Source organism: Dyella choica (genome assembly GCF_003977665.1).
GTDB classification, from domain to species: domain Bacteria; phylum Pseudomonadota; class Gammaproteobacteria; order Xanthomonadales; family Rhodanobacteraceae; genus Dyella_B; species Dyella_B choica.
On record NZ_RYYV01000013.1, the window covers coordinates 1 to 54186 of the forward strand.

Genomic DNA, 54186 nt, shown 5'->3' on the forward strand with positions numbered 1-54186 from the left:
TCATCGGCATGGCGGCACCTCCGCTTGAGGGATGCCGCCATGCTCGCCCTACCTCTGCTCACCTACTGAGACTCGACGCTAATCAAGTACGTGTAGTAGGGGAGGGCTGGGGTGGGGTGAAGCAACCTCGCGGAGAGCTCAAGCACGGCGGCAAGCTCGTACAACCCCACCCCGACCCTCCCCTGCAAGCAGTGGAGGGAGCCGTATGCCACATAGCTGAGACTCGACGCTCATCAGGTGCCGGGCAGGGGCGGATCACGGCATGGCCATCCCCCTTCCCTGGGCACCGGACCTGAAAGGTTCCTGGACCGCTTGACGAGCCCTGGCGCCAAGGCGGATATACTGCACTCGCGCGATCCCGCGCTGCCGATACGCTTAAGAGGCCCCAACTCTTGACCACTATTCTTCATACCAAGGCCGTTCACACGGCTGCCCTGCGCAAGACCGTCATTGCCGCCCTTGAGGACCTCAAGGCCAAGGACATCCGGGAAATCGATGTACGCGGCAAGACCTCCATCGCCGACCTGCTCGTGATTGCTTCCGGCACCTCGGCACGCCACGTCAAATCCATCGCCGACGAAGTGGTCAAGTTCGCCAAAAAGGCGGGCGTGATGCCGCTGGGTGTCGAAGGCGAACAGGAAGCGGAGTGGGTGCTGGTGGATCTGGGCGACGTCATCGTGCACGTAATGCTGCCGCGCATCCGTGAGTTCTACGGCCTGGAGCGCCTTTGGACTGTGGGTGACCGCGATGCTGAGGGCGAAGCTGCCCTAGCTACGGGTTAAGAAAATCCGGCATGCGCGCCCGCCTGATCGCCATCGGCGAACGCATGCCGCATGGGTTGCAGAGGGGTTTGCCGAATACCGCAAACGGCTGTCCCACGATTTGCCCCTCGAATTGATCGAACTCAAACCCGGTGCACGCGGCAAAGGCCGTGACGATGCGCGCGCGGTGCAAGATGAAGGCGCCGCCATCCTCGCCGCGCTGCCGCGCGATATCCAGCTGGTTGCGCTGGATGGCCGCGGCAAGACCTGGTCCAGCGAGGAACTGGCCGAGCAGCTGGCGAAGTGGCGCATGGCGGGGCGTGACCTGGCCTTTCTGATCGGCGGCCCCGATGGGCATGCGCCGGAAGTGTTGGCCCGCGCCGATCAAAAGTGGTCATTGGGACCGCTCACCCTCCCGCATATGCTGGTGCGGCTGGTGCTGGTGGAGCAGCTTTACCGCGCTACCACCTTGCTGGCCGGGCATCCGTACCATCGCGCGTGAATGCGTTGGCGCGTGCTCGCGTCACAAGCATTGTCATAGGAGTAGTCATGCGCTTTCAGGTTCGGCAGGCGAGCGTCCTTGATCTGGACACGCTGGTGCCCTTGTTCGACGGTTATCGGCAGTTTTATCGGCAAGCGTCCGATCCGGCGCGCGCGCGCGCCTTTCTCGCGGAGCGTTTTGCCCATCTTGAATCGGTGATCGTGCTGGCGAGCGACGAGCAGGGCGCAGGCCTCGGCTTCGTGCAGCTGTATCCGTTGTTTTCATCGGTGCGCACGATGCGTGTCTATCTGTTGAACGATCTGTTCGTGGCGCCGGCTGCGCGCAGGCTTGGCGTGGCGAGCGCCTTGCTTAGCGCTGCGGCCGAGCATGCGCGGGCGCTCGGTGCGGCGAGCTTGTGGCTGCAGACAGCAATGGACAACGCACCTGCGCAGGCGCTCTATGAATCGCTCGGGTGGCAGCGCGAGCATGAATTTTGCGATTACGGCCTGGCGCTTTAGCATTTTTCAGATTCCTCCGCGGCGCATCCGGGCAGCCAGCTCGCAGCCTGTCGGCTCGTGCTGATTGCCATGGCTGTGCAGGAGCCCACCCTGGAGTATCGGGAAGCAAAGACGGGCAAGCGTTTCACCCGGGAACAATGCGAGGATTTCGGGCAAAACCACCTTGGCGCGAGCGTCATCTTCTGGAACACTTCGTTGCCTTGGCTGTTGCAGTAAGGTGCGCTTTGGACCCCCTTGCAAGGACTCGGCTCACGCATGCTCTATCTTGCCTCCCGATCCCCGCGCCGGCGTGAATTGCTCGGCCAACTTGGCGTGAGTTTCTCCATCCTCGACGTGGACGTGGTGGAAGTGCCGATGCCGGATGAAACTCCGGTGGATTACGTGCGTCGCGTGGCCCGCGACAAGGCGAAGGCGGGGTGGGAGTCGCAGGAGCACGCAGTGCAGGCCCAAGCAGTGGTGCTCGCCTCGGATACCGAAGTCGTGCTGGATGGCCGCATCTTCGGCAAGCCCAAAGACGCCGACGATGGCGTGCAGATGCTGCAAGCCCTTTCCGGCCGCACGCATGAAGTGATCTCCGCAGTATGGCTGGTTTCAGCCAAGCGGGAGCACGGCGATGTCTGCATTTCGCGGGTGCGTTTCGCAGAATTGAGCGAAGCGGAGATCGCCGCCTACGTGGCGACCGGCGAACCGTTCGGCAAAGCCGGTGCGTACGCCATCCAGGGCAAGGGGGCTACGCTGGTCGAGTACCTGGAAGGGAGCTATTCCGGCGTGATGGGCTTGCCGGTGTTCGAGACGGCGAAGTTGTTGCGCGAGTTCGGATTGCCGGTTTGACGCGGTTACGCTTGCGCGAACAACGCGAACAACGCGACCAGGGCGTAGGCTGGGATGGCAATCCCAGCACCGGGATGCGGCGTGGAAGCTGGGATTGTCATCCCAGCCTACGCTCCGCCAGACGCACATGCAGGACGTAATGCCGGGTGCGTGGAATAATCAGAGCATCCTTCTGGTTACGCTTGCGCGAACAACGCCACCAGCGCAAACATGTTGTACAGACCGTGCGCCAGAATCGCCGGCCATAACGATCCCGATTTCAATCGCAGCCAGCACAAGACCGCCGCCAGCAGCATCAGGTTCGGTAGCGCATACCACTGAAAATCCAGCCCGGCCAGATGCACGACGCCGAACAGCGCTGCGCATAGCGCGATCGACGGTCCGGTAGCCATCCGGCGCAACAAGGCCGAAAGCAACACGCCGCGAAACATCAGCTCTTCGACCATCGGCCCCACGCTCACGGCCACGATCGCCAGCGGTAGTCGCAGCTTGCCCGACGCATGCCGGCTGAGCTCCTGAACGTTCTGCGTGACTTCGTGCCCTTGTGCCAGCAACTGCGTGATCAACGCGCCCAACAGCGGCATCACTACACCGACCAGCAGGGCCGCGAAGTACCAGCGCGGGCTTCCCGGTGCACTGAAGCCGAAGCCGGGTGGTTCCGCCTGCAGCCACAACGCTGGCCAGCTGCGACGAACCAGCCAGAACAGGAGCAGTGCGATCAATGGCAGCGCGATCACCATCAACATGGCGTTGCTGTCGGGCTGTTGCAGCACTGTCATTACGTGCTTGTGAACGTCGGCAAACGACAGTTGTGGGTGCTGCATTTTCTCCCGCACGCCGGCGGCGAAACCCATCAACACGGCAGCACATACTTGCAACAGGAAGTACAGCAGCACCAGGCCGAGGGCGTGCAGCACGCCTGGAGCTTTGGGCAGGGGCGGTGATGCCGCCAGTTGGTCCGGCTTGAACATCGAGGCCGTCATCCCGTCTCGCGTCAAGCCGTCAGCAGCGCGCGGCCTAGACCGATCACGCCCATCACCAGCAAGGCGGCCCAGCCGAGCATGCTCACCATGTAGCCGGGACCGCGTTTGCTCGCGTTGCCCAGATAGGCCAGGGCGTACCACACGCGCCCCGCGATCCACACCAGCCCGGCAATGCCCGCCCACAGCACGTAGCCGTAATGCACGGCCAGCCACAGCGTGGGCAGGAACATGACGGTGCTTTCCAGGGTGTTCATCTGCACGCGATAGGCACGCTCGAAGGCGGGGTGCCCCGTCGTTGCCGGCGCTTCAACGCGGTATTTGCCCCGTGCCCAGCCGGCCGCATACATCGTGCCGAATTGCAAAAGTATCGTTAGCAGAGTGACCAGGGCGGGCAGGTTTTGCATCATGGCTCGTGCAGGTGGAAAAGAGGGTGCCACTGTAGCGGTTTGATGCCAAGCTTGGGGGGTGGCTTTAGTTGGGGAGCGGGTTTATGGATTGGCGCAAAGGCGAAGAAAGTCAGAACGTCGAGGTCGACCAGGGTGGTGGCGGCCGCGGCTTCGGCGGCGGGCGGATGAGCCTCGGCGGCCTGCTGATCCTGGCCCTGCTGGGTTGGGTCTTCTTCAAGAATCCGCTGGCCCTGCTGCAGCAGGGCGGTGGGCAGCCTGGCGCTTACGCACCGACCAGTCAACCGGTGCAGGTCGATCCACAGCAGAAGGAATTCGTCAGCCGTGTGCTGGGCTCCACGGAAAGGACCTGGACCGACATTTTTGCCGGCATGGGGCGCAGCTACGTCGATCCCAAACTGCATCTGTTCAGTGGCGGCGTGAACACCGCTTGCGGCGCAGCCTCCACCGCAGTCGGCCCCTTCTATTGTCCGGGCGATGAAAAGGTTTACCTGGATCTGAATTTCTTCCGCGAGTTGCAAACGCGCTTCCACAGCAGCGGCGATTTCGCCCGCGCCTACGTGATTGCGCACGAGGTGGGGCATCACGTACAGAATCAGCTCGGGATCTTTGCCAAGAGCAGCCAGTTGCAACGGCAGGGTATGCCCATGGAGGGCGCGGACGGCCTGTCCGTACGCCAGGAGCTGCAGGCGGACTGCTTTGCAGGCGTATGGGCCAATCGCACGCAGCAACGGTTGCAATGGCTACATCCGGGCGACGTGGAATCTGCCCTCAACGCCGCCAGCCAGATCGGTGACGACACTTTGCAACGCGAGGCGCGCGGCACCGTAGTGCCTGATTCATTCACGCACGGCACTTCGGCACAGCGCGTGAAGTGGTTCAAGACCGGCCTGGAAAGCGGGGATATCCAGGCCTGCAACACGTTCGCCGGAGCGTTGTGACCGCCACCATGATTCACCCATGCCTCCGTTGTGGCGCATGTTGCGCCTGTTTCCGAGTCGCCTTCCATTGGATGGAAGCCGATTCCTCCTTGGGCGGCGAGGTGCCGCCTGAGCTTACCGAACAGCTTGATCCGCATCGGCTGGTGATGCGCGGCACGCAGGCTTACCAGCCGCGCTGCGTTGCGCTGGAAGGCACCATCGGGGTGGCCGCACGTTGCGGCATCCACCCGCGGCGTCCGTCGGTTTGCCGGGATGTGCCGCCGTCGTGGGAATTCGGCGAGCCCAGCCCGCAATGCGATAAAGGCCGCATCACGCACGGTTTGTCGCCGCTGACGCCGGAAGACTGGATCCGCTTCAGGGAAGCTAACGCCCCAAAGGTGTAGGCTGGGATGACAATCGTAGGCTGGGTTGCGAAACCCAGCATTGCCATGCGCGCAGCCGCGCGATGCTGGGATTGTCATCCCAGCCTACGCACTAACGCACCGAAGGTGTAGCGGCATCGTTCCGGAACGCCAGCACGAATTGCCGAAGCTCGTTTTCGCCGACGTCGGAGACCGCTACGTAGCGCATGTTGCCGGCGGTCCACTGGATCGCCGTATAGCCGTTCCACTGCGTTGCTTCCTGCCCGGTATCGGTGGCTACGATCGGCCACTGGTAAAGGTTGATGACATGCAGGCGCCGCTTGTAGATGAGCGCCGCAACGCTGCGCCCACCGAGTGCGTCCAGCCGGCCCCCCACCAGCGGAAAGCCCTCGCTCGTCAGGTCTTTCACGCGCGGCGAAAAATCGAGCTTGCCGGCGAACCATGGCTTGACCGTGTGTTGGTCGGTCGACACCACATCCATCAGGTGCAGCGGCTGCATCGAGCGGATATGGCTGGAGACGGCCTCCGCCGCCCATGCGTCTGCAGCGCCGGCCCGATGCGTAACGTAGAGCCATAGCGGCGTGGTGATGATCAGGGCGGCTGCAAAGCCTGCGGCCATGGCAAGCGGTGCGCGGCGTATCCCGGCTCGAGGCGCAGCAGCCGGTGCCGCCGCTTCATCGCGGGACCAGCGCTTTCGTAAGGCATCGGGTGCGCGGCGATACAGGGATGCACCTGCGATGCCTTCACGAAGCCGCGTGTAGTCGGCATAGTTCGCGGCGCATTCCGGGCAATTTTGCAGGTGCCGGGTGATCGCCACGCTTTGCGCGGCATCCAGTTCGTTGTCGAGACAGGCGTGCAGAAGCAGCCTGGCGTCATCGCACATCATGACGGCATGCCTCCGTGGAGCAATGGGATAGTTCGGTTTTCAGGCGTTCGCGCGCGCGGGCCAGGCGCGACATCACCGTGCCGATTTTTTGTCCGGTGATTGCCGCGATCTCCTTGTAGGAACATTCTTCCAGCTCGCGCAGCACGATCGCTTCGCGCAAAGGATGCGGAAGATTTTCCAGTGCCGTCTGCAATGCCTCGATGTCGACGGATATCAAGGCGCGCGCTTCAGGGGAGGGTTGTTCGTCGACAAGAACGTGAGTCTCTTCATCAATCGTTTCATGCGCAGCATCGCTGGCCGTTTTTGCCCGCAGCGAATAAAAGGTGTTGCGCACGATGGCGAGCAGCCACACGCGGGCATCGCCGCCATGGAAGCTATGAAAGTAGCGGAACGCTCGCAGCATCGATTCCTGCACCACATCCTGCGCATCCGCATCGTCATGCGCCAGCCAGCGGGCCAGGTTGTAGGCGGCGTCCAGATAGGGCACCACGCAGGCCTCGAAGCTGGCGTCGCCATGGGCGGATGTGAGGTGGCGGACGTTGGAGGGCATAAAACCTCTTACCGCGATGAGGACGACTTTATTCCGTCGCCGCAAAACACGGAATAGCCCTGCCGGCCAAACGGTAGATGAGGATGAAGGCCGCGCTGGGCGGCCCATGACGAACGGAGCTGGCTATGGACAACGACGACAGCCGCAGCGATGGCCGGCGGCAATTTCTCAAATGCATGGCCTGGGCCGGGGCCGGTACTCTTTGGCTGATGAAGGGCGGGGTGCTGCATGCGCAGCCGCTGAACGAATCGGCGACCACCACGGACGCCAGCTTCAGTTTCGTGCAAATCAGCGATTCGCATATCGGCTTTCACAAAGCCCCCAATCCGGATGTGGCCGGCACCTTGCGCCGTTCACTGGCGATGATCAACGCGCAAAAAACGCGGCCTGCCTTTCTCTTGCATACGGGTGATCTTACCCACCTGTCCAAACCCGAGGAATTCGACACGCTCTCAGGACTGATGCAGGAGGCCAGGGTCGGCCGCCGCTTCTACGTGCCTGGCGAGCACGATGTGATCGGCGACAACGGTGCTGAATTCTTTCGCCGCTTTGGCGAGAAACAGCACGCCGGCGGCTGGTACAGCTTTGACCACAACGGTGCGCATTTCGTGGGCCTGATCAACGTGCTCAACCTAAAGGCAGGAGGCTTGGGGTCGCTCAGCGCGGACCAGTTGGCCTGGTTGAAGAATGATCTGGCGGGCCTTTCGGCCGAAACGCCGGTGGTGGTGTTTGCCCATATGCCGCTATGGCCGCTGTATCCGCCATGGGGCTGGGGCACCGACGACAGTGGCGAGGCGTTGAGCTATCTGCGGCGCTTTGGTTCGGTCACCGTGCTCAACGGACATATCCACCAGATCCAACAGAAGGTGGAGGGCAACATCACGTTCTACACGGCGCGTTCCACTGCCTATCCGCAACCTGCGCCAGGCGATGGGCCGGGGCCTGGGCCGCTGCAAAGCGTGAAGCCCGAAGCCCTGCATCGCTACCTGGGCATTCGCGATGTGCGGCATGTGCGAGCCGGCGGTGCGCTGGCTGTAACCGATGAGGTGCTGACATGAAGCGCGTGATTTTGTTGGCCTGCGTGATCGCGCTAGGCGGCATGGCCGTTGCGTGTGCGGCGGCGGACACGGCATCGGCCGGGACCAAGCCTTATCAGGTAGCGATCCAGAACTTCGCCTTCGCTCCGAAGACCCTGGTCGTGCCGGCCGGTACTCGCGTGGTGTGGACCAACCGCGACGACGAGGCGCACGTAATCACCAGTGCAGGCGCGTTGTTTGCCTCATCGAAGGCGCTGGATGCCGACGACACCTATGCCGTGACCTTTTCCAAGCCGGGCACGTACGCCTACTACTGTTCGATCCATCCGATGATGGTGGGGACGATCATCGTGCAGTGAGCGCGGCCGGTGCGCTATCGAAGCGATAACTGTCCATGGCCAGGAAACCCAGGTCGATGCCCGCATCGATCCGCCTGCCGCCGAAATGCTCGCCGGCGGCACCGAGCGCTACGTACAACGGCAGCAGATGCTCGTCGCTGGGATGGGCGCGTTCGGCGCCGGGTGCCTGGCGCCGATAGTCGAGCAGGGCCTCGACGTCACCGGCCTGGATCTTCTGCTCGATCCAGCCGGTGAACGGGCGCACATAGGGCGCTTCGTTCGTTTCGCTGTAGCCGGCGCGGAAGTCATGCAGGTTGTGGGTGATGCTGCCGGAGCCGATCACCAGCACTCCTTGTTCGCGCAGCGGTGCCAGGGCACGACCGACGGCGTAATGGTGCGCTGGCCCGAGATGCGGTTGGATGGATAACGGCACAACCGGGATATCGGCCTGCGGATAGAGCAGGCGTAGCGGTACCCAGGCACCGTGGTCCAGCCCTTGCCTGGGATCAAGCAAGGGTGTCAGCCCTGCCTGATCGAGCAACGCCGTGACCTGCGCGGCGACATCCGGCGCCCCTGGCGCAGGGTAGCGGATCTCGAACAGTGCACGCGGGAAGCCGTAGAAGTCGTGAATGGTTTCCGGCTGCGCTGCGCCGCCTACGCTGGGCTGTTGCGTCAGCCAATGCGCGGTGGCGATCACGATGGCGCGGGGGCGAGGCAGCTCGGCGGCGATCTCCGCAAGGCGTCTGCCGACTTGGCCCGGCTTGAGGGCGGTCATCGGCGAGCCGTGGGAAATGTAAAGGCTGGGCAGTGCGTTCATGGCCATACAAGTATGGCCGGACGAACGGGTTTTGCAGGAGCAACTATGGGAACGGACTGTTGCGTTGGCGGAACGATGCGGCCGCGTAGGCTGGGATGAAATCCCAGCATCGGGAGTGACGAGAAAGCTGGGATTGTCATCCCAGCCTACGTGACGTCGGACAGAATTGCGTTACTTGCGGCGCACCGGCTTGTCGCCGCCGCGCCCATGCTTGGGCTTGCCGGCATGGCCGCGCCCATGGGTCGGCTTGAACCCAGGCTTGCGCGGCGCGCGCGCGCCGCCTTCTTCCTCTTTTCCGTCCCATTCGGCGATGCGCAACTGCTGCTGATTCACCCACACCTTTTGCAGGTGCTGGAAAACTTCGGCCGGCATGCCGTCGGGCAGGTCGATCAGGCTGTAGTCGCCGCGGATGCTCAGGCGGCCGATGTATTGGCTTTCCAGTCCGGCTTCGTTGGCGATGGCGCCGATGATGTTGCCGGGCTTCACGCCATGCTCGTGCCCCACTTCGATGCGGTAGGTGCGCTTGCCGGTTTCGGTGGCGTGTGCGCGCTGCTGACGCGGCGCGAAGTCGCGCGGGCTGTCTTCACGGTGGCGCGTTTCACGCTGAGGGCGGCGCGCGTCGCCTTCGTGCGGGCGGGCGGGCCGTGCTTCGCGTTCCGGCGCGCGCTCGCGCTTGGGCGGCGCCTCCAGCAGCAACGGGCGATCGCCTTGCGCAATGCGGGCCAGCGCGGCGGCGATTTCCATCGCGGGGATGTCGTGTTCCTGCTCGTACTGCTCGATCAGCTGCTGGAACTGTTCCAGGCCGCCGATCGCCAGCGTGTCGGTGATGCTCTGCTTGAAACGTGCGATGCGGCGATCGTTCACCGCTTCCACCGTGGGCAGCTTCATTTCCTCGATCGGCTGGCGCGTGGCGCGTTCGATCGCACGCAGCATGCCTTTTTCGCGCGGCGTCACGAACAGGATCGCCTCGCCGCTGCGTCCCGCGCGGCCGGTGCGGCCGATGCGGTGTACATAGCTTTCGGTGTCGTAGGGGATGTCGTAGTTCAGCACGTGGCTGATGCGTTCCACGTCCAAGCCGCGCGCGGCGACGTCGGTGGCGACCAGGATGTCGAGCTTGCCGTCCTTGAGCTGCTGGATGACGCGCTCGCGCTGCGGCTGCGCGATGTCGCCGTTGATGGCCGCAGCAGCGAGGCCGCGCGCCTGCAGTTTTTCGGCAAGTTCCTCGGTGGCCTGCTTGGTGCGCGAGAAGATGATCATCGCGTCAAACGGTTCGGCTTCCAGGATGCGCGTCATCGCATCCAGCTTGTGCATGCCGCTCACCCACCAGTAGCGCTGGCGGATGTTCGCCGCCGTCGTCGTGGCGGCCTTGATGGTGACTTCCACCGGGTCCTTCAGGTGCTGCTGGGCGATCTTGCGGATCGGCGGCGGCATGGTGGCGGAGAACAGTGCCACCTGGCGTTCCGGCGGGGTGGCCTCGAGCACTTTCTCGACGTCGTCGATGAAACCCATGCGCAGCATTTCATCTGCTTCATCCAGCACGATGAAGCGCAATTCGGAAAGATCCAGCGTGCCGCGTTCCAGATGATCGATCACGCGGCCGGGTGTGCCGACCACGATATGCACGCCGCGGCGTAACGCGTGCAATTGCGGGCCGTAGCTTTGGCCGCCGTAGATCGGCAGCACCTGGAAGCCCGGCATGTGCGCGGCGTAGCGCTGAAAGGCTTCGGCCACCTGGATCGCCAGTTCGCGCGTCGGCGCGAGTACCAGGGCCTGCGGTTTGCCTGGGCGCATTTCGATGCGCGAAAGGATCGGCAACGCGAAGGCCGCCGTCTTGCCGGTGCCGGTCTGAGCCTGGCCCAGCACGTCGCGGCCCTCCAGCAGCGACGGGATCGTCGCGGCCTGGATCGGCGAGGGCGATTCGTAGCCTACGTCGGCCAGCGCGCGCAGCACTTCCGGCGTGAGGGCAAGCGCAGAGAAGCCAGCGGTGGCCGGAGCGGAGTCGGAAGACGGGGACGACATGGGGGAAACCTCGAGGTGGCATGCGCACGGCATGCGGGAGAATGGCCACTATTGTAACAGCCCATGGCGGACATACTCTGGATGAATCAGGTGGGCGCGTAGGCTGGGATGATAATCCCAGCTTTCCACGCGGCATCCCGATGCTGGGATTGCCATCCCAGCCTACGTATTCTTAAACCCCCGGAGCTGTCATGAAGAACAGGCTGAAAGATCGCATTGCGCTCGTCACAGGGGCGTCTTCGGGGATCGGCGAGGCGACCGCGCTGGCCCTGGCGGAGCAGGGGGCGAAGGTAGCCATTGCCGCCCGGCGCAGGGAGCGGCTGGAGCAGCTTGCCGCCAAGCTCAGCGAGCTGGGGGCGGAGCCGCTGCTGCTGGTGGCCGACCTGGCCTCGGAGGCACAGGCGCAGCGCATCGTGGCTCAAACGCAAGAGCATTACGGACGTCTGGACATCCTCGTCAACAATGCCGGCGTGATGTACCTGGAGCCGGTGGCCGAAGCCGACCTGGGCCGCTGGCGCTGGATGCTGGAATTGAATGTCCTCAGCCTGATCGCTTCGACGCAGGCGGCTCTGGCCGGAATGCGTGCGCGACGTGAAGGGCACATCGTCAATATTTCTTCGGTAGCCGGACGCGTGGCCAACCCCAATGCAGCGGCCTATGCCGCCACCAAGTTCGGTGTGGTGGGCTTCTCCGAATCATTGCGACGCGAGGTGTACAAGGACAATATCCGCGTAAGCGTGATCGAGCCAGGCATGGTGGATACCGAATTGCGCGAGCACATAGGGCATGAAGCCAGCCGGCGCGCGGTCAATGCGCGCGCCGGCGAAATGCGCCAGCTGCAAGCCGAGGATATCGCCGACGCCATCCTGTTTTGCGTCACACGCCCGGACTACGTATGCATCAACGAAGTGCTGATGCGTCCGACCGATCAGGAACGTTGAGCGCCGTGACCATCTTGCCGTTGTTGGAAACGCCACGCACACGCATTCGTGTTGCCGAAATCACGGATGCGGGCAAACTGCTGCGGTATCGCGTGGAGAATCGCGCGCATCTTGCGCCCTGGGAACCGTTGCGTGAAACGGAGTACTACACGGTAGAACACTGCATTCGCACGATTGGGGAAAACCGTCAGCATGCCATGCAGGACCGGGGATATCCCTTGATTGTGTTCGACCGGCAGAGCCAAGCGATTCTCGCGACCTTCACCTTCGCCAATATCGTGCGGGGGGCGTTCCAGGCATGTCACCTCGGCTATGGCGTGGCCGAGCACATGCAAGGGCAGGGCTTGATGGGCGAGGTGTTGCCGGTTGGCATCGCCTGGGCGTTCGGCGAGCTGCGCCTGCATCGCGTCATGGCCAACTACCTGCCGCGCAATGAGCGCAGCGCAAAGTTATTGGCCTCGCTCGGGTTTGAGCGTGAGGGGTATGCGAAGCGGTATCTGAAGATCGCCGGGGTGTGGGAGGACCACGTGCTCACGGCGTTGATGAGTCCAGGCGGGTGATGCCGGCGAAATCCGGTTGCCGCTCCCCTTTGGGAGCGGCAACCCAATGCATTACGCCTTCGCTGCCGGCCTGCGCCCACGCGACGGCCGGCGCTGGCGATTGCCCATCGCATGCTCGCCGGCAGCATTGTTCTGCTGCACATGCCCATGCGGCCGATGAGAGTTGCCGCCCTGCCGCTGCGGACGCGGCTGGCGTTGCCCCTGTTTCGGGCGCGGCGCATTGGCATCCAGCCGCAACGGCGAGGACGGCTCGAAACCGGATACTTCGTTGATCGCAACATCCTGCTTCAACAGTTTGCGGATATCGCGCAGCAGGCCGGATTCCTCATGGCATACCAGCGACAGGGCGATGCCGCTGGCGCCGGCACGGCCGGTGCGGCCGATACGGTGCACGTAGTCTTCCGCCACCATCGGCAGGTCGAAGTTGATCACGATCGGCAGCTGGTCGATGTCGATGCCGCGGGCGGCGATATCCGTCGCCACCAGCACGGTGATGCGGCCGCTCTTGAAATCGGCCAGCGCGCGCGTGCGCGCATTCTGGCTCTTGTTGCCGTGAATGGCCGCAGCACGCAGGCCGGATTGCTCCAGGTAGCGCACTAGCTTGTCGGCACCGTGCTTGGTGCGGCTGAATACCAGCGTCTGGCGACGGCTATCCTGGCTGAGTACGTGCAGCAGCAGATCGCGCTTGCGCGTACCGTCGACCGGATGCACCTGGTGGCTCACCGTGTTGGCCACGCTGTTGGCCGGGGTTACGGACACTTCCTGCGGCGACTGCATGAACTGCATCGCCAGCGATTTGATTTCCGGCGCGAAGGTGGCGGAGAACAACAGGGTCTGGCGCCGCTTCGGCAAGGCGCCGATGATGCGCTTGAGCGAGGGCAGAAAGCCCATGTCCAGCATGCGGTCGGCTTCATCCAGCACCAGCACTTCCACCCCTGACAGATCGATCGTGCGCTGCTGCATGTGATCGACCAGCCGGCCCGGCGTGGCGATGACGATGTCGGTGCCGCGGCGCAATGCCTGTATCTGCGGCCCCATGCCGACGCCGCCGAAGACCACCGTGCTGCTGACGCGCAAATGTTTTGCATAAGCACGCAGGTTGTCGTTGATCTGCGCCGCCAGTTCGCGCGTGGGCGTCAGCACGAGTGCGCGTGGACGCTGCTTGCCGGTCGCTTCGGTGGTGGACAAGCGCTGCAGCAAGGGCAGCGAGAAAGCGGCGGTCTTGCCGGTGCCGGTCTGCGCGGCGGCCAGCAAGTCGTGACCTTCCAGCACCACCGGGATGGCGCCGGCCTGGATCGGGGTGGGGGCGGTGTAGCCTTGTTCGGAAAGCGCGCGCAGCAACGCGGGGGCCAGGCCCAGCGATTCGAAAGACATGATTGCTCCTGTTGCAACCCGGAGCTTTCGATCAGAACCGCGTTGCCATGATATTGGGGATAGGGCGGGATGCATCGCCCAGGTTGGGGATGATCCGCCGGCGCATTATACATGAAGGCTGGGGGGGCCGCCGTATCGTGCTAGCCTCGCGCCGCCCTCCACCAGGAAAAGAGCCTCGATGTCTGTCCTGTCCGCCCTGCGTGAATTGAACCGGGAGCAGCGGCATACGGTGCTCGCGAGCTTCCTGGGATGGACGCTGGATGCCTTCGATTATTTTCTCTATACCTTCGTGATCGTCACCATCACGCAAGAATTCCATGCCCGTCGCACCGAAGTGACGCTGGGCGTGTTTCTCACGCTGGCGGCGCGCCCGGTCGGCGCCTTGCTGTTCGGCCGCCTGGCGGATCGTTTCGGCCGCCGGCCGGTGCTGATGATCGACGTGTTGCTGTTTTCGCTGTTCGAACTGGCGACGGCGTTTTCCACCTCGTTGACGATGCTGTTGGCCTTGCGTTTCCTGTTCGGCGTGGCGATGGGCGGCGAGTGGGGCATCGGCGCTTCGCTGGCGATGGAGTCGATTCCGCCCAAGTCGCGTGGCCTGGTTTCCGGACTGCTGCAAAGCGGCTACCCCTGCGGGTTTTTTCTGGGGGCGCTGGCGAATTGGCTGTTGTTCGATCACGTCGGTTGGCGTGGTCTGTTCGTGGTGGGTGCGTTGCCGGCGCTGTTGGTGCTCTACATCCGCCGCAAGGTGCCCGAGTCGCCGGCGTGGGAGGCGAGCCAGGCGGCGCATGGCCAGCGCAGCCTGGGCGAAGCCATGCGCGGCCACTGGAAACTGGCGATTTATTTGATGTGCCTGATGGCGGCCTTCAACATGTTCAGCCATGGCTCGCAGGACATGTATCACACCTTCGAGGAGGTGAACCTGCACCTGCCGACCGGGTCGGGCGCGGCCTTCCTGCTGGTGGCCTTGCTCAATCTGGGCGCCCTGGCCGGTGGCCTTTTCTTCGGCGGCTGGTCGGAAAAAGTGGGGCGCCGCCGCGCCATGATCGTCGCCGCCCTGCTGGCCATTCCAGTGATCCCGCTATGGACCTATGGCGGCTCGCTCCTGCTGCTGGGCCTGGGCGCGTTCCTGATCCAGGTGATGGTGCAGGGCGCCTGGGGCGTGGTGCCGACGCATCTGAACGAGCTGTCGCCGGATGCGGTGCGTGGCACTTTGCCCGGCTTCGCCTACCAGATGGGCAACCTGATCGCCGCCGGCACCGCCACCGCGCAAAGCTGGCTGGCCGAGCAGGGGGCGGGATTGCCGCTGGTGATGTCGTTGTGGATCGCCGCAGTGGCAGTGCTGCTGACCCTACTGGTATGGCTAGGCCCCGAGGCCCGCGGCGTGCGCTTCGGTAGCTGATAGAATCGCCCTCTTTGGTTCCCCAAGAGACAGGCAATGAAGGCTGGCAAGGACAAGGTCATCGCGTTCCACTACACGCTCAGCGTAGACGGCGAGAAGGTGGAAAGCTCGCACGACGGCGGCGAGCCGTTGTGGATACTGCTGGGCCACGGCCAGCTGATTCCCGGCCTGGAAAAGGCGCTGGAGGAACACGGCGCGGGCGACACCCTGCAAGTGGAAATCCCGCCGGCCGAAGGCTATGGCGAGCGCCAGGACGGTCAGATCCAGCGCGTGCCGAAGAAGTATTTCCAGCAGGGCAACCGGCTCAAGCCCGGCATGGTGACCGTGCTGTCGCTCAAGCAGGGCGGCCAGCGCGCGGTGACGGTGCACAAGGTCGGCATGAGCACGGTGGACGTGGACCTCAATCACCCGATGGCCGGCAAGACGCTGAATTTCGACGTCGCGATCCAGGAAGTGCGCGAGGCGACCGAAGAGGAAATCAAGCACGGGCATGCGCATCCGCCGGGTGCTGAAGCGCACTGAAAGCGTAGGCTGGGATGCCAATCGTAGGCTGGGTTGCGAAACCCAGCATTGCCATGTAGGCACCCTGCGCGATGCTGGGATTGCCATCGCAGCCTACGCAACGGCGCCTTTCGGCGCCGTTGTCTTATCAGCTGTTGGGATCAAACCAGGCTGATCTGCACGTCCACGTTGCCGCGCGTGGCATGCGAATACGGGCAGATGTCGCGGTGCGCGACGTCGACCAGTTCCTGCGCCACGGCGCGATCGATGCCCGGCAGGCTCACTTCCAGCTTCACCGCGATGGCAAAGCCGGCGGGGTCGCGCGGACCGATGCCCACGTGGCCGGTCACCGAAGCTTCCTTCAGCGCGACCTTTTTCTCGCGTGCTACGTAACGCACAGCACCTTCAAAGCACGCAGCGTAACCGGCAGCGAACAGCTGCTCCGGATTGCTGCCGTGGCCGCCCGGGCCGCCGAGTTCCTTCGGCACCTTCAAATCGAAATCCAGCACGCCGTCGCTGCTGTGGATATGGCCTTCACGTCCGCCCTTGGCGGTAGCGGTGGCGGTATAGAGGACTTTGGTCGGATTGCTCATGGCTTTTACTCTCTTGGGTCGGTGGGAGAGGCGAGCTGGGTCGCCAGGTTCTTCAATTCATCGCGCAGACGCGTGAAGGCGTCGACGGACATGCAAAGTTTTTCGGCCAGGCAGCGCGGCACCTCGGCCGCGCGTTCACGCAGCTTATGGCCGGCTTCGGTCAGGGTGATTGCCACCTCGCGCTCGTCGCTTTGACGGCGGCGGCGGCCCAGCAGCCCGGCTTGCTCCAGGCGCTTCAGCAAGGGTGTGAGGGTGCCCGAATCCAGCTGCAGCCGCTCGCCCAGTTCGCGCACTGTCACGCCGTCGCGCTCCCATAACACCAGCATCACCAGGTATTGCGGGTAGGTGAGCTCCAATGCCTCCAGCAGGGGGCGATAGGCCGCCGTCATGCGCCGCGAGGCCGCGTACAGCGCGAAGCAGAGCTGTTCGTCGAGTAGCAGGGAGGGGATGAGGGAAGGCTTCATGGCGAAAACAGTAGCATCAAATTTAATTGTGCACAATATAATTTTTGTGAAGAGAGACCAGCCTGGTGTGAGCCAGGGAGGCGCCGGTCATGATGGGGGAGGGGCGACCGGATCGGTCAGTCCAGCAGCCGCTTCCCGTACTCGAAGTGATTGCGCCAGTACGGCCCGTCGATATCATCCAACCGCACCGTGCCGCCACTGTTCGGCGCATGCACGAAGCGTCCTTTGCCCACGTACACGCCTACGTGGCTGATGCCGCTGCCGCCGCCGAAAAACACCAGGTCGCCGCTGACCAGGTCGTCCATGCGCTTGATTTTCAGTCCGTTGATCGAGGCCATGTCGCGCGAGCTGTGCGGCAAGTCGATGTTGGCGGCATTGCGGTAGATGTATTCCACCAGGCCGCTGCAATCGAAGCCACCCGCCGGCGTATTGCCGCCCCAGTGATAGGGCGTGCCGACCAGGGCCATGGCGCGGAACAGCACATCATTGGCGGTCCCGACCGCATTTTCGGGGGCACGCGCCGGTTCGTCGGCCAGGGCGGAATTGGACGCTTTATAGGTGGCTTCATGGCGAGGCGAGCTGGCGCAGGCGGCCAACAAGGACAACAGACCAACGAGCGCGCCGAGGCGTAGCGCTCGAACGCATGATCGGTGTTTGTCCGTGTCCCCTGTGCTGGCCTGATCCATGCGCAAACCTCGCCGGTGTCGATGGGCTGAGGTTATAGCAAATCAATAGGTTGCAGGAAAGTTCTTAGGGATTAGAGGAGCTTGGGTGGCCAGGCTGCGCCGTGGGCGCGCCTCAGTTTGGCGGTACTTCGATTTCCTCTTGCTGCAGGGTCTTGCCGGCGGCATCCCAGCTGTGCAGGCGGTAGTGGCCGGGGTAGAGAAAAAGCTCGTTATGCGAGCGGCTGTGCAGGAAAGTGTAGCGATCCGCCGGCGTAGCGTTGTCGGGTTCGCCGGGGTAGTGGGCGTCGATCACGCAGGGAATCTTCCCCGCGCACAGATCGGCGCTGATCCGGTAAGACATGCGTTTGCCGCCCAGGGTCAGCCACGGCGGCCGTTGATTGGGATCGAGCGGCATGCGGGGCATGAGCACTTCGCGGCGCAATACGTCGCTGTGCATGATGCCGTGCACATCGAGATCGCGCTCCGAGGCCGGCGGCACTACCACGGTGACATCATGCTGCTTCGGATCGGAACTCCAGATCGTGTCGCCGCCATGCTGGCGCAACGCATAAGGCACTGGCGACGAGAACTGGCTGGCAACGGTGTTGTAGAACCCGAAATCAAGACCGCCTACGGCGACATCGCGGAATTGCACCTGGTCCACGCACAACGGATCTTCGCTGCTGAGGCGTTTGAGCTGCATCGCCAAGGGCTGGATCGATCCACCGAGGTTACCTGCCATTTTGTCGATATGGGCATAGCCGGCGTGCACGAACAATTTCGCCTGCGGATCCTTGGCGAACACCTTTTCGTAGAGGATGCGTGCTTGCGCAGTATCGCGATCGGCAACGGACACGTCTTCCGGATCGTAGGCAACGACGGTGTAGCCGAGGCGTATCGCCTGGCGCACGATCTCGCCATACAACGGTTCGAGTATGTATTCGCTCCCGGACGTGTCTGTCACATAGCCGCGATGCATCAGATCGGTGTCCTTGGCGCTCAGCGCCTCCACCGCAAAATACTGGAAGCCGAGCGCGCGCAGGCGCGGAAGCAAGGCCAGCGTCAGCTCGCGAGTGTGGGCATCATGGTGCGCCTCGTTGACCATCACGATACGGCGCTTGGCGGCCATTTCGGCCACCGCTGCGGCGGCGTCCTCCACTTGCCACTGGTTCGCTTGCGGTAGCAACAAGGACTTGGGCGGCGCGATGCGGTTGTCGAACGGGAAGGCCATCATGGCTTCGTTGTACAGGCCCAGCTCGCTGTCGACCGTGGCCAGCAGTTGCAACGCGAGCGACTTGTCGTCGCCGCTCAGCAGGGGCATCACCGAGGTGAGGTATTCATGGCGCGCCAGCCCATTGGGGGCGCTGCCGAATCGGCTCAGCAACTCGCCGGCAGAAGGGGGCGACGGCTGCCCGTGCGCGCTGATCGAGGCCGCCAGCGCGGTCGTACAAAGCAGGCACATCACGTTCATCAGACGCATAGGCGTGGGGACGATGTCGTGGTTGCGGCGTCAGCCTGCACCCTAAGACCCGTACTGCGCAAGTACCCTTTTTCCGGTCATGCCGGGTCCGGCCCGGGGCTAAAGTCGAGCACGCGAAAGCAAGCACCCATGGGCTCGAATCGCAGCGGGCCATGGCCGACCTGTTTTTCAACAGCTTGTTGGCTGCAGCGCATGATTTGGCATAGCCGCGTCCGAAAAAGTCCGTGACGGACTTTTTCAGACCCTCCACAATGGTCCGATGAATACTTCGCGCAGTGACGTATTGATACTTGGAGGCGGGGTGATCGGCCTTGCCTGTGCGCTGCATCTGCTCAAGGGCGGAGCGCGGGTGCGCGTGCTGGAGCAAGGGATGCCAGGTTGCGGCAGTTCGCATGGCAATTGCGGCACGATCACGCCCAGTCATGCGGCCCCGTTGACCATGCCTGGTACGTTAGGCGTAGCTCTGCGCTCGATGTTTCGCGCGGATGCGCCGCTTTATCTCAATCCTCGCCTCGACGGCCCCCGTCTGCGCTGGCTGATGGGTTTCGCGCGGCACTGTACTTGGGGCGATTTCGAGCGCGCCGCCCAAGCGCGCGCGGCCATTTTGCAGCGCTCGTATCGGCTGCTTGCCGAACTGGTCCGCGCAGAGCAGCTGGACTGCGAATTCGTGGAAGAGGGCTTGTTGTACGTCTACCGCAGCACCGCGCAGATGGCGGACGACGAGCACCATCATGCGCAGTTGCTCGATCGCCTGGGCATTCCCGTGCAGCGTTTGAGCGGAAGGGAAACGGAAGCCATCGAGCCGTCGCTCAAGCCGGGCGTGCAGGGCGGGATGTTTCATCCCGGCGATGCACGCCTGCGGCCGGACCGTTATGTCGCCGAACTGGCGCGGTTGGTGCGCGAGCGGGGCGGCATCATCGAAACCGGCGCGAAGATCGAGCACATCGCCACTCAAGGAAAAGGCGTCGTCGGCGTGGCGACGACACTCGGAGATTTTAGCGGCGACCGGGTCGTACTGGCCTTGGGCGCCTGGTCGCCGCTGCTCGGCAAGCAGTTGGGCCTGCACCTGCCGATGCAGCCCGGCAAAGGCTATTCGCTCACCTACACGCGACCGGTACAGGCTCCGCGGCATGCACTGGTGCTGCGCGAAGCCAAGGTATGCGTGACGACCTGGAACAGCGGTTTCCGCCTGGGCAGTACCATGGAGTTTTCCGGTTATGCACAAGGACTCAATCGCACGCGCATCGATGCACTGCGGCGCGGCGCGGCGGAAGGCTTGCGGGAACCGGAAGGCCCGCAACTTGAGGAGGAGTGGTGGGGCTGGCGGCCGATGAGCGTGGACGAAATGCCGATCATCGGTCCGAGCACGCGCTGGTCGAATCTGCATCTGGCCACCGGCCACGGCATGCTGGGAGTCAGTATGTCGACCGCGACCGGGGAGCTGGTCGCTGCGCAAATCCTTGGCACAGCGCCGGCAATCGATCCTGCGCCGTATGCGCCGTCGCGATTCCGTTTGTAGAGCATGGGCATGCTAGCGTGCGGCATTGCTTAGGCTGGGATGACAATCCCCGCTTCTGCACCTCGAATGCTGGGATCGCCATCCCAGCGGTTTCTCTTACGGTAAGTAGTGAATCTCTGACACAGGAGCAAGCATGAGCGAACGCTTCGACCTGATCGTGCTGGGCGCGGGTTCCGGCGGCTTGAGCGCTGCACAGAGTGCGGCCAGGCTTGGCGCACGCGTGGCCTTGTTCGACCCGGACGCGCTGGGAGGCACTTGTGTCAATCGCGGTTGCGTGCCGAAGAAAGCAATGTGGTTCGCCGCGCAGATCGCCGACATGCATCGGCTTGGCGCCGAGATCGGTTTCGAAGCCTCGACGCCAAGGCTGGACTGGGCGCGCTTTCGCGCTCTGCGCGATCAGTACATTGCCGGCATACGCGATCGTTATGCGACGCGTCTGGGCACGGCCGGCATACGCGTGATCGCGCAAGCGGCGCGACTTGTTGCAAGCGACACGGTCCTCACTGACCAGGGTGTTGAGGCCAGCGCGCCGCATATCGTGATCGCAACGGGGGCAAGCCCGCGCCGGCTCGACCTGCCGGGCTTCGAGCTGGGCATGCTGTCCGACCAGGTTTTCATGCTGGACGCGCCGCCGCAACACATCGCCATCGTGGGTGCTGGTTACGTCGCAGTGGAATTCGCTTGCATGATGCGTGGGCTCGGTTGCCGGGTGGATATGCTGGTTCGCGAGCATCTGTTGACCGGCTTCGACCGCGAACTGGTCGAAGCGCTGGCGGTGCAAATGCAGGCGCACGGGATTCGCATCGTGCGCGAAGCGCGGATCGAGAGTGCCCGCGGCGAGCCAGGCAGGATCACGCTGGCGGCGAGCGATGGTATCGAGCACGGCGTTTACGATGCTGTGTTATGGGCCGTGGGACGTGTGCCCAACAGCGGTGGCTTGGGCCTGGAGGCCCTTGGGGTGGAGCGCGACGAAGCCGGCCATGTACTGGTCGACGTAGGCCAGAACACCAGTGTGCCAGGTGTCTACGCGGTGGGAGACGTAACCGATCGCAGGGCGCTCACGCCGGTGGCCGTCGCCGCGGGACGCGCCTTGGCCGAGCGGCTGATCGGCGGCCAGGCCCAAGCGAAATTCGATGACCCGGTCATTCCCAGCGTGGTGTTCTCCGAGCCGCCCATGGGGGCGATTGGCCTTACCGAACAGCAGGCACGCGCCCGCTACGGCGACGCCGTGAACGTGCACACCGGCCGCTACACGCCTTTGCTGTGGAAGGTGGCCGGACGCTCCGGGCAAAGCGTGGTGAAACTGCTGAGCGTGGGCGAGGAGCGCAAGCTGGTCGGCATCCACGTATTGGGGGTGGGCAGCGACGAGCTGCTGCAAGGTTTTGCCGTCGCGATGCACAAAGGCCTGTACTGGCGGGACCTGAAGTCGACCATCGCGATCCACCCCACCGCGGCGGAGGAGTTGCTGTTGCTGCATTGAGCCGTGACGGGCGAAACTGGGCGGATGGATACCTTCACCCTGACCCGCGGCCACGTGCCGCTACTGATCAGCCTGCCGCATGACGGCAGCTGGCTTCCCGAAGAACTGGCCGGGCGGATGCAGCCTGCCGCGCGCCGTGTGCCGGATACCGACTGGCACGTCGCCCGCCTGTACGAGCCCCTGGCGCAGGAACTGGGGGCCAGCCTGATCAAGCCGGTGGCCTCGCGCTATCTGGTCGACCTCAATCGTCCGGCCGATGGCCACGCCCTCTATCCGGGCCGGCGCGAGACGGGGCTGGTGTCCACCATCGGCTTCGATGGCGAGCCGCTGTACCTGAATGGACAGGAGCCGGACGCGGATGACATCCAGCGGCGCATCGAAACCTGGTGGCGCCCCTACCACGACGCGCTGGCCGAGGAGCTGGCACGGTTGCTGGCACAGCATGGCCGCGCCGTCCTGTGGGACGCCCATTCGATCAAGAGCCGGGTGCCCATGCTGTTCGAAGGGCGCCTGCCGGACTTCAACCTGGGTACCGCCGATGGCACCAGCTGCGGCGCGGACCTGCAGTGGAGCCTGACCCGCGTGCTGGAAGCCCAGCGCCGTTATGACTTCGTGGTCAACGGGCGCTTCAAGGGCGGCTACATCACACGCCACTACGGGCAGCCGGCGGAAGGGGTGCAGGCGGTGCAGCTCGAGCTGGCGCAGTGCCAATACATGGACGAGGAGAGCTTCGCCTGGGAACCGGCCAAGGCGGCGGAGGTACAGGCAACCCTTCGCGAGCTTTTGCTTTGCTGCGTCGCCGGAAACTGACAGGCAAGCGGGGCGAATGGGGGTTTTGTTTAAATAGCTAGCGGCGACCTCGAAATTTCCCTACGTCCGTTCAGTTTCGGTATGCCGAGATGGATGCATTGTTAGAGCCGTCACGCCGCCCGCGATAGCCGGGTTCCGGCCGGGTCCGTGGCAACCAAAATCTCGAGGCTCATGATCATGATGCGTAAACTTGCGATTGCTTCCCTGCTCGTGGCAGGTGTCGCTCTTTCCGGTTCGGTGCTGGCTCAGGACACGTCGGCTGCTCCGGCATCCGCGTCGACGTCGGCCACCACTAAGCACGCCGCCCACCACAAGTCCTCGACCGGCCACAAGTCGCACAAGGCGAAGAAGGCCGCCGAGCCGGCCTCCGGCACCGAGGCTCCGGCTGCCAGCGGCACCGCCGGCAAGTAATTCCCCTCATCCGCTGCGGATGCAAAGACCCGGTGGGCTTGACGCCCCCGGGTTTTTTTATGTGCGTGACATCGGCAAAGCCGCGATGCACTTCAGCTCGATCGCAATCGGTGTCGGCAAGGCGGTGATGCCCAGCGTGGTGCGGCAGGCATCCACACCCTGGAAGTATTCCGCGTAGAGGCGGTTGTAGACGGCAAAGTCGCGCGCCATGTCGGTGAGGAACACGGTGACGTCGACCAGATCCTCCCAGCGCGCGCCGCTGGCTTCCAGTACTGCGCGCACGTTGGCGAACACCTGCCGGCATTGCTGCTCGATGTCGTAGCCGACCAGCTTCCCGTCGGCGTCATGGACGTTGCCTGGAATCTTGTTGCTGCCCGGCTCACGCGGCCCTACGCCGGAAAGAAACAGCAGATCGCCTACGCGGCGGGCATGTGGGTACGCGCCTACCGGGGCCGGGGCCGTGTCTGTGCGTACCACGCCGCTCATCGCAGCTCCCTTGCTCGGCGCATGAGCAGTTCAAGCGCCTGCTCGTAGTTGGGCCGCAGCGCATCGCGCGACGAAACATGCATCCCCAGATCATGCATGTGGCCATTGGAAAGGCTGTAGCACCACGCGTGCACGGACAGCTGCTGGCCGCGCTCCCAGGCATCCATCACGATGGTGGTCTGGCACACGTTGACCACCTGCTCGATCGCATTGAGTTCGCATAGCCGCATATTGCGCAGCGACATCGAATCCAGCGTCGCCAGCTTGTCCACGTGCTTGTAGGCCACGTCGCCGACGTGACGCAGCCAGTTGTCGACCAGGCCGAGCCGGCGCTCGTCCAGCACCGCCTGCACGCCGCCGCAGCCATAGTGGCCCACCACGATGATGTGCTCCACCTTCAGCACGTCCACCGCGAACTGGATGGCGCTGAGGCAGTTGAGGTCCGTGTGCGAGACCACGTTGGCGACATTGCGCTGCACGAAGATTTCGCCGGGCGGCAGGTCCACGATCTGCGTGGCGGGCACGCGCGAATCGGAGCAGCCGATCCACAGGTATTTGGGTGACTGTTGCTTGGCCAGGCGTTCGAAGAAGTTCGGATCGGCCTGCGTCACCGACGCCGACCAGCGGCGATTGCTGTCGATCAGGTCCTGCAGGGGACTGCTCATTTATTTTTCCTGGTAGCGAATGCAAATATTGCGCGGCTCGGTGAAGAAACGCAGCGCTTCTGCGCCACCCTCCCGGCCGAGGCCGGATTGCTTGCTGCCGCCGAACGGCGTGCGCAGATCGCGCAGCAGCCAGCAATTGATCCACACGATGCCGAATTCCAGCTGCGCGCCCAGGCGATGGGCACGTGACAGATCCTGCGTCCACAGGGACGCGGCTAGTCCGTAGCCGGTGCCGTTGGCGACGGCGACGGCCTGCGCCTCATCCTCGAACGGAATCAGCGTGACGACCGGGCCGAAGATTTCCTGCTGGTTGGTAAGCGTATCGTTGGCCAAACCCTCGATGACCGTGGGCGCGATGAACCAGCCGTCGGCACAGCGTCCTTCCAGCTTCAACGCCGCGCCCCCGCACAGGATGTTTCCGCCTTCCTCGCGTGCTTGCGCGATGCAGCGCATGACCTTGTCGAAATGCTCGCGCGAAACCAGCGCACCGAGATCGGTGGCGGCCTCCTGCGGGTCGCCCACGCGCAGCTCCCGCACCTTGGCAAGGTAGCGTTCGCGGAAGCTGTCGTAGATCGAACGCTGCACCAGCAGGCGTGAACCGCACAGGCAGATCTCGCCCTGATTGGCGAAGCCCGAGCGCACGATGGTGTCGAGGTTGGCATCGCTCAGATCGGCATCGGCGAACACGATGGCGGGATTCTTGCCGCCCATCTCCAGCGACACTTTCTTGAATTGCGGCGCCGCCGTGGCGGCTATGCTCGCACCAGTGCGGGTGCTGCCGGTGAAGGAAATGGCCTTGATCGCCGGATGCTCGATGATCGCCTGGCCCGTGGTGGGGCCGCGACCTTGCACGATGTTCAACACCCCGGGCGGGAAGCCGGCTTCGAGGCTCAGTTCGCCGAGCAGGGCGGCGGTGCAGGGGGTGATTTCGGAAGGCTTGGCGACCACGGTATTGCCGCTGGCCAGGGCCGGCGCGATTTTCCAGGTGAACAGATACAGCGGGAGGTTCCACGGGCTGATGCAGCCGACCACGCCAAGCGGACGGCGCAGCGTGTAATTGATCGCGCCACTTTCCATGGCGTGTGATTCGCTTTCCCAGCCCATGATGGCGGCGGCAAAGAAGCGCAGGTTGGATACGGCACGCGGTATGTCCAATCGCTTGGCGAGTGTTACCGGCTTGCCGCTGTCGCGTGATTCCAGCGCTGCGAATTCATCCAGCCGGGCCTCGATCAGGTCGGCAAGCTTGTGTAGCAAGCTTGCGCGTGTTTCGGCGGGTGTTGCGGCCCATCCCGGCGCGGCCTGTTGTGCTGCCTTGGCAGCCGCATCGACATCCGCGGCGCTGGAGTCGGGGCATTGCGCGAACGCCGCGCCGGTGGCCGGTTCGTAGACGTCGAGCCATGGGCCGCCGGCAGAAGCCTGCAGGCGGCCGTCGATCAGATTGGCGAGGCGGGTGCTTGGCATCCGCCCAAGCTTAGAGCCTGTTCGGGCGGAATGCACCGGACGCGTCCGTATGTCTTCATCTCAGGGAGTTGGGCTTGGCGTGGTGTTCCACGCGTCGCTGATCGCACTCACATTGGCGGCGTTGGCGAATGGCGCAAGGCCATACATGTCGAGCAAGGTGCGCAACACGTTGTAATGATTGGCCGGGGTATTGCTCTGCGTGCCCGGCGCAATGCCCGCACCGACCCAGAACATCGGTATCTGGTTGGCCGAAGTCGCCGAGTCGTCCTCGTCAAAGGTCACGATCAGCAGGCTGTTGTGGGTCTGAGCCCACTGCGCATAGGCGTCCATATTGTTCTGCAGCCAACTGTCGCCGGTGCCCACGTCGCAGTCATGCATGTCGTCGCACATGTTGGGGATCACGAACGACACCGTCGGAAGTTGCGTGAAGTCAGTAGGGAACTCGCTGAACATCAGGCTGTTGCCGGCCGGCACGTTCGAGAAATCCACCCAGGGGGCATGCTTGCGTGCGTAGAGGTTATCGCTGCTCCAGCAATCCGTGGCGCCGTCGTTGGGCAGGTTTTCGGCGTATCCGGCAAAGCTGTAGCCGCCATTGATCAATGCAGCACCCAGGTTTGCGATCGTGCCAAGATCTTGAGGACAGGAGTCGTCCACCACGCCCTGCGTATCGCCCGAAAAGAGCGCCAGATAGTTCGGCTGGCTGGGATGGGTTATGGCAAACGCCTGATTGAAGATCACGCCTTGGGCCGCAAGGCTGTTCATATACGGCGCGGCGCCGCTGCCAAGAACCTGAACGTTTTCCTTGTTCTCCATCACCACGACCACGACGTGATCGTATTTGGGCGGTGTCGCCGACGCGATGGATGCAGTGGCGGCGGCAAGTAGGGCGAACATCCACTTTGCTGTGTGCCTCATTCGTAACCCCTTTGAGTGTGATAAACGAAGAGCATGCTTTGCGCGATCAGCTGCGTGCCGGGCACGCTACTGACGAGCCATGACATCGAAATGACGTGGCTGATGGTTTTGAGCACTGGCTTCCCCGCGGGAAACATAGCCGGGACGAATGTGATTCGAGCGTGACTTCGATGTGTATTCCGAGTCGAAATCGTAGGCTGGGATGACAATCCCAGCATCGCGTAGGCTGCATGCATGGCAATGCTGGGTTTCGCAACCCAGCCTACGAACTACGAAACTCAGCTCAGCTGAGCGCCTTCGTTCGCCCGCCATCCACCGCTATGCTCACGCCGTTGACGTAAGCCGCTGCCGGTGTGCAAAGGAAGGCGATGACTGCAGCGACTTCACCAGGCTCGGCGAAGCGTCGCGCAGGGACTGCAGCGGCCATTTCCATCGCCAGTTCCTGCTCGCTGCGCCCGGTCTTCTGGGCTTGCACGGCCAGCAAGCCGTCCAGTCGTGCCGTGCGTGTATAGCCGGGCAACACGTTGTTGACCGTGATGCCGTCGGCGGCCAGTTCGCCAGCCAGCGTCTTGGCCCAGGCGGCCATGGCGGCGCGCACGGTATTGGACACGCCGAGGCCCGGGATCGGTTCTTTCACCGAGGTGGATATCACATTGACCACGCGTCCGTAGGCGCTGTTGCGCATGCCGGGCAGTACCGTTTGCAACAGCGTGTGCGCGGCCAGCACGTGTTGGCGGAAAGTGTCTTCGAACGCGACCGCTTCGGCGCTATGGATCGCACCGCCCGGCGGGCCGCCGGTGTTGTTGATCAGGATATGCACCGGATGGCTTTCGACGATGCCGAAGGCTTCGGCTTTCAGTCCCTCGCTATCGGACATATCCACGCTGCGCCATGCGTGCTGTTGCGAGGAGTGCTTGTGCGGCAAGCTGTCGGCGAGCGCAGCGAGGCGTTCGGCGGATCGCGCCAGCAGCGTGACGTCAGCGCCGAGTTCAGCAAGTTCGATCGCCGCTGCCCGGCCGATGCCTTGCGATGCGCCACACACCAGGGCGTGACGTCCGCTCAGATTCAAATCCATGGGATCCCCCCGTTCATGCTCAGGAACGGCTGTGCCACTGAATGGCCAATGCGGCGACCCAGCAGATCCAGGCCAACCATTGACTGTAACGCCAGATACGCCACAAGCGGGTGATCGCCGCATCGTCGATGGCGGCGATGGCCGGCGAGCGCAGCACGCTTTGCATGCGCAACCACAGCTGCGGTCCATGCGCGGTCTGCGCGCTGCCGGTATCCACGATGACTTTCCAGTGCTGCGGATAGTCTTCGCGCAAATGCTTGGCGATGCGGAAGGGCAACACGGCATGCGCGATGAAGCAGGCGAGGCCAATCACCAGCAAGCCGATGTACGCCACCAGAGGAATCAAGGGCTTCTCCGCGGCAGGCCAAGATCCGCGCCCAGCGAGTTGAGCAGGCCGTCGCCCTGCGGGGCCTTGCCGCACACCGCCTTGCTCACGGCTTCCTTATAGGGCTTGTCCATCAGGCCGACCCAGACCACGCCTTCGGGCCCGTGCTGGATCTTGTAACTGCCGCCCACGGTCGTGGTGGTGGGCGTGGTGCTGCTGGCCGTGGAGAACGTGCTGGCCGATTGTTCCCAGTAGGTGTTGTCCGTCTGCTGCTTGCTTGAGCTGTACACCACCAGGTAGCGCGCGCGGTCGCTGGTGATTTCGATGCTGCCGAACGCACCACTGTCGCTGTTGCTCCAGCCCATGTACTCGCAAAGCTTCACGTCCTCGGAGCCGATCGGCTGGAAGGCTTCATCGAGCTGCACGACGGTCGGCGCGAACAGATAGCTGCCACTGGTGACGGAACGTCCGACCAGCTCCGATTTCAAGCCGACCTTGTACGGCAGCTTCACGTCCTGTGGCAGCGCGAAGCTCAGGAAGTAGCTGTGCGAACCGTTGATGGCGGCCACCAGGCTGCCTGGGCCGAGCTCGAAGCGTTGCGGCCGCCAGGGCAGGCGCGTTTGATAGGAGAAGTCCGCGAACGTAGTGCAGCACGGCGTGGCTTCGCCGAGCGCCTTCCTGGCGTCGGCCAGGGGGCGAATCGGCTGGCTCTGCGGCAGCAAGTCGGTAGGCAGCGGCAGCTTGACGCGATGGCAAGCGGCAAGCGCCAGTACGGATGCGGAGACGAGTACCAGTTTGAAGCGCATAAGCGTTGCCCGGGGAATCAGAATTCGGCGCTCCCTGCCGCACGCGGGTAGGGAATGGCGTCACGGATATTGGTCAGGCCGCACACATAGACAAGCAGGCGTTCGAAACCGAGGCCGAAGCCCGCATGGGGTACGGTGCCATAACGGCGCAGGTCACGGTACCAGCCATAGGTGGCAGGATCGAGACCGAACTTGGCCATGCGCCGATCCAGGTAGTCCAGGCGCTCCTCGCGCTGGCTGCCGCCGATGATTTCGCCGATGCCGGGGGCCAGCACGTCCATCGCCGCGACGGTTTTCCCGTCGTCGTTCAGGCGCATGTAGAACGCCTTGATCTGCTCCGGATAGTTCATGACCACCACCGGGCGGCCCACGTGCTTCTCGGCCAGGTAGCGCTCGTGCTCGGTCTGCAGGTCCACGCCCCATACCACCGGGAATTCGAACTTCTGGCCGGACTTCTTCAGGATCTCGATGGCATCGGTGTAGTCGATGCGCTCGAACGGCTGGCTGATGAAACGCTCCAGGCGCGTGACCGCTTCCGGCAGCACGCGCTCGGCGAAGAACGCCATGTCGTCGGCACGCTCCTCCAGCACCGCCTTGAAGATCGCCTTGAGGAACGCTTCCGCACAGTCGGCGTTGGCGGCCAGGTCGGCAAAGGCGATTTCCGGCTCCACCATCCAGAACTCGGCCAGATGGCGCGGCGTGTTGGAGTTTTCCGCGCGAAAGGTCGGACCGAAGGTGTAGACCTTGCTCATCGCCAGCGCGTACGCCTCGACGTTGAGCTGGCCGGAGACGGTGAGGAAGGCCTCGCGGCCGAAGAAGTCCTTGCGGAAATCGATCTTGCCCTTCTCGTCGCGCGGCAGGTTGGCCAGGTCCAGCGTGGACAGGCGGAACATGTCGCCCGCGCCCTCGGCATCCGAGGTGGTGATGATCGGGGTGTTGATCCAGAAGAAGCCCTGTTCGGTGAGATGGCGGTGGATCGCCGTCATCATCGAGTGGCGCACGCGGGTGACGGCGCCGAACAGGTTGGTGCGCGGGCGCAGGTGCGCCACCTCGCGCAGGAATTCCATCGAGTGCTGCTTGGGCTGGATCGGATAGGTTTCCGGATCGTCGACGAGGCCGGTGACTTCCACCCGTTCGGCCTGCAGCTCGAACGCCTGGCCCTTGCCCTGCGAAGGCACCAGCGTGCCGCTGACGATCACGCCGGCGCCCGCGGTGAGGTGTTTCACCTCGCCCTCGTAGTTGTCCAGGGTGGCTGGCACCACGGCCTGGATCGGATCGAAGCAGGAACCGTCGCTGACATTCACGAACGACAGGCCGGCCTTGGAGTCGCGGCGAGTGCGCACCCAGCCGCGTACCGTCACTGTGCTGCCGGCCTCGAGCTTGCCGGAAAGGGCCTGTTTGACGCTGACCACCGTCATGGATTGAAACTCCTGGGGAAGGCGCCCATCTGTTCATGGGCGTGAAGGCAAGCGGGCATGATAATGTAGCCCTTGCCGCACTGCGACACGCTGTACGCGCTCAAGTGCCCGATTCAAGACCGAAAGTCCCCATGACCATCTCGATCACTCCCTCCGCCCAGCAACGCATGCGCCAGTTCCTTGCGCAGGCGCCGTCTGCCGCGGGCGTACGGTTCGGCGTGAAGCGCACCGGCTGCTCGGGCTTCGCCTATGTGGTGGACCTTGCCGAAAACGTGGGCGAGGAAGACCGGACCTTCCAGATCGAGGGGGTGCCGGTGATCGTCGACGCCAAGAGCCTGCCGCTGGTGGAAGGCACCGAAATCGACTTCCAGCGCCAGGGACTCAACGCCAGCTTCGTATTCCGCAACCCCAACGCCACCGGCGAGTGCGGTTGTGGCGAGAGCTTTACGGTCGGCTGAGCCCCTTTCGGGCTGGCCTGGAACGAGGCCCTGTCAATTCAGCGGCTTGCGCCGCTTCGCTCGTCCCGCTTACAATTCCGCTTCTGTCCGCGCCCAATAGGGGCGAGACAGCCCTTGCCTCACCGCCAGTTGCGGGAGGCTACGAGGCCCGCAAGGGTCCTATCCATAAGGAGTTTTGCCAATGACCTTGCGTCATTACGAAGTTGTATTCCTGGTCCATCCCGACCAGAGCGAGCAGGTTCCGGCGATGATCGAGCGCTACAAGGCGCTGATCGCTTCCGACGGCGGCAAGATCCACCGCCTGGAAGACTGGGGCCGCCGCCAGCTGGCGTACCCGATCGTGAACCTGGCCAAGGCCCACTACGTGTTGCTCAACATCGAAGTGAGCCAGAACGTGCTGAACGAGCTGGAGTCAGGTTTCCGCTTCAACGACGCCGTGCTGCGCCACCTGGTGATCAAGCGCGACGAGGCCGATACCGAGCAGTCCTTCATCCTCAAGAGCAAGGAAAAGGATGACGCCAAGTCCTCGCGCCGCCGTGACGACGACGCGGAAGGCGAAGACCGCCGCGTGGGTCGTGCCGATAGCGACGACGCCGACAACGAAGACTGATCCAGGAGCCAGCCCCCATGTCCAAGTTCTTCCGCCGCCGCAAGTTCTGCCGCTTCACGGCCGAAAAAGTCAAAGAGATCGACTACAAGGATCTCAACACGCTGCGCCAGTACGTCACCGAAAACGGCAAGATCGTGCCCAGCCGCATCACCGGCACCAAGGCGCGCTATCAGCGCCAGCTGGCCACCGCGATCAAGCGCGCGCGCTTCCTGGCGCTGCTGCCGTACACCGACAACCACGACGTTTGATCGCTGCACCCGCCTCGCCCGGTAAGGGCGGGGCGGTTTTCATCCCTTCGGACAACCGTCCACGGCTGCACCGGCCACTGCGGTGCTAACGAATCGAGGAATCAATCATGGAACTCATTCTGCTTGAGAAGGTGCGCAACCTCGGCAACCTCGGCGACAAGGTCAAGGTGAAGCCCGGTTACGGCCGCAACTACCTGCTACCGCAGGGCAAGGCTGTGCGCGTGAACGCCGAGAATCTCGCCGCATTCGAAGCCCGTCGCGCCGAATACGAAGCCAAGGCCAACAATCTGCTGAGCAATGCCAGCACTCGCCAGGCCAAGCTGGCCGACGTGAGCGTGACGATCAGCGCCAACGCCAGTCCCGAAGGCAAGCTGTATGGCTCGGTCGGCCCGCGCGAGATCGCCGACGCCCTGCAGGCAGCCGGTCATGACATCCACAAGGGTGAAGTGATCCAGGGCGAAGGCCCGATCCGCCACATCGGCGAGTTCGAGGTGGTGATCAGCCTGCACGCCGACGTGCAGGGCACGGTCAAGGTGATCGTGGTCCCCGAGAAGCAGTAAGCGTCTACGGGCCAGGTGCGGCGCGTTGGCGTCGCCCAGGTCCTGACCGGGGCTTTCAACGAAAGGCATTCGCGACAACGCGAGTGCCTTTTGTTTTCTCTGTGGCTGTCATTTATCCCCATCAAATCACAAGATATCCACAGACTTATTGGCTCGTCTCAGAGGATGAGACCTCGTAAGCTCATTACTTGTGCCTGCGACCTACACGGCGTCGAGCACCCTCCTTGCTGCAGGGAATGTCCATGTCCTTCGTCCCCGAACGCAAATCCGCCAATAGCGCCATCGAAGCCCTGCGTGTACCGCCGCATTCCATCGATGCCGAGCAGGCGGTGCTGGGCGGTTTGATGCTGGCCGCCGATGCGTTGGACCGCGTAGCCGACAAACTCGGCGAGCAGGATTTCTATCGCAAAGATCATCGGCTGATCTGGCGCGCGATCAGCGAGCTCGCCAACAAAGGCATGCCTTGCGACGCGATCACGCTGGGCGACTGGTTCGAGGCCAACGGCCTGGCCGAAATGGCGGGCGGCGCCAGTTATCTGGTGGAGCTGGCGAACACGACGCCGAGTGCCGCGAACATCATCGCCTATGCCGAAATCGTGCGCGAGAAATCCGTGCTGCGCCAGCTGATCGATGCCGGGACCGCGATCACCGAGGACGGTTACCGTCCGGAAGGCAAAACCGTGCATGAAGTGCTGGAAAGCGCTGAGCAGCGGGTGTTCCACATCGCCGAATCCGGTGCGCGCGGCAAGAAGGACACCGTCTCCATGCGTGAGGCGGTGAAGGACGCTTTCCGCCAGCTGCACGAGCGCTACCAGAACCGCGGCCAGCTCACCGGTATCTCCACCGGCTTTTCCGACCTGGACAATCTCACTTCGGGTTTGCAGCCGTCGGACCTGATCATCGTGGCGGCCCGCCCGTCGATGGGCAAGACCGCCTTTTCGGTCAACATCGCCGAAGCCTGCGCGCTGCGGGCAAAGAAGCCGGTGGCGATTTTTTCGATGGAAATGTCCGCCTCGCAGTTGGCCTTCCGTCTGATTTCCTCGGTGGGCCGCATCCATGCGCAGCATCTGCGTACGGGCGATCTGGCCGAAGAGGATTGGCCGCGCGTCACCAATGCCATCGCATTGCTGTCCGAAGCGAAGATCTTCATCGACGACACGCCGGGCCTGTCGCCGGTGGAAATGCGCTCGCGTTCGCGACGCCTGGCGCGCGAGCACGGCGGCCTTGGCCTGATCGTGATCGACTACCTGCAGCTGATGCAGGTGCCCGGCAACAAGGAAAACCGCGCCACGGAAATTTCGGAAATCTCGCGTTCGCTCAAAGGCCTGGCGAAGGAACTCAACGTGCCGGTGATCGCGCTGTCGCAGTTGAACCGCTCGCTGGAGCAGCGTGCGGACAAGCGGCCGATGATGTCGGACCTGCGTGAATCGGGCGCAATCGAGCAGGACGCGGACGTGATCATGTTCATCTACCGCGACGAGTACTACAACAAGGAATCCCCGGACAAAGGCCTAGCCGAAATCATCATCGGCAAGCAGCGTAACGGCCCCACGGATACGGTCAAGCTGACCTTCCTTGGGCATTACACCAAGTTCGAGAACTACAGTCCCGATTCGTATACCGGGCATTTCTGAGCTGGCGTTGCGCGCATAACTGTCTTTCCACTGTAGGCTGGGATGGCAACCCCAGCATCGCGCAGGGTGCATGCATGGCAATGCTGGGTTTCGCAACGTAAGCCTACGCTCCGCAAACCGACGGGTGCAGTGATGCTTGTGCTGAAAGGGCGCTGCCCGCGCATTGCCATGTCCGCGCCCTGACCCGGAGCCCGCTTGCCGGTAATCTATGCGGCAGCGGACAGCAAGGGGCTGGGCCCCGCCCGTGCGCCTTACTTTCTTGTAGGCACCCATCCACTACAGCCAGGATCATGAGCCGTACCACCGTCGCCACCATCCATCTGGGCGCGTTGCGCCACAACCTTGCTCGAATCAGGCAACTGGCAGCGCCAGCCAAGGTCATGGCGGTGGTCAAGGCCGACGCCTACGGACATGGCCTGGAGCGCGTCGCGCGGGCGCTGGACGGCGATGCCGATGCGTTCGCGGTGGCTTCGCTGGGTGACGGTTTGCGCCTGCGGGCTGCCGGGCATCGCCAGCGCATCGTGGTGCTGTCAGGACCGGACCAGGTAGGTGATATCGCGGAAATGCAGCGGCTGGGGCTGGATGCGGCGATCCATCATGAGAGCCAGCTGCAGTGGCTATCGGAGGCATCCGCCACCCGTGGCCGTTTGCGTGTATGGCTGAAGGTGGATAGCGGCATGCATCGGCTCGGCTTTGCGCCCGAGAGTGCGGCAGCTGTGCATGCGCAACTGACGGGCATGGCGGGTATTGATCCCGATATTGGCTTGATGACGCATTTCGCCGAATCCGAGGTTTTCGATGGCGAGCGCACGCGCCAGCAAATCGAGCGTTTCCAGGTGGCGACCATGGGGTTGTCCGGCCCGCGTTCGCTTTCCAATTCCGCCGCCGTGCTTGGTTGGCCGGCTGCGCGTGGCGACTGGGTGCGCACCGGCGGTTTGCTTTACGGCCTTTCCGTGGTGGAAGGGAAGAGCGGGGCTGATTTCGGTTTCCTGTCGGCCATGTCCTTGTCCACGCGGCTGATCGCCATCAACTCGATCAAGCGCGGTGAGCGCATCGGCTACAACGGCCGGTGGGAATGCCCGCAGGACATGCCGGTCGGCGTCGCTGCCGTCGGCTATGGCGACGGTTATCCGCGCAGTGCCGCCGCCGGCACGCCGGTGCTGATCGGAAACCGGCGCGTGCCGCTGATCGGGCGCGTTTCGATGGACCTCATCACACTGGATTTGCGTGACGCGCCAGAAGCGAAAGTTGGCGATCGCGTACTGCTATGGGGCCCGGAACTGCCGGTGGAGGTCGTCGCCGAGCAGGCTGGGACGATCAGTTATGACCTGACCTGCGGTATGACCCGGCGCGTACTGTTCGTTGAGGACGACAGATAGTCGCAATGTCTCGCAGCCTGCGATCGGTGCAGGCTAAGCTCCCGCTCATCGACCCCACGCATGTAACGTCATGGCCAAAGCCAAAACCGCTTATGTCTGCGCTGACTGCGGCGCCGAACACTCCAAATGGCAGGGCCAGTGCATCGAATGCGGTGCGTGGAACACGCTGTCGGAATTCGTGGTGCAGCCGGCGCAGAAGTCGGTTGGCGCAGCGAGACAAAGCGGCTACGCCGGTGCGGTCAATGGCGTGGCGCGGGTTACACCGCTCACCGACGTGCTGGTCACGGCCGAATCGCGCAGCTTGACCGGCATCGGCGAACTGGATCGCGTGCTTGGCGGCGGCCTGGTCGATGGTTCGGTGGTGCTGGTCGGCGGCGACCCGGGCATTGGCAAATCTACGCTGCTGCTGCAGATGCTCGGCAAGCTCGGCGAAAAACTACCTAGCGTATACGTCACCGGCGAAGAATCGCTGGCGCAGGTGGCAGCCCGCGCACAGCGCCTGGATCTGCCCCTGCAGCCGCTGCACGCGCTCGCCGAAACCGGCATCGAGCGGATTCTCGAACAGGTTTCCGCCACGCGGCCACGTGTGCTGGTGATTGATTCGATCCAGACGATCTGGACCGACCTGCTCACCGCGGCGCCGGGCTCGGTAAGCCAGGTACGCGAATCCGCTGCCAAGCTGACCCGTTTCGCGAAAGAAACCGGTACGTCGGTGTTTCTCGTTGGCCATGTCACCAAGGAGGGCGGCATTGCCGGTCCGCGCGTGCTCGAACACATGGTCGACGCCGTGCTTTATTTCGAAGGCGAATCCGGCAGCCGCTTCCGGGTACTACGTGCCTTCAAGAACCGCTTTGGCGCGGTGAATGAGCTGGGCGTGTTCGCCATGTCGGAAAAGGGCTTGCGCGAAGTACCCAACCCTTCCGCGATTTTCCTGTCGGCGCACAGCGGGCCTACCTCGGGCAGCGCCGTGATGGTCACGCGCGAAGGCACGCGTCCTTTGCTGGTGGAGGTACAGGCCCTGGTGGATCAGTCTTCGCTGGGCAATCCCCGGCGCGTGGCGCTCGGCCTCGAACAGAATCGCCTGGCCATGCTGTTGGCCGTCCTGCACCGGCACGGGGGCGTGGCGGCGTACGATCAGGATGTCTTCGTCAATGTCGTTGGCGGCATCCGCGTGCAGGAGACGGCCGCCGATCTTCCTGTGCTGCTTGCGGTGCTTTCATCCCTGCGCGACCGCCCGCTGCCGGAGAAAACCATTGCCTTCGGCGAAGTGGGCCTTTCCGGCGAAATCCGCCCGGTTCCCAACGGCGAAGAGCGCATGAAGGAAGCCGCCCATCATGGTTTTCGGCGCGCCATCGTGCCTAAGGCCAATGCGCCCAGGCAGGGGCGTGTGGGCGAGATGGAAGTGATCGGGGTGGAGCGCCTGGCGCAGGCAATCGACGCCTGCCGTTGAGATCAATGCAGGCTGGGATGGCAATCCCAGCATCGCGCGGGTTGCATGCATGGCAATGCTGGGATTGTCATCCCAGCTTACGGGTTGCTCAATCGACGGCGCGATGCAGGATCAGTTCCAGCACGAACTTCGAGCCGAAAAACGCCAGCACCAGCACGCTCATGCCGATCAGCGTGAGATTCACCGCACTGCGTCCGCGCCAACCATGCTGCCAGCGGCCGTAGAGCAGGGCGCCAAACACCAGCCAGGCGACGATCGAGAGCACGGTCTTGTGCACCAGATGTTGGCCGAACAGGTTGTTCACGAACAGGATGCCGGTAAGCAGAGCCACTGTAAGCAAGGCGAAACCAGCGCCAATCAGGCGAAACAGCAGGGATTCGGTCAGCGTCAAGGGCGGTAGTGCGCTCAACCATGGGCGGATATGGCGATGCCGCAGGGCCTGCTCCTGGATGGCGAGCAGAATCGCCATCGCCGCGGCGATCGAAAGCACGCTGAAGGCGAGCAGCGCCACCGTCACGTGCAGCTTGATATGCCAGTCCATCGGCATGGGTGCGGTGGGTGGTGCGAGAAAGCTGTCGGCGAACAGCAGCAGGGCGCTTAGCGGAAACACGATCACGCCCAGCGCCACCACGGGACGGGTGAGATTCACCAGCAGCGTCAGTGCCGACACGACGCAAGCCACCAACGAAAGCGCGGCGAAGAAATGCAGGTCGAGTGCGCCACGATGTGTTGCCAGCAACCAGGTGGCGTGCGCCAGTACGGCAAGAGTGGCAATGCCCAGGGCCGGACGCGCTACCTTGACCGGCGCAACGGTCGCGCGGCCGAACATCGGCCACGCCAACAACCCGCTGGCGAGCAGGTAGCTGGCGATGGCAAAGATGGACAGGGCGGCAAGCATGGCGTGCAAGTGTGGCACAGGGTGGGGGATGGGTGAACGCGACCTATGGATGGTCTGAAAAAATCCGTCACGGATTTTTTCAGACGCGCCACGTCCGGTACATGCCCGGACGCGGCTACGCCAGATCAGGCTGCGTGCCTGATCTGCGGTGGGCCCTCCGTGGCCCACGGAAACTCTGACCTTGTTCAGAGTTTCCCTAGACCGGCACTTGCAATATTTAGATATTTGTCTAAATATCTATGGGTCGACCGATCCGATGGTGAGTCGTGAAGCAGCAAGCCGTATTCCGTGCCCTGGCTGATCCCACGCGCCGCGCGATTCTCAAGCGGTTGCACGGCGGGGCCATGAGCGCGGGGGAAATCGGCGAGGCTTTCGATATCACCGGTGCGTCGCTTTCGCATCATTTCGCGATTCTCAAGCAGGCCGACCTGGTGCGCACCGAGCGGCGCGGCCAGTACATCGTGTATTCCCTTAACAGCACCGTGATGGAGGACCTCATGCGGCTGATGCTGGATCTGATTCCGCCGTCGGGGGGACGAGGAGGCAAGCGATGAGTCCCGTACGCAGTCTGTTTTTGTCCGCGCTTTTTGCGTTGATTTTGCTGGCCACGTTCCTGTGGCTGTATCCGCAGATGCCTGCGCTCGTTCCCGTGCATTGGAACGCTCACGGGCAGATCAACGGTTATGCAAGCCCGCTCAAGGCCGTTACGACGCCGCTGGCCGTGATGGCGCTATTGGCACTTCTTACGCTGGTATTGCCGGTCATTTCGCCGCGCGGTTTTGAAATCAAACCGTTCATGGCGGCATTTGTGATCGTGATGCTGGCGGGCCAGGCATTCGTCTTGATCGTCACCCTGGGCGTCTTGCTGAATGCCGCAGGCCATCCTGCCCACAGCCTCGTGATCAGAATGCTGCCGCTAGGTGTATTGCTGATGATCGTTGGCAACTACATGGGCAAGTTGCGCAAGAATTTCTTTGTCGGCATCCGGACGCCGTGGACGCTGGCAAGTGATGAGGTGTGGGGACGCACCCATCGCATTGCAGGATGGCTGTTCATGCTGGCCGGGGTGATCGTGATTGTCGCCAACCTGGTCAATGCGCCACTTTCTCTGTCCATCGGCGTGATCCTGGCGGCTGCATCCATTCCTGTTGTGTATTCCTACGTCGTCTACCGACGCGTCGAACGCAACCACTGAAGGCAAAGGAGGCTGTATGAACACCCAGACGCTAGCCGTGCTGGTGGGACTGGTTTGCTTGTTCTTGGCTGTACCGGGCCGAACCGAGCCAACGGCGGCTTGTCGTGCCCATGGTCAAGTCGCGCTTGCGGCATGGACGCAGGGTGACAATCTGCATGTGGTCAGGGATTTCGCGCCAGATACCGCGGCGCAGTTGACTCCGGGGACGTTGAAGGAGGTTTGGGCACAACTGCAAGCCAAGGCGGGAGCCTTCCGCAAGCTGGACGATTTGCAGCCTCGGACTATCGACGGTCACGCATTGCTGGTGGCGAACCTGGAGTTTGCCAATGCTTCGCTCGCTGCGTTGATCGGCTGCGATGGACTCGATCGCATCACCACGTTCCGAATCGTGCCGATGAGCGCCTTAAGCGAGGCGGCTGCGCAAGCGTCCATGCCTGCGCCAGGCGCAGGTATGGAACGTACAGTGCAGATAGCGTCGCCGTTAGGCCCACTGCCCGGAACACTGCTCTTGCCTAAAGGGAAAGGGCCATTTCCGGTGGCCCTGTTGCTGGCCGGTTCCGGTCCGGTCGATCGCGACGAAACGGTGGGCCCAAACAAGCCGTTTCGCGACCTGGCGGAAGGCTTGGCCGCCGCAGGCATAGGCTCGCTTCGCTATGACAAGCGTACCCACGTCTACGGCAAGCAAGCAGTCACCGATGCGTTCAGCGTGGATGACGAAGTAACCGATGATGCATTGGCGGCGCTGCAACTGCTTGCGCAGCAGCCCAGCGTCGACCCGCATCGCCTGTTTGTGCTTGGTCATAGTCTTGGCGCACTCATAGGGCCGCGTATCGGCCAGCGCGATGCCAAGCTTGCCGGGCTGATCCTGCTGGCGGCTCCGGCAAAATTGGGGCCGGATGTGCTGATTCGTCAGATCCGTTATCTCGCGCCCAGGCAAGGTGCGACCCAAGCCCAGCTGGACGGAATGCTCGCGCCATTGATGGCAGCGCGCGAGATGCTGGCGCAGGCGGATCCCAAGCATCCGCCGGCGGGAGAATTTTTCCATGCGCCGGCGAGCTACTGGCTTAGCCTGCGCGACTACGATCCGATCGTCACCGCAAAATCGCTGTCCATGCCCATGCTGATCTTGCAGGGCGGCGGGGATTACCAGGTCACCCCGCAAGACGATTTCAGTCATTGGCAGGCGGCGTTCGCCCAGGATCCGCGCGTAAAGCTGGTGGAATACCCTGGCCTCAGCCATCTGTTCATGCCGGCCGGCCAGCCGCCCTCCGCAGCCGATTACACCAAGCCCAGCCACTTCGATGCGCGGGTGCTGCAGGACGTGACAGCTTGGATCAAGGCTCGGCCAGCGCCAGGCTGAGGAAACGGGCGGCTCTGGTATCATGGCAAATCCATTTTGCGTGCTCCATCCGCCCTTATGTTCGAATCGCTCAGCCAACGCCTCTCCACCACCGTCAACCGCCTGCGCGGCCGCGGCCGGCTGACCGAGGAAAACATCCGCGAATCGCTGCGCGAGGTGCGCATCGCGCTATTGGAAGCCGATGTGGCGCTGCCGGTGGTGCAGGCCCTGATCGAGCGCGTGAAGGTGCGTGCGGTCGGCCAGGAAGTGCTCAAGAGCCTGTCGCCCGGCCAGGCGCTGGTGAAGGTCGTCAGCGACGAGCTGACTGCGGTGATGGGCACCGCCAATACCGAGTTGAATCTGGCCCAGCAGCCGCCCGCCGTGGTGCTTATGGCAGGCCTGCAGGGTGCGGGCAAGACCACCACCGTGGCCAAACTGGCGCGCTTCCTCACCGAACGCAAGAAGAAGCGCGTGATGGTGGTCAGTTGCGACGTGTATCGTCCAGCCGCGATCGAGCAGCTGCGCACGCTGGCCGAGCAGGTTGGCGTGAGGTTCTTCCCGTCGGAAGGCAGCCAGAACCCGGTCGACATCGCCAAGGCGGCGATCAGCGCCGCGCGCAAGGAAGTGATGGACGTGCTGCTGGTGGATACCGCCGGCCGCCTGCACATCGATGAGGCGATGATGGCCGAGATCAAGGCGCTGCACGCCGCGATCACGCCGATCGAGACCTTGTTCGTGGTCGATTCGATGACCGGCCAGGATGCCGCCAACACCGCCAAGGCCTTCGCCGAGGCTCTGCCGCTTACCGGCGTGGTGCTGACCAAGACGGACGGTGACGCCCGTGGCGGTGCGGCGCTTTCGGTGCGCTACGTGACCGGACGTCCGATCAAGTTCCTGGGTGCAGGGGAAAAGACCGACGCGCTGGAGCCGTTCTATCCGGATCGTGTCGCGCAACGCATCCTCGGCATGGGCGACGTGCTGTCGCTGGTCGAGGAAGTGGAGCGCAAGGTCGACCAGGAGAAGGCGCAGAAGCTGGCCGAGAAAGTCATCAAGGGCAAGCGCTTCGACCTCAACGACATGCGCGACCAGCTCGAGCAGATGAACAACATGGGCGGCCTGGCCGGCCTGATGGACAAGCTGCCAGGTGTCTCGGCGTTGCCGGAGAACGTGAAATCCAAGGTCAACGATGGCGAGATCAAGCGCATGATCGCGATCATCGGTTCGATGACCAAAAAGGAGCGTCGCCATCCGGATCTGCTCAACGGCTCCCGCCGTGCGCGCGTGGCGCGCGGTTCCGGCACGCAGCCGGCGGACGTCAATCGCCTGCTGAAGCAGTACATGCAAATGGAAAAGATGATGTCCAAGCTCTCCAAGGGTGGCACCAAGGGCCTGCTGCGGCAGATGCGTGGCGCCATGAAGGGCATGGGTGGCATGGGCGGCGGGTTCCCCCCGATGGGACGCTAGCTCCGGTCCTGCCGCGCGCCGTCGCCCGGGCGAAAACCGGGCGATAGGGCAGAACCATCCGCTGGGCCTGAGCGACGGCCTGGCAATGGGAAAAGGTAGCCCCTTCCTTTTTCCAACAATTTCATTAAAATGTCGCGTTTACCGCGCCCGGTCTAGGGCGTGCTTGCCGGGCCAGCCGGCAACTCTGGAGCTTTCAACTATGGTCAAGATTCGTCTTTCGCGCGGTGGCGCCAAGGGCCGTCCGTTCTACCACGTCGTTGTCACCGACTCGCGCAGCGCGCGTGACGGCCGCAGCATCGAGAACGTGGGTTTCTATAACCCGGTTGCCGCCGGCAAGGACAAGCGCCTTGAGCTGAACGTGGCGCGCGTGCAGGAGTGGGTGGCCAAGGGCGCTCAGCTGAGCGACAAGGTCGCTTCACTGGTGAAGGAAGCCGCCAAGCAGGCTGCCTGAGCATGACCGCAGCCGGTCGGCGCGTCCTGGTTGGACGCATCGTCGGGTTGTACGGCGTGCAGGGCTGGGTCAAGCTTGAATCCTGGACCGAGCCCCGTACGCAGATCTTCAACTACCAGCCCTGGCAGCTCACCGCGCCGGGTGGGGAAACGGAGGTCAAAGGAGTCACGGGTCGACCCCAAGGCAAGGGCCTCATCGCCAAGCTGCCCGGGGTGGACGATCGGGATGGCGCCGCAGCGCTGGTGGGTCAGGACATCTATGTCGCCCGCGAGTTGCTGCCGCCGCCCGGCAAGGACGAGTATTACTGGGTCGATCTCGAAGGTCTCGAGGTCGTCACCATCGAAGGCGTGGCGTTGGGACGCGTGAGTCATGTGTTCGCGACCGGTGCCAATGACGTGGTGGTGGTAAGGGACGGCGAGCGCGAGCGGCTGGTTCCTTTCGTCCAGGGTGTGTATGTGCGTTCGGTGGATCTTTCCGGCGGGCGCATGGTGGTGGACTGGGATCCCGAGTTCTGAGGGTCCGATGCGCATCGATGTCGTCACGTTGTTCCCGGACTTCATGCGCCAGTGCGCCGCCGTCGGCGTCGTAGGACGCGCGCAGCAGCGCGAGCTGTTGCAGGTGGAAACCTGGAACCCGCGCGATTACGCCACCGACAATTACCGTACCGTGGATGGCCGCACCAGCGGCGGCGGCCCAGGCATGGTGATGTTGATCGAGCCTTTGCGCAAAGCCCTGTCGGCGATGCGGGAGGCGGCACCGGAACCGGTGCACCTGATTTACCTCAGCCCGCAAGGAGCGCGGCTGACGCAAGGTAGGGTGGAGGCGCTGGCGAGGTTGCCGCGCATCGCCTTGCTCTGCGGTCGTTACGAAGGTGTGGACGAGCGTTTGCTGGCGCACGAGGTCGACGAGGAGCTGTCCATCGGCGATTATGTGTTGTCCGGCGGCGAGCTGGGCGCCGCGGTGATCATCGACGCGGTAGGCCGCTTGCAGCAAGGCGCGTTGAACGATGCGCAATCCGCCGAGCAGGATTCCTTCTCGAACGGCTTGCTGGACTGTCCGCACTACGCAAAACCGGTGCACGATGCGCTGGGCGACGTACCGGAGGTGCTGCTTTCCGGCGATCACGCGGCCATCAACCGCTGGCGCCTGAAGCAGGCTCTGGGGCGAACGTGGTTGAGGCGCCCCGACTTATTGGCGCAGCGCGCGCTGGATGCACAATCCCGTGCGCTGTTGGATGAATTCCGCCGCGAGCATGCGAAGGCGCAACAGCGGCAAAACGATGTGGTCGATGAAGACCGCAATCATTGAACAAAGACAGGTGTTGTCATGAACAAGATCATCGAACAGTTCGAAGCCGAGCAGATCACCCGCCAGCTGCCGGAGTTCGGCCCTGGCGACACCGTGGTGGTCAACGTCAAGGTGAAAGAAGGCAACCGTGAGCGCGTGCAGGCGTTCGAAGGTGTCGTCATCGCCAAGCGCAGCCGCGGCCTGCATTCGGCCTTTACCGTGCGCAAAATCTCGCACGGCACCGGCGTGGAGCGCGTGTTCCAGGCACACAGCCCGAGCATCGAATCCGTGCAGGTGAAGCGCAAGGGCAAGGTGCGCGGCGCCAAGCTGTACTACCTGCGCAACCTGGAAGGCAAGGCAGCGCGCATCAAGGAAGATATCGCCGCTTCGACCTCGGCCGACTGATTCAAGGCTGCAGCAGTCTCAAGCAAAAAGCCCTGCGGAGCGATCCGCAGGGCTTTTGTTTTGCCGTCGTAGGTTGGGGTTTGCACCCCAACCTACATGGTCACCGCCAGCGGCTGCGGTTCCTGCAGGAAGTTGCCCTGCACGAAATCCACCCCGCAGGCGAACAGCAGCGAAGTGCTGGCGGCATCTTCCACCCATTCGGCCACGGCCAGGCGTTTCATCTCGTGCGCCTGCGCGCAGATCTCGGTGATCTTTTTCTGGTTTTCGGGATGCTGCGGCAGGTCGGCCATGAAGCTGCGGTCGATCTTCAGGTAATCCGCGTCGATGTGATTGAGTAACTGGAAGGAGTTCAGGCCGGAGCCGAATTGCTCCAGCGCGAAGAACCCGCCGAGCTTTTTCCACGCGCTGATGAATTCCTGCGCGGGACGCAGCATCGTCACCACCTTGCTCTCGGTCATCTCCAGGACCAGGCGGCCGTGCTTGAGGCCGGCCTGCTTCAGCGCGCGATCCAGCCATGCCAGCAGATTGGCCTGCTGCTGCATGGAGTCGGGCGTGAGCTTGACGAAGAAGGTGGTCGGAATGCCGTGCCGGTCGCGTGTCTTCAGCGCGTTGATGGCCTGGTTGAGCACCCAGCGGTCGATCTCGGCGTTGAGCCCGTATTTCTCCGCAATCGGCATGAAGAAGCCCGGCGAGACTTCCCCTTGCGGGCCGTTCATGCGCAGCAGGATTTCCGAATAGTCGCCCTCGGCATCCTGCAGGCTGATGGTCTGCTGGTGATAGAGCATGAATTCGTTCTGCGTGAGCGCGCGGCGCAGCAGGTTCAGCCAGTTGTGTTCGCGTTCGGCGTCGGCCTTCTCCCTGGCGGCCGGATCGTGCAGCTCGCTGCGATTGCCGCCTTGCCCCTGTGCGCTACGCAGGGCCTGGCTGGCCTGGTTGAGCAGCATTTCCGCATTGGCGTTCTTTTCACCCAGCAGGCTGCCGCCAATACTGGCGCTGAGCGTGATCGACTGGCTGCCCAGGTCGAAGATTCCGCTGGAGATGGCCTTGTGCAAACCATCGATCCAGGTGCGGATGGCTTCGTCGGTTTCCGTATGCAGGATCACGCCGATGGTGTGCTCGGCGAGCAGTCCGGCAATGTCTTTCGGGCCTAGCTGCGCGGTGACGCGATGCGCAAAGGCCGTCAGCAATTCGTCGGCCTTGCCCAGGCCGACGTTGTTGACGATCGGCGCCCAGTTGTCCGGCTCGATCAGCAGCATGGTCTGGCCTTTGCGTCCCTCGCTGGCGGCGGCCACGGCGTTGTCGATGTATTCCAGCGTGCGGGCGCGGTTGAACAGCCCTGTGACCGGATCGCGCTGCAACTGCTCCACCAGGCCCGGGTCGATTTGCTGGCGGCGGAACACGATCTGCAGGCAGGGCTCGCCCTCAAAGGTGGCGTGCGCGAATTCGGCCGTGGCCGGGAACGTGCTGCCATCGGCGCGGCGGGCGTGCAGTTCCAGCCGGTACTCGGTCTTTTCGCCCCTCGACAGCGCGCGCAACAGGTTCTTGAAGACGTCCGCATCGGCCGGGCCGATCAGGTCCAGCACCGGCAGGCCGAGCAGATCGTCGAAATCGGAGTAGCCGAAGGTGTCCAGATAGGAGCGATTGGCGCGCACGTGCATGCCTTCGTGCACGTAGGCGATGGGGTCGTTGGAGGAGTCGAGCAGGGCGTCGCAACGGCGCTCCGATTCACGCAGGGCCGTTTCCAGCCGGCGGACCTGGCGGCGTGCGTGCAGCGACTCGAATTCGCGCCGAATCACCGTAATGAGCTGCTTGGGCTGGCTGCGCGAGCCCACGCCGTGCACCACGCCGTCCTGGAACATGTCGGCCACGCTTTGCTCGTCGATCTTCGCCACGCAGGCGATCAGGGCGATATCGCGGGCGCTGGCATCGATCTGCTGGGCGACGTCGCGCAACGACAGGCCCTTGACGGCCGGGCTGTACAGGACCAGATCGGGGCCGAGTTCTTCCATGGTCGCATGGACCTGTTCGATCGTTGTAGCCCGTGCGGGGCGGACAGCGGTCCCTGCGTTACGTAACAAGGTAATGATCTGTTCCGCGTCCTCGATCGAGTTTTCGATGAAGAGGATCTTGATGACGGAGTCTGTCTTCATGGGCGTGTCGTGCTTTCCTTACGATAAGGCTGCTCACGCGGAAGGCATCCGAGGGCTAGCCCGCACTGAATGAACGTTTTAGCGGATTCCTTGCGGACCTGCCAGGGTTGATCCCTGCATTTAGTGACGAAGTGCAGGCATCGGGGCGCCCGGCGGCCGGCCATGACAGGCTAGATGGGTCGCTTGGACGGGTCCCCACCCACCTCGCGCACCAGCTTGGGTACGAGGTAGCCGGGTAGGCGGCTGCGCATGCGCTCGATCAGCGACCGGGCATGGGTGTCGGTCACTTCGAAATGCGCCGCGCCCTGCACGCGGTCCAGCTGATGCAGGTAATACGGCAGCACGCCTGCGACAAACATGCGCTCCGACAGCGCTATCAAGGTATCGGCATCGTCATTGATTCCCTTTAGCAGCACGGCCTGGTTGAGCAGGCTGGCGCCGGCTTCACGCAAACGTGCGCATGCCTCGTCCACGCCCGGATCGAATTCATTGGCGTGATTGGCGTGCAGGACCACCACTTTCTGCAGCGGCAGCGCCTTGAGCCACTCTACGAAAGGTGCATCGATGCGTTCGGGCAGCACCACCGGCAGGCGGGTATGGATGCGCAGGCGGGTGACGTGGGGAATCTTCAGCAGGCCGCGGCCGAGTTCTTCCAGCTTGCCGGTGGCCAGGGCCAACGGGTCGCCGCCGGACAGGATCAGTTCGCTGATGGAGGCATCCTGCCGTACATGCTCCAGCGCATCGCGCCATTGGCCGGCCGCCGCCATCTCGTCGCCGTAGGGGAAATGGCGGCGGAAGCAATAGCGGCAATTCACGGCACAGCTGCCGCTGGCGATCAGCAAGGCGCGTCCCTGGTACTTGTGCAGCACGCCCTTGGCCGAGCGAGCGGCCAGGTCATCCACGGCATCCATGCTGAAGCCTGGTGCCCGTTGCGTCTCCGCGAGTTGCGGCAGCACCTGCAGCAGCAGGGGGTCGCGGGCGTCGCTATGGCGCATGCGGGCAACGAAGCCGCGCGGTACACGCAAGCCGAAGCCGGCATCGTCGGCGGGCAAAGCGTCGGCAAGCTGCTCCAGGCCCAGCAATGCCAATAATTCGCCGGCGTCGGTAATGGCTTCGCGCCATAGCGTGCGCCAGTCGGGTCCGGGCAGTGATAGGCGTGCGGCGTGGCTTGCGGTTATCATAGTGAGTCTTGATCCGGGATCAGGGCCCGGGAAACCCCTATTCTAGCCGCCTGTTGGCGTCACCACATCTGGAGCACAAAGCGCATGGCCACCGTCGGTCTGAACGACGTCAAGAAGGGTATGAAGATCCTTCACAACAACGACCCGTGGGTCATCACCGACGCCGATTTCATCAAGCCCGGCAAAGGCCAGGCGTTCACCCGCATCTTCATCCGCAACCTGAAGAACGGGCGCACCACTGAGCAAACGATGAAGTCCAGCGACAGCTTCGAGGTCGCGGACGTCGTCGATACCGATATGCAGTACCTGTACTCCGACGGCGAATTCTGGCACTTCATGCATCAGGAGAGCTTCGAGCAGCACCAGGCCAGCAAGGTCGGCATGGGTGATGCGGCCAAGTGGCTCAAGGGCGAAGAAGAGTGCGTCGTGACGCTGTTCAACGGCGAGATCATCGCGGTGCAGCCGCCGAACTTCGTGGAGCTGAAGATCACCGAGACCGATCCGGGCCTGCGCGGCGACACCTCCGGCGGCGGCGGCAAGCCAGCCACGTTGGAAACCGGTGCCGTGGTGCGCGTACCGCTGTTCGTCACCACGGAAGAGATGATCAAGGTCGACACCCGCACCGGCGAGTACGTCAGCCGCGTCGGCAAGTGACGCATTGGCCCGCGCCTTCGGCGCGGCTTGCCAATGCGTCATCCCGGCGCAGGCCGGGATCCAGTGAAAAAATGTAGTGCGAAGCACACAACATCCGTTTGCAATGCTCTGCAGCGTAGGCTGGGATGACAATCCCAGCAGCGGGCGGCCACAATGAAAGCTGGGATTGCCATCCCAGCCCACGCACGAACAAAAAACCTCGGGGCGGGCATCGTAAGATGGTCCGCCCCGTCTCATATCCTCGACAAGAAAACCTCATGACGAGCCCAACTTCGCCGCAGCCCGTTGATGTACTCATCGAAGCCCGCTGGGTCGTGCCGGTCGAGCCGCATGGTGTGGTGCTGGAACACCATGCAGTAGCCATCCAGGCCGATCGCATCGTCGGCATCTTGCCGATTGCCGACGCACGCAGCGCCTATGCGCCGCGCGAGCGGGTGGAACTGGCGGAGCACGTGCTGATTCCCGGCCTGATCAATGCGCATACCCACAATCCGATGACGCTGATGCGCGGTCTCGCCGACGACCTGCCGCTGATGGTCTGGCTGCAACAGCACATCTGGCCGGTGGAGGCGAAAGTGATCGGCCCGGAGTTCGTACGCGATGGCGTGGAACTGGCCATAGCCGAGATGCTGCGCGGCGGTACTACCTGCGCCAACGAAAACTATTTCTTTCCGGATGCGATCGGCGCGACCTACCGCAAGCATGGTTTCCGTGCCGTCATCGCCTTGCCGGTGATCCAGTTCCCGACGGCGTGGGCACGCACGCAGGACGAATACTTCGAGCGCGCCGGCGAAACGCATGACCTGTTCCGCAACGATCCGCTGATCAGCACCGCATTCGGGCCGCATGCGCCCTATACGGTGTCCGACGAGTCGTTCGAGCGCATTCGCGTACTGGCCGACCAGTTGGACATTCCCGTGCACCTGCATTTGCACGAAACAGCGCACGAAGTGGACGAGGAGCGCAAGAAGAGCGGCCTGCGCCCGTTCCAGCGGCTGCAGAAACTGGGCCTGATCAACGACCGGCTGATTGCCGTGCACATGACCCAGCTCACCGATGGCGAGATCGCCGCCTGTGCCGAGGCCGGCGTGTCGGTGGTGCATTGCCCGGAATCCAATCTGAAGCTGGCCTCCGGGTTCTGCCCGGCGGAAAAGCTGCGCAAGGCGGGCGTCAACGTAGCCCTGGGCACGGATGGCACCGCGTCCAACAACGACCTGGACATGTTCGGCGAAATGCGCACCGCGGCACTGCTGGCCAAGGCGGTGGCCGAAGATGCTGCTGCCTTCGATGCGGGGTTTGCCCTGCGCACCGCCACCATCCAGGCCGCCAGGGCGCTTGGCCTGGAGGCTGAAATTGGTTCGATCGAAACCGGCAAGCAGGCGGACCTCGCGGCGGTCCGGCTGAGCGATCTGGAAACCCAGCCCTTGTTCCATGTCGTGTCGCAGCTGGTCTACGCCACCGGCCGCCACCAGGTCACTGATGTGTGGATCGCCGGCAAGCGCAAGCTGGCCGCGCGCGAGCTGGTGGACATGGATAGGGAGGGCATCCTGTCGCGCACCCATGCCTGGCGGGAACGCATCGCCGCCTTGGATCCGGCATGAAGCGCTTTCTGGTCCTGCTGATGCGCAAGCCGCCGATCGATCCGGCGGTCATTCCCCTGCACCAGCAGTTCCTGGCGTCACTGCGCGAGCAGGGGCGCAATGAAATGTCCGGTGGTTTCGCCGATCAGTCCGGCGGCGCTTATCTTCTGCGTGCCGAATCCATGCAGGAAGCGCTCGCCGTCGTCCATAGCGACCCGGCGCATACTAGCGGCTGCTGGGACGTCACGGTCTACGAGTGGAATACGCATCAGTAGTGTGAAGGAGTCTTTCGCCATGCAAGCCACGCAAAACGTCAGCCACAAGGAAATTGCGCGCTTCGACAAACTGGCTTCGCGCTGGTGGGATCCGGACGGTGAATCACGCCCGTTGCACGATCTCAATCCGGTGCGTCTGGACTATGTCGCCGCACGCGTGGCGTTGAAAGGAGCGCGCGTTGCCGATGTGGGTTGCGGCGGTGGCCTGCTGAGCGAAGCTCTGGCGCGCGCCGGCGCTGACGTTGTCGGCATCGACATGGGTCTGAAGGTGATCGAGATAGCGCGGCTGCATCTGCACGAGTCGAACCTTCAGGTCGACTACCGCAAGCAGTCGTCAGCGGATCTTGCCGCGGCGGAACCGGCGAGCTTCGATGCGGTGTGCTGCATGGAGCTGATCGAGCACGTCCCCGATCCGGCTGCCCTCGTGCAAGACCTGGCGACAATGCTCAAGCCCGGCGCCCGGCTGTTCATGTCCACCCTCAATCGCACGCCGGCTTCGTTCGGCGCGGCGATCATCGGCGCTGAATACATTGCGCGCCTGCTGCCGCGCGGTACCCACCACTATGCGCAGTTCCTCAAGCCTTCGGAGCTGGCGCGCCTGTTGCGGCAGGCCGGCCTGGAACTGGAGGACATCGGCGGCCTGGGCTACAACCCGCTTACACGCAAGGCGTGGTTGAGCCGCATCACCGCCGTCAATTACCTCCTCTGCGCACGCAAACCCGCATGAAGCCGCTACCCGCATCTCCCCAAGGCGTACTTTTCGATCTGGATGGCACCCTGCTCGACAGTGCTCCGGATCTGCACGCGGCCTTGGCCTTTTACTGTGCTGAGGTGGGGGCCGCCGTGCCTTCGTACGCAGCGGTGCGCACCGTGGTGTCGCGTGGTTCTCGTGCCATCCTGCGTTGTGCTTTTGATGAAGGCGACGAAGCGCTGCTTGAACGCGTGCCGCGCTATCTGGAGCTTTATCACGGCATGATGTCGCGCCACACCCGCCCGTTCGAAGGCGTCGAGCGGTTGCTCGACATGCTTGAAGCGAGCGGCATGGCCTGGGGTATCGTCACCAACAAGCCGGGCTATCTCACCGATGACCTGCTGCACCAGATCGGCTGGAACGGGCGTGCGCGCGCGGTGGTGTCCGGCGACACGCTGCCGGTGCGCAAGCCCGATCCCGCGCCGGTGCTGCTGGCGTGCGAACGCGCGGGCCTCGATCCGGCGCGCAGCCTTTTCGTCGGCGACGATCGCCGCGACGTGCAGGCTGGGCACGACGCCGGGCTCTATACCGTGGCCGTCCAATGGGGCTATCTGGATGGCGGCGATCCGCACGCCTGGGGCGCCGATGCCGTAATAGAGCATCCACGCGCTTTGATCGAACTGCTCAAGTTGAAGGTTCCCGCGTGAGCGAAGAGGTTTCCGGCCACGGCGCCCTGCAAAGCTACGTCGACAAATGGCTGGCCGTGCAGCCGCAACAACGTACGGCGCTGGTGTTCGTCGACCCGGCCAAGTATCCGGGCCATGTCGCGCTCGCGGCATGGGAGCAGGAGCTGTTGTCCGCGGCTTATGGCATTCGCGAGCCGCACGTCGCGGCTACCAAGCTCAACTGGTGGGCCGAGGAACTCAGTGGTGCAGCCAGCAGCGGAGGCAGGCATCCGCTGACCCGGGTGCTGTTCGACGACGAACGCGCGCATGCGATACCGCAGGAGCACTGGCTGGCGCCGGTGCTGGCAGCGATGGCGCAACTGGAAGAGGGCACGGCGGTGGATTTTTCCGCGCAGCTGGCGGCTACCTCGGCCTTGCACGGCGCCTTGGCTGCGCTGGAAACCGCCTGGTGGTACGGCAACACCGTGTCGCCGGCACGCGCCACACGTGTGGCTACTCTGAGCCACCTGCTGTTTGCCTTGCGTCGCCTGCAAGACGATGCGGAACGCGACCGCCTGCCGCTGCCGATGGCGCGACTGGCCCGCTTCGGCCTGAGTCGCGCCAGCCTGCGCCAGCCCAGCGAAGCTCGCGACCAGGCGATCAGAGCCCAGCTGGATGACCTGCGTTCGGCCTGGAGCGAAGCTTCCCGCCTCGACGGCCCGCTCAGCGTATTCCGCACGCTGGAGGCCGGCGACGGCGAACGCCTGATGCGCAAGGCGGCTCGCGCCGGCGCACCCCTGAAGGTGCTGCAGACGGGCACGCCAAACAGCGGCTTCCTGGCGACCTTGCGCGCATGGCGGGCGGCCCAGCGATGGCAGCGTCAAGTGGCTGGGCAGCATCCCTAGGCGGTCATAAACGCACTGTTTCCCGCGCGGCACCTGTTGCGACGCGGCAAGCTGCCCCAAGATTAGGCGGGCAAGCCCGAGAGAGAGCTCCAAGGATTACCCATGCATACCCACGAAAATACCGTACGCCTGATGCCTGACGTCGCGAGCCAGGCACAGCCGCATTTGGCCGGCGCGCTGGACTGGGTCGGCATGGACGGAATCGAGGTGCCCGCGCTGTTCGATGCCGGGGATGGCAGCGTCCAGCGTTCCAGCGCCCAGGTCGGCGCGTTCGTGAATCTCACCCGGCCGGACAAGCGCGGCATCCATATGTCGCGCCTTTACCTGCTGGTCGACGAATACCTGAGCGCCAAGCCGGTTGATGCGGCGATGCTGCATTCCCTGCTGCGTGCCTTCCTCGATTCGCACAAGGACCTGGCCAATCGCGCGCGTATTAGCATCCGCTTCGACCAACTGGTCCGCCGTGCTGCCCTGCGTAGCAGCAACAGCGGCTGGCGTGCCTACCCGGTTTCCATCGAAGCCAGCCTGGGTGAGGAGGGTTTTCGCCTGGAGCTGGGTACGGAAGTGGTCTATTCCTCGACCTGTCCCGCTTCGGCGGCCCTGTCGCGGCAGCTGATCCAGGAGCAGTTCGCCAGGGACTTCGCGGCCGGCCAGCCGCTGGACCACGCCGCAGTGTTGGCCTGGCTAGGCAGCGAGAAGGGCATCGTCGCTACGCCGCATGCGCAGCGTAGCGTTGCGCGTCTGCTGGTGCGCTTTGCCGAGGACGCTTCGCTGGACCTGATCGGTCTGCTCGATCGCGTCGAACAGGCACTGGGCACGCCGGTGCAGACGGCGGTGAAGCGCGAAGACGAACAGGCCTTCGCCCTCGCCAACGGCGGCAACCTGATGTTCTGCGAAGATGCCGCTCGCCGTATCCAGCGTGCGCTGGATGCCGACGACCGCATCGTCGACTTCCACGTGCGCCTCGAGCACCAGGAGAGCCTGCATCCGCATGATGCCGTGGCCTATGCCAGCAAGGGCGTGGCCGGCGGTTACGGCAACGGGAGCGGGCGCGTTTGATGCAAGCCGCGGCGGCGGCGGTTGTTATCATTGCGCACATTCGCCCATTCAAGGATTCCCCATGAAAATCCGCCATGGATTGCTGCTGGCCGGTTTACTCGCGCTCGCCGGCTGCAGTTGGATGCCGTTCGGGCATCACAAGGCGCCGCAGCAGACGTTGATGAAATCCCTGAGCGGTGAAGTCGACTATCACCTTGCGCACGAGCTGCCGGCCGATGCCTATCTGGAAGTCGCGCTGTCGGACATCAGCAAACCGGATGCGCCCGCGCGGGTGATTGCCAGCGACCGCATCGCCGCGCCGATCGGTCCGTCGCCGGTGGCGTTCGTGCTGAGTTACGAGCCGGGTGATTTGCGCAGCGGTACGGATTTCACCGTATCGGCAGCCATCAAGCAGGGTGACCGCACGCTGGCGGTCAACGATACCCAGGTTCGGGTGCTTGGAGACTCCGGCAATGCCGGGCCGGTGCTGGTGGTGGTTTCGGAAGCGCACTAGCGTCCTTTGCTCCACGCGCACCCCGTCGTGTTGGTAAATTCAAGCAAAAACAAGAATTTATATTGTTCTTCCGGGCGCTTTGCGAATGGGGGCAATCGCATGTGTTTGCGCACGGCACCTATGTTAAGATTTGCATCGCAAATGCAACGCATGGGCCGGCGCTGATGAAAACTGCAACTATTCCCTCCCTGCGTGTCGATCCCGCCTTGCGAGAGGCGGCGGAAAGCGTTTTGCACGAAGGCGAGAGTCTCTCATCCTTCATGGAAGAGTCATTGCAGGCGAATATCTCGCGGCGCCGGATGCAACGCGAGTTCATTGCACGTGGCCTGGCTTCTTATGAGGAAGCACAGCGAACGGGTGGCTACTTTTCTTCAGACCATGTGCAGGCTGAATTGGAAGACATGTTGCGAGAAGCGCAGGCAAAGGAAGCTCATCGTTGAACTATCGGGTTCGTTACACGGACGCAGCGCGCCTCGATCTGGTTCGGCTCTATCGTTTTCTGCTGCAAAAAGACCTGCACGCTGCAGAGCGGGCTCTGGATGCCGTTCGCAAGGCCATCGGCGTCCTGGAGTCATTTCCATTTACGTGCCGCAAAGTGGATAGGGAGGACCCTTTCTTGCGCGAGCTGCTGATCTCATTCGGCACGTCGGGATATGTTGCGCTGTTCAAAATCGATGGCAACGATACGGTCACCATCGTCGCTATCCGCCATCACCGCGAAGACGACTATCATTGAAAGCGCGTAGGCTGGGATGGCAATCCCGGCACCGGGATGCCGTATGGAGGCTGGGATTATCATCCCAGCCTACGCGCTACGATTGAAGGCAAGTCTTCAGCGATCGAATGCCAAGCGCTCGCCGCGCACGCTTTCGTCCACAC

63 protein-coding genes and 1 pseudogene (1 of these 64 only partly in view) are annotated in these 54186 nt (G+C 63.5%); 41 read left to right on the plus strand and 23 right to left on the minus strand.

The genetic code is table 11. The features are described 5' to 3' along the window. Positions 1-392 precede the first annotated feature (392 nt). From rsfS to EKH80_RS16040, 4 genes and pseudogenes are all read left to right on the plus strand, one after another. On the plus strand, positions 393-782 hold the full coding sequence (gene rsfS, locus EKH80_RS16025) for a ribosome silencing factor (protein ID WP_126685792.1): 390 nt from the start codon (positions 393-395) through the stop codon (positions 780-782). Positions 783-793: 11 nt separating this feature from the next. Next, positions 794-1263 (plus strand): annotated as a pseudogene (gene rlmH, locus EKH80_RS16030) (23S rRNA (pseudouridine(1915)-N(3))-methyltransferase RlmH). A 47-nt stretch (positions 1264-1310) separates the two neighbouring features. Then, complete coding sequence (locus EKH80_RS16035; protein ID WP_126685793.1) at positions 1311-1760, plus strand: GNAT family N-acetyltransferase; 450 nt, start codon at positions 1311-1313, stop codon at positions 1758-1760. 255 nt (positions 1761-2015) lie between these two features. After that, positions 2016-2591 carry a Maf family protein gene (locus tag EKH80_RS16040; RefSeq protein WP_126685794.1) on the plus strand — a complete coding sequence of 192 codons (576 nt, stop codon included), beginning with the start codon at positions 2016-2018 and terminating at the stop codon, positions 2589-2591. Between the two features lie 176 nt (positions 2592-2767). On the opposite strand, the gene EKH80_RS16045 is transcribed toward EKH80_RS16040, so the two are convergent. Both EKH80_RS16045 and EKH80_RS16050 read right to left on the minus strand, forming a co-directional pair. Further along, positions 2768-3574, minus strand: coding sequence for a CPBP family intramembrane glutamic endopeptidase (locus tag EKH80_RS16045; RefSeq protein ID WP_126685795.1), 807 nt, complete (start codon positions 3572-3574; stop codon positions 2768-2770). An 11-nt stretch (positions 3575-3585) separates the two neighbouring features. After that, positions 3586-3978 carry an MAPEG family protein gene (locus EKH80_RS16050; RefSeq protein WP_126685796.1) on the minus strand — a complete coding sequence of 131 codons (393 nt, stop codon included), beginning with the start codon at positions 3976-3978 and terminating at the stop codon, positions 3586-3588. An 86-nt stretch (positions 3979-4064) separates the two neighbouring features. Between EKH80_RS16050 and ypfJ the strand changes: the two genes are divergently transcribed. Together ypfJ and EKH80_RS16060 are read left to right on the plus strand one after the other, a co-directional pair. Then, the gene (gene ypfJ / locus EKH80_RS16055) at positions 4065-4919 is read left to right on the plus strand and encodes a KPN_02809 family neutral zinc metallopeptidase (protein ID WP_126685797.1); all 855 of its coding nucleotides are present in this window, start codon (positions 4065-4067) and stop codon (positions 4917-4919) included. An 8-nt stretch (positions 4920-4927) separates the two neighbouring features. Further along, the gene (locus EKH80_RS16060; protein ID WP_126685798.1) at positions 4928-5302 is read left to right on the plus strand and encodes a YkgJ family cysteine cluster protein; all 375 of its coding nucleotides are present in this window, start codon (positions 4928-4930) and stop codon (positions 5300-5302) included. A gap of 91 nt (positions 5303-5393) precedes the next feature. Here the strand turns inward: EKH80_RS16060 and EKH80_RS16065 are convergent, their stop codons facing one another. Then, complete coding sequence (locus EKH80_RS16065; protein ID WP_126685799.1) at positions 5394-6167, minus strand: anti-sigma factor family protein; 774 nt, start codon at positions 6165-6167, stop codon at positions 5394-5396. Further along, on the minus strand, positions 6154-6825 hold the full coding sequence (locus EKH80_RS16070; protein WP_230473748.1) for a sigma-70 family RNA polymerase sigma factor: 672 nt from the start codon (positions 6823-6825) through the stop codon (positions 6154-6156). Before EKH80_RS16070 ends, EKH80_RS16065 begins: the two co-directional genes overlap by 14 nt. Positions 6826-6842: 17 nt before the next feature. Here EKH80_RS16070 and EKH80_RS16075 point away from each other — a divergent pair, with 17 nt between their 5' ends. Then, positions 6843-7775, plus strand: a complete 933-nt coding sequence (locus EKH80_RS16075; protein ID WP_126685801.1) for a metallophosphoesterase family protein — start codon at positions 6843-6845, stop codon at positions 7773-7775. Continuing rightward, a complete protein-coding gene (locus tag EKH80_RS16080) occupies positions 7772-8113 on the plus strand; it encodes a cupredoxin domain-containing protein (RefSeq protein WP_126685802.1) in 342 nt (113 codons plus the stop codon). Before EKH80_RS16075 ends, EKH80_RS16080 begins: the two co-directional genes overlap by 4 nt. Here the strand turns inward: EKH80_RS16080 and EKH80_RS16085 are convergent. Continuing rightward, on the minus strand, positions 8100-8909 hold the full coding sequence (locus EKH80_RS16085; protein ID WP_126685803.1) for a DODA-type extradiol aromatic ring-opening family dioxygenase: 810 nt from the start codon (positions 8907-8909) through the stop codon (positions 8100-8102). The two genes, EKH80_RS16080 and EKH80_RS16085, sit on opposite strands and share 14 nt — an antisense overlap. A gap of 171 nt (positions 8910-9080) precedes the next feature. Continuing rightward, entirely contained in the window at positions 9081-10928 is a 1848-nt protein-coding gene (locus EKH80_RS16090) for a DEAD/DEAH box helicase (RefSeq protein ID WP_126685804.1), read from the minus strand. A gap of 191 nt (positions 10929-11119) precedes the next feature. Between EKH80_RS16090 and EKH80_RS16095 the strand changes: the two genes are divergently transcribed. Both EKH80_RS16095 and EKH80_RS16100 read left to right on the plus strand, forming a co-directional pair. Continuing rightward, entirely contained in the window at positions 11120-11869 is a 750-nt protein-coding gene (locus EKH80_RS16095) for an SDR family NAD(P)-dependent oxidoreductase (RefSeq protein WP_126685805.1), read from the plus strand. 5 nt (positions 11870-11874) lie between these two features. Next, positions 11875-12429, plus strand: coding sequence for a GNAT family N-acetyltransferase (locus EKH80_RS16100; RefSeq protein WP_126685806.1), 555 nt, complete (start codon positions 11875-11877; stop codon positions 12427-12429). Between the two features lie 51 nt (positions 12430-12480). On the opposite strand, the gene EKH80_RS16105 is transcribed toward EKH80_RS16100, so the two are convergent. Beyond that, a complete protein-coding gene (locus EKH80_RS16105; RefSeq protein WP_126685807.1) occupies positions 12481-13803 on the minus strand; it encodes a DEAD/DEAH box helicase in 1323 nt (440 codons plus the stop codon). 178 nt (positions 13804-13981) lie between these two features. Between EKH80_RS16105 and EKH80_RS16110 the strand changes: the two genes are divergently transcribed. Continuing rightward, entirely contained in the window at positions 13982-15202 is a 1221-nt protein-coding gene (locus tag EKH80_RS16110; RefSeq protein ID WP_126685808.1) for an MFS transporter, read from the plus strand. A gap of 36 nt (positions 15203-15238) precedes the next feature. After that, the gene (locus tag EKH80_RS16115) at positions 15239-15724 is read left to right on the plus strand and encodes an FKBP-type peptidyl-prolyl cis-trans isomerase (RefSeq protein WP_126685809.1); all 486 of its coding nucleotides are present in this window, start codon (positions 15239-15241) and stop codon (positions 15722-15724) included. 140 nt (positions 15725-15864) lie between these two features. Here the strand turns inward: EKH80_RS16115 and EKH80_RS16120 are convergent, their stop codons facing one another. The 4 genes from EKH80_RS16120 to EKH80_RS16135 form a co-directional block, all read right to left on the minus strand. Beyond that, on the minus strand, positions 15865-16296 hold the full coding sequence (locus EKH80_RS16120; RefSeq protein WP_126685810.1) for an organic hydroperoxide resistance protein: 432 nt from the start codon (positions 16294-16296) through the stop codon (positions 15865-15867). A gap of 5 nt (positions 16297-16301) precedes the next feature. Next, positions 16302-16760: a MarR family winged helix-turn-helix transcriptional regulator gene (locus EKH80_RS16125; protein ID WP_126685811.1), complete on the minus strand. Its 459-nt coding sequence runs from the start codon at positions 16758-16760 to the stop codon at positions 16302-16304. 116 nt (positions 16761-16876) lie between these two features. Further along, complete coding sequence (locus EKH80_RS16130; RefSeq protein WP_126685812.1) at positions 16877-17446, minus strand: C40 family peptidase; 570 nt, start codon at positions 17444-17446, stop codon at positions 16877-16879. Between the two features lie 112 nt (positions 17447-17558). Next, complete coding sequence (locus tag EKH80_RS16135; RefSeq protein ID WP_126685813.1) at positions 17559-18905, minus strand: hypothetical protein; 1347 nt, start codon at positions 18903-18905, stop codon at positions 17559-17561. A gap of 259 nt (positions 18906-19164) precedes the next feature. Here EKH80_RS16135 and EKH80_RS16140 point away from each other — a divergent pair, with 259 nt between their 5' ends. From EKH80_RS16140 to EKH80_RS16155, 4 genes are all read left to right on the plus strand, one after another. After that, positions 19165-20424, plus strand: coding sequence for an NAD(P)/FAD-dependent oxidoreductase (locus EKH80_RS16140; protein ID WP_126685814.1), 1260 nt, complete (start codon positions 19165-19167; stop codon positions 20422-20424). Positions 20425-20557: 133 nt separating this feature from the next. Beyond that, positions 20558-21904 (plus strand): glutathione-disulfide reductase, encoded by a 1347-nt coding sequence (gorA, locus tag EKH80_RS16145; RefSeq protein ID WP_126685815.1) that lies wholly within the window; start codon positions 20558-20560, stop codon positions 21902-21904. A gap of 24 nt (positions 21905-21928) precedes the next feature. Further along, positions 21929-22714: an N-formylglutamate deformylase gene (gene hutG, locus EKH80_RS16150; RefSeq protein WP_126685816.1), complete on the plus strand. Its 786-nt coding sequence runs from the start codon at positions 21929-21931 to the stop codon at positions 22712-22714. Between the two features lie 177 nt (positions 22715-22891). Further along, positions 22892-23125, plus strand: coding sequence for a hypothetical protein (locus tag EKH80_RS16155; RefSeq protein WP_126685817.1), 234 nt, complete (start codon positions 22892-22894; stop codon positions 23123-23125). Between the two features lie 57 nt (positions 23126-23182). On the opposite strand, the gene EKH80_RS16160 is transcribed toward EKH80_RS16155, so the two are convergent. From EKH80_RS16160 to asnS, 8 genes are all read right to left on the minus strand, one after another. Beyond that, positions 23183-23611, minus strand: coding sequence for a RidA family protein (locus tag EKH80_RS16160; RefSeq protein WP_126685818.1), 429 nt, complete (start codon positions 23609-23611; stop codon positions 23183-23185). Then, positions 23608-24276, minus strand: a complete 669-nt coding sequence (gene can / locus EKH80_RS16165; RefSeq protein ID WP_126685819.1) for a carbonate dehydratase — start codon at positions 24274-24276, stop codon at positions 23608-23610. The genes EKH80_RS16160 and can overlap by 4 nt, the downstream gene beginning before the upstream one ends. Further along, positions 24277-25737: an aldehyde dehydrogenase gene (locus EKH80_RS16170; protein WP_126685820.1), complete on the minus strand. Its 1461-nt coding sequence runs from the start codon at positions 25735-25737 to the stop codon at positions 24277-24279. 60 nt (positions 25738-25797) lie between these two features. After that, entirely contained in the window at positions 25798-26631 is an 834-nt protein-coding gene (locus EKH80_RS16175; protein ID WP_230473749.1) for an alkaline phosphatase family protein, read from the minus strand. A 304-nt stretch (positions 26632-26935) separates the two neighbouring features. Further along, positions 26936-27727: an SDR family oxidoreductase gene (locus EKH80_RS16180; protein ID WP_126685822.1), complete on the minus strand. Its 792-nt coding sequence runs from the start codon at positions 27725-27727 to the stop codon at positions 26936-26938. A 19-nt stretch (positions 27728-27746) separates the two neighbouring features. Continuing rightward, positions 27747-28073: a hypothetical protein gene (locus tag EKH80_RS16185; protein WP_126685823.1), complete on the minus strand. Its 327-nt coding sequence runs from the start codon at positions 28071-28073 to the stop codon at positions 27747-27749. Further along, a complete protein-coding gene (locus tag EKH80_RS16190) occupies positions 28070-28858 on the minus strand; it encodes a MalM family protein (RefSeq protein ID WP_126685824.1) in 789 nt (262 codons plus the stop codon). Before EKH80_RS16190 ends, EKH80_RS16185 begins: the two co-directional genes overlap by 4 nt. Positions 28859-28875: 17 nt before the next feature. Then, positions 28876-30276, minus strand: a complete 1401-nt coding sequence (asnS, locus tag EKH80_RS16195; RefSeq protein ID WP_126685825.1) for an asparagine--tRNA ligase — start codon at positions 30274-30276, stop codon at positions 28876-28878. A 131-nt stretch (positions 30277-30407) separates the two neighbouring features. Between asnS and EKH80_RS16200 the strand changes: the two genes are divergently transcribed. The 7 genes from EKH80_RS16200 to radA all read left to right on the plus strand — a co-directional run bounded on the left by EKH80_RS16200 (position 30408) and on the right by radA (position 36615). After that, positions 30408-30734 carry a HesB/IscA family protein gene (locus EKH80_RS16200; RefSeq protein ID WP_126685826.1) on the plus strand — a complete coding sequence of 109 codons (327 nt, stop codon included), beginning with the start codon at positions 30408-30410 and terminating at the stop codon, positions 30732-30734. A 181-nt stretch (positions 30735-30915) separates the two neighbouring features. Then, the gene (gene rpsF / locus EKH80_RS16205; protein WP_126685827.1) at positions 30916-31344 is read left to right on the plus strand and encodes a 30S ribosomal protein S6; all 429 of its coding nucleotides are present in this window, start codon (positions 30916-30918) and stop codon (positions 31342-31344) included. A gap of 17 nt (positions 31345-31361) precedes the next feature. Further along, positions 31362-31592 carry a 30S ribosomal protein S18 gene (rpsR, locus tag EKH80_RS16210; protein ID WP_017462785.1) on the plus strand — a complete coding sequence of 77 codons (231 nt, stop codon included), beginning with the start codon at positions 31362-31364 and terminating at the stop codon, positions 31590-31592. 107 nt (positions 31593-31699) lie between these two features. Next, positions 31700-32152 carry a 50S ribosomal protein L9 gene (gene rplI / locus EKH80_RS16215; protein WP_126685828.1) on the plus strand — a complete coding sequence of 151 codons (453 nt, stop codon included), beginning with the start codon at positions 31700-31702 and terminating at the stop codon, positions 32150-32152. Between the two features lie 242 nt (positions 32153-32394). Next, positions 32395-33786 (plus strand): replicative DNA helicase, encoded by a 1392-nt coding sequence (locus tag EKH80_RS16220; RefSeq protein ID WP_126685829.1) that lies wholly within the window; start codon positions 32395-32397, stop codon positions 33784-33786. A 290-nt stretch (positions 33787-34076) separates the two neighbouring features. After that, complete coding sequence (gene alr, locus EKH80_RS16225) at positions 34077-35165, plus strand: alanine racemase (protein ID WP_126685830.1); 1089 nt, start codon at positions 34077-34079, stop codon at positions 35163-35165. Between the two features lie 70 nt (positions 35166-35235). After that, positions 35236-36615: a DNA repair protein RadA gene (gene radA, locus EKH80_RS16230; RefSeq protein ID WP_126685831.1), complete on the plus strand. Its 1380-nt coding sequence runs from the start codon at positions 35236-35238 to the stop codon at positions 36613-36615. An 88-nt stretch (positions 36616-36703) separates the two neighbouring features. Here radA and EKH80_RS16235 read toward each other — a convergent pair whose 3' ends face one another. Further along, a complete protein-coding gene (locus tag EKH80_RS16235; protein ID WP_126685832.1) occupies positions 36704-37513 on the minus strand; it encodes a cytochrome C assembly family protein in 810 nt (269 codons plus the stop codon). 266 nt (positions 37514-37779) lie between these two features. On the opposite strand from EKH80_RS16235, the gene EKH80_RS16240 reads away from it, so the two are divergent. The 8 genes from EKH80_RS16240 (at position 37780) to rplS (ending at position 43654) form a co-directional block, all read left to right on the plus strand. Next, positions 37780-38067, plus strand: a complete 288-nt coding sequence (locus EKH80_RS16240) for an autorepressor SdpR family transcription factor (protein ID WP_126685833.1) — start codon at positions 37780-37782, stop codon at positions 38065-38067. Between the two features lie 38 nt (positions 38068-38105). Continuing rightward, positions 38106-38708: an SdpI family protein gene (locus tag EKH80_RS16245; protein ID WP_158628856.1), complete on the plus strand. Its 603-nt coding sequence runs from the start codon at positions 38106-38108 to the stop codon at positions 38706-38708. 16 nt (positions 38709-38724) lie between these two features. Next, positions 38725-40068: an alpha/beta hydrolase gene (locus tag EKH80_RS16250; protein ID WP_126685835.1), complete on the plus strand. Its 1344-nt coding sequence runs from the start codon at positions 38725-38727 to the stop codon at positions 40066-40068. A 57-nt stretch (positions 40069-40125) separates the two neighbouring features. Continuing rightward, positions 40126-41511, plus strand: coding sequence for a signal recognition particle protein (ffh, locus tag EKH80_RS16255; protein WP_126685836.1), 1386 nt, complete (start codon positions 40126-40128; stop codon positions 41509-41511). A 199-nt stretch (positions 41512-41710) separates the two neighbouring features. After that, entirely contained in the window at positions 41711-41962 is a 252-nt protein-coding gene (gene rpsP / locus EKH80_RS16260) for a 30S ribosomal protein S16 (protein WP_126685837.1), read from the plus strand. A gap of 2 nt (positions 41963-41964) precedes the next feature. Then, complete coding sequence (gene rimM / locus EKH80_RS16265; RefSeq protein ID WP_126685838.1) at positions 41965-42477, plus strand: ribosome maturation factor RimM; 513 nt, start codon at positions 41965-41967, stop codon at positions 42475-42477. Between the two features lie 7 nt (positions 42478-42484). After that, entirely contained in the window at positions 42485-43270 is a 786-nt protein-coding gene (gene trmD / locus EKH80_RS16270) for a tRNA (guanosine(37)-N1)-methyltransferase TrmD (RefSeq protein ID WP_126685839.1), read from the plus strand. Positions 43271-43288: 18 nt separating this feature from the next. Further along, entirely contained in the window at positions 43289-43654 is a 366-nt protein-coding gene (gene rplS / locus EKH80_RS16275; protein ID WP_126685840.1) for a 50S ribosomal protein L19, read from the plus strand. Positions 43655-43746: 92 nt separating this feature from the next. Here the strand turns inward: rplS and EKH80_RS16280 are convergent, their stop codons facing one another. Beyond that, positions 43747-45804: a GGDEF/EAL domain-containing response regulator gene (locus EKH80_RS16280; RefSeq protein ID WP_126685841.1), complete on the minus strand. Its 2058-nt coding sequence runs from the start codon at positions 45802-45804 to the stop codon at positions 43747-43749. A 170-nt stretch (positions 45805-45974) separates the two neighbouring features. Further along, entirely contained in the window at positions 45975-46985 is a 1011-nt protein-coding gene (epmB, locus tag EKH80_RS16285; RefSeq protein WP_126685842.1) for an EF-P beta-lysylation protein EpmB, read from the minus strand. A gap of 84 nt (positions 46986-47069) precedes the next feature. Between epmB and efp the strand changes: the two genes are divergently transcribed. From efp to EKH80_RS16335, 10 genes are all read left to right on the plus strand, one after another. Continuing rightward, positions 47070-47639: an elongation factor P gene (efp, locus tag EKH80_RS16290; RefSeq protein ID WP_126685843.1), complete on the plus strand. Its 570-nt coding sequence runs from the start codon at positions 47070-47072 to the stop codon at positions 47637-47639. Between the two features lie 257 nt (positions 47640-47896). Beyond that, positions 47897-49240, plus strand: a complete 1344-nt coding sequence (locus EKH80_RS16295) for a TRZ/ATZ family hydrolase (protein WP_126685844.1) — start codon at positions 47897-47899, stop codon at positions 49238-49240. Continuing rightward, complete coding sequence (locus EKH80_RS16300) at positions 49237-49494, plus strand: YciI family protein (protein WP_126685845.1); 258 nt, start codon at positions 49237-49239, stop codon at positions 49492-49494. Before EKH80_RS16295 ends, EKH80_RS16300 begins: the two co-directional genes overlap by 4 nt. A gap of 19 nt (positions 49495-49513) precedes the next feature. Beyond that, the gene (gene ubiG, locus EKH80_RS16305; protein WP_126685846.1) at positions 49514-50221 is read left to right on the plus strand and encodes a bifunctional 2-polyprenyl-6-hydroxyphenol methylase/3-demethylubiquinol 3-O-methyltransferase UbiG; all 708 of its coding nucleotides are present in this window, start codon (positions 49514-49516) and stop codon (positions 50219-50221) included. After that, entirely contained in the window at positions 50218-50892 is a 675-nt protein-coding gene (gph, locus tag EKH80_RS16310) for a phosphoglycolate phosphatase (RefSeq protein WP_126685847.1), read from the plus strand. Before ubiG ends, gph begins: the two co-directional genes overlap by 4 nt. After that, on the plus strand, positions 50889-51755 hold the full coding sequence (locus EKH80_RS16315; protein ID WP_230473750.1) for a squalene/phytoene synthase family protein: 867 nt from the start codon (positions 50889-50891) through the stop codon (positions 51753-51755). The genes gph and EKH80_RS16315 overlap by 4 nt, the downstream gene beginning before the upstream one ends. Positions 51756-51857: 102 nt before the next feature. After that, on the plus strand, positions 51858-52814 hold the full coding sequence (gene folE2 / locus EKH80_RS16320; RefSeq protein ID WP_126685849.1) for a GTP cyclohydrolase FolE2: 957 nt from the start codon (positions 51858-51860) through the stop codon (positions 52812-52814). A gap of 61 nt (positions 52815-52875) precedes the next feature. After that, on the plus strand, positions 52876-53307 hold the full coding sequence (locus tag EKH80_RS16325) for a YbaY family lipoprotein (RefSeq protein WP_158628857.1): 432 nt from the start codon (positions 52876-52878) through the stop codon (positions 53305-53307). Between the two features lie 164 nt (positions 53308-53471). Next, positions 53472-53747: a YlcI/YnfO family protein gene (locus EKH80_RS16330; RefSeq protein ID WP_126685851.1), complete on the plus strand. Its 276-nt coding sequence runs from the start codon at positions 53472-53474 to the stop codon at positions 53745-53747. Then, a complete protein-coding gene (locus EKH80_RS16335; RefSeq protein ID WP_126685852.1) occupies positions 53744-54043 on the plus strand; it encodes a type II toxin-antitoxin system RelE/ParE family toxin in 300 nt (99 codons plus the stop codon). The genes EKH80_RS16330 and EKH80_RS16335 overlap by 4 nt, the downstream gene beginning before the upstream one ends. 96 nt (positions 54044-54139) lie before the next feature. Here EKH80_RS16335 and EKH80_RS16340 read toward each other — a convergent pair whose 3' ends face one another. Beyond that, a protein-coding gene (locus EKH80_RS16340; protein WP_126685853.1) for a dihydroorotase crosses the window boundary here: on the minus strand, positions 54140-54186 show its 3' end. The gene runs 1291 nt beyond the window's last position; 47 of the gene's 1338 nt are visible here — the last part of the coding sequence; its start codon lies off the right edge, out of view; its stop codon occupies positions 54140-54142.

Coding starts and splice junctions, on each gene's coding strand:
- folE2 (WP_126685849.1), top strand. CDS start 51,858: ATGCATACCCACGAAAATACCGTACGCCTGATGCCTGACGTCGCGAGC.
- trmD (WP_126685839.1), top strand. CDS start 42,485: ATGCGCATCGATGTCGTCACGTTGTTCCCGGACTTCATGCGCCAGTGC.
- EKH80_RS16170 (WP_126685820.1), bottom strand. CDS start 25,737: ATGCCAAGCACCCGCCTCGCCAATCTGATCGACGGCCGCCTGCAGGCT.
- EKH80_RS16070 (WP_230473748.1), bottom strand. CDS start 6,825: ATGGGCCGCCCAGCGCGGCCTTCATCCTCATCTACCGTTTGGCCGGCA.
- EKH80_RS16050 (WP_126685796.1), bottom strand. CDS start 3,978: ATGCAAAACCTGCCCGCCCTGGTCACTCTGCTAACGATACTTTTGCAA.
- EKH80_RS16075 (WP_126685801.1), top strand. CDS start 6,843: ATGGACAACGACGACAGCCGCAGCGATGGCCGGCGGCAATTTCTCAAA.
- rpsR (WP_017462785.1), top strand. CDS start 31,362: ATGTCCAAGTTCTTCCGCCGCCGCAAGTTCTGCCGCTTCACGGCCGAA.
- rplS (WP_126685840.1), top strand. CDS start 43,289: ATGAACAAGATCATCGAACAGTTCGAAGCCGAGCAGATCACCCGCCAG.
- EKH80_RS16125 (WP_126685811.1), bottom strand. CDS start 16,760: ATGAAGCCTTCCCTCATCCCCTCCCTGCTACTCGACGAACAGCTCTGC.
- EKH80_RS16090 (WP_126685804.1), bottom strand. CDS start 10,928: ATGTCGTCCCCGTCTTCCGACTCCGCTCCGGCCACCGCTGGCTTCTCT.
- can (WP_126685819.1), bottom strand. CDS start 24,276: ATGAGCAGTCCCCTGCAGGACCTGATCGACAGCAATCGCCGCTGGTCG.
- ubiG (WP_126685846.1), top strand. CDS start 49,514: ATGCAAGCCACGCAAAACGTCAGCCACAAGGAAATTGCGCGCTTCGAC.
- EKH80_RS16120 (WP_126685810.1), bottom strand. CDS start 16,296: ATGAGCAATCCGACCAAAGTCCTCTATACCGCCACCGCTACCGCCAAG.
- EKH80_RS16105 (WP_126685807.1), bottom strand. CDS start 13,803: ATGTCTTTCGAATCGCTGGGCCTGGCCCCCGCGTTGCTGCGCGCGCTT.
- EKH80_RS16180 (WP_126685822.1), bottom strand. CDS start 27,727: ATGGATTTGAATCTGAGCGGACGTCACGCCCTGGTGTGTGGCGCATCG.
- EKH80_RS16330 (WP_126685851.1), top strand. CDS start 53,472: ATGAAAACTGCAACTATTCCCTCCCTGCGTGTCGATCCCGCCTTGCGA.
- rplI (WP_126685828.1), top strand. CDS start 31,700: ATGGAACTCATTCTGCTTGAGAAGGTGCGCAACCTCGGCAACCTCGGC.
- asnS (WP_126685825.1), bottom strand. CDS start 30,276: ATGACGGTGGTCAGCGTCAAACAGGCCCTTTCCGGCAAGCTCGAGGCC.
- rpsF (WP_126685827.1), top strand. CDS start 30,916: ATGACCTTGCGTCATTACGAAGTTGTATTCCTGGTCCATCCCGACCAG.
- gph (WP_126685847.1), top strand. CDS start 50,218: ATGAAGCCGCTACCCGCATCTCCCCAAGGCGTACTTTTCGATCTGGAT.
- EKH80_RS16325 (WP_158628857.1), top strand. CDS start 52,876: ATGAAAATCCGCCATGGATTGCTGCTGGCCGGTTTACTCGCGCTCGCC.
- gorA (WP_126685815.1), top strand. CDS start 20,558: ATGAGCGAACGCTTCGACCTGATCGTGCTGGGCGCGGGTTCCGGCGGC.
- efp (WP_126685843.1), top strand. CDS start 47,070: ATGGCCACCGTCGGTCTGAACGACGTCAAGAAGGGTATGAAGATCCTT.
- EKH80_RS16060 (WP_126685798.1), top strand. CDS start 4,928: ATGATTCACCCATGCCTCCGTTGTGGCGCATGTTGCGCCTGTTTCCGA.
- EKH80_RS16300 (WP_126685845.1), top strand. CDS start 49,237: ATGAAGCGCTTTCTGGTCCTGCTGATGCGCAAGCCGCCGATCGATCCG.
- EKH80_RS16110 (WP_126685808.1), top strand. CDS start 13,982: ATGTCTGTCCTGTCCGCCCTGCGTGAATTGAACCGGGAGCAGCGGCAT.
- ffh (WP_126685836.1), top strand. CDS start 40,126: ATGTTCGAATCGCTCAGCCAACGCCTCTCCACCACCGTCAACCGCCTG.
- EKH80_RS16190 (WP_126685824.1), bottom strand. CDS start 28,858: ATGCGCTTCAAACTGGTACTCGTCTCCGCATCCGTACTGGCGCTTGCC.
- EKH80_RS16250 (WP_126685835.1), top strand. CDS start 38,725: ATGAACACCCAGACGCTAGCCGTGCTGGTGGGACTGGTTTGCTTGTTC.
- alr (WP_126685830.1), top strand. CDS start 34,077: ATGAGCCGTACCACCGTCGCCACCATCCATCTGGGCGCGTTGCGCCAC.
- EKH80_RS16115 (WP_126685809.1), top strand. CDS start 15,239: ATGAAGGCTGGCAAGGACAAGGTCATCGCGTTCCACTACACGCTCAGC.
- radA (WP_126685831.1), top strand. CDS start 35,236: ATGGCCAAAGCCAAAACCGCTTATGTCTGCGCTGACTGCGGCGCCGAA.
- EKH80_RS16065 (WP_126685799.1), bottom strand. CDS start 6,167: ATGATGTGCGATGACGCCAGGCTGCTTCTGCACGCCTGTCTCGACAAC.
- rimM (WP_126685838.1), top strand. CDS start 41,965: ATGACCGCAGCCGGTCGGCGCGTCCTGGTTGGACGCATCGTCGGGTTG.
- EKH80_RS16045 (WP_126685795.1), bottom strand. CDS start 3,574: ATGACGGCCTCGATGTTCAAGCCGGACCAACTGGCGGCATCACCGCCC.
- epmB (WP_126685842.1), bottom strand. CDS start 46,985: ATGATAACCGCAAGCCACGCCGCACGCCTATCACTGCCCGGACCCGAC.
- EKH80_RS16235 (WP_126685832.1), bottom strand. CDS start 37,513: ATGCTTGCCGCCCTGTCCATCTTTGCCATCGCCAGCTACCTGCTCGCC.
- EKH80_RS16155 (WP_126685817.1), top strand. CDS start 22,892: ATGATGCGTAAACTTGCGATTGCTTCCCTGCTCGTGGCAGGTGTCGCT.
- EKH80_RS16295 (WP_126685844.1), top strand. CDS start 47,897: ATGACGAGCCCAACTTCGCCGCAGCCCGTTGATGTACTCATCGAAGCC.
- EKH80_RS16040 (WP_126685794.1), top strand. CDS start 2,016: ATGCTCTATCTTGCCTCCCGATCCCCGCGCCGGCGTGAATTGCTCGGC.
- EKH80_RS16175 (WP_230473749.1), bottom strand. CDS start 26,631: ATGTTCGCCCTACTTGCCGCCGCCACTGCATCCATCGCGTCGGCGACA.
- ypfJ (WP_126685797.1), top strand. CDS start 4,065: ATGGATTGGCGCAAAGGCGAAGAAAGTCAGAACGTCGAGGTCGACCAG.
- EKH80_RS16035 (WP_126685793.1), top strand. CDS start 1,311: ATGCGCTTTCAGGTTCGGCAGGCGAGCGTCCTTGATCTGGACACGCTG.
- EKH80_RS16160 (WP_126685818.1), bottom strand. CDS start 23,611: ATGAGCGGCGTGGTACGCACAGACACGGCCCCGGCCCCGGTAGGCGCG.
- EKH80_RS16085 (WP_126685803.1), bottom strand. CDS start 8,909: ATGAACGCACTGCCCAGCCTTTACATTTCCCACGGCTCGCCGATGACC.
- rpsP (WP_126685837.1), top strand. CDS start 41,711: ATGGTCAAGATTCGTCTTTCGCGCGGTGGCGCCAAGGGCCGTCCGTTC.
- EKH80_RS16220 (WP_126685829.1), top strand. CDS start 32,395: ATGTCCTTCGTCCCCGAACGCAAATCCGCCAATAGCGCCATCGAAGCC.
- EKH80_RS16140 (WP_126685814.1), top strand. CDS start 19,165: ATGAATACTTCGCGCAGTGACGTATTGATACTTGGAGGCGGGGTGATC.
- EKH80_RS16200 (WP_126685826.1), top strand. CDS start 30,408: ATGACCATCTCGATCACTCCCTCCGCCCAGCAACGCATGCGCCAGTTC.
- hutG (WP_126685816.1), top strand. CDS start 21,929: ATGGATACCTTCACCCTGACCCGCGGCCACGTGCCGCTACTGATCAGC.
- EKH80_RS16080 (WP_126685802.1), top strand. CDS start 7,772: ATGAAGCGCGTGATTTTGTTGGCCTGCGTGATCGCGCTAGGCGGCATG.
- EKH80_RS16130 (WP_126685812.1), bottom strand. CDS start 17,446: ATGGATCAGGCCAGCACAGGGGACACGGACAAACACCGATCATGCGTT.
- EKH80_RS16095 (WP_126685805.1), top strand. CDS start 11,120: ATGAAGAACAGGCTGAAAGATCGCATTGCGCTCGTCACAGGGGCGTCT.
- EKH80_RS16280 (WP_126685841.1), bottom strand. CDS start 45,804: ATGAAGACAGACTCCGTCATCAAGATCCTCTTCATCGAAAACTCGATC.
- EKH80_RS16135 (WP_126685813.1), bottom strand. CDS start 18,905: ATGCGTCTGATGAACGTGATGTGCCTGCTTTGTACGACCGCGCTGGCG.